Origin of the sequence: Shewanella sp. SM87 (genome assembly GCF_025653705.1) — a bacterium.
GTDB classification, from domain to species: Bacteria; Pseudomonadota; Gammaproteobacteria; order Enterobacterales; family Shewanellaceae; genus Shewanella; species Shewanella oncorhynchi.
Genome location: NZ_JAKKSC010000009.1, coordinates 115,344 through 173,014, shown reverse-complemented (window position 1 = coordinate 173,014; position 57,671 = coordinate 115,344). Strand labels below are relative to the sequence as shown.

Annotated in this window: 51 protein-coding genes and 6 tRNA genes (2 of these 57 cut by a window edge); 26 read left to right on the top strand and 31 right to left on the bottom strand. The window is 45.5% G+C overall.

Features of this window, described 5'->3' with window-relative positions; all coding sequences use genetic code 11:
* Nucleotides 1–26: the end of a universal stress protein UspE gene (gene uspE, locus L5M11_RS09765; RefSeq protein WP_105252478.1), read on the top strand. Its footprint begins 907 nt before the window's first position; the window shows 26 of its 933 coding nt (coding positions 908–933); the start codon falls outside the window, past its left edge; the stop codon is at nt 24–26.
* Nucleotides 27–104: 78 nt separating this feature from the next.
* Nucleotides 105–1,073, top strand: a complete 969-nt coding sequence (gene ttcA / locus L5M11_RS09760; RefSeq protein ID WP_173244915.1) for a tRNA 2-thiocytidine(32) synthetase TtcA — start codon at nt 105–107, stop codon at nt 1,071–1,073.
* Between the two features lie 185 nt (nt 1,074–1,258).
* Here the strand turns inward: ttcA and L5M11_RS09755 are convergent, their stop codons facing one another.
* A complete protein-coding gene (locus tag L5M11_RS09755; protein WP_105252477.1) occupies nt 1,259–1,882 on the bottom strand; it encodes a DUF2987 domain-containing protein in 624 nt (207 codons plus the stop codon).
* Nucleotides 1,875–2,687 (bottom strand): glucosaminidase domain-containing protein, encoded by an 813-nt coding sequence (locus tag L5M11_RS09750; RefSeq protein WP_028759975.1) that lies wholly within the window; start codon nt 2,685–2,687, stop codon nt 1,875–1,877. Before L5M11_RS09750 ends, L5M11_RS09755 begins: the two co-directional genes overlap by 8 nt.
* Before the next feature lie 310 nt (nt 2,688–2,997).
* Here L5M11_RS09750 and L5M11_RS09745 point away from each other — a divergent pair, with 310 nt between their 5' ends.
* On the top strand, nt 2,998–3,918 hold the full coding sequence (locus L5M11_RS09745) for a YvcK family protein (protein ID WP_263186624.1): 921 nt from the start codon (nt 2,998–3,000) through the stop codon (nt 3,916–3,918).
* Between the two features lie 113 nt (nt 3,919–4,031).
* On the opposite strand, the gene L5M11_RS09740 is transcribed toward L5M11_RS09745, so the two are convergent.
* The 5 genes from L5M11_RS09740 to L5M11_RS09720 all read right to left on the bottom strand — a co-directional run bounded on the left by L5M11_RS09740 (nt 4,032) and on the right by L5M11_RS09720 (nt 7,733).
* The gene (locus L5M11_RS09740) at nt 4,032–5,225 is read right to left on the bottom strand and encodes an amino acid aminotransferase (RefSeq protein WP_105252476.1); all 1,194 of its coding nucleotides are present in this window, start codon (nt 5,223–5,225) and stop codon (nt 4,032–4,034) included.
* A gap of 392 nt (nt 5,226–5,617) precedes the next feature.
* Nucleotides 5,618–5,704: transfer RNA gene (locus L5M11_RS09735), tRNA-Leu, on the bottom strand.
* A gap of 49 nt (nt 5,705–5,753) precedes the next feature.
* A tRNA-Cys gene (locus L5M11_RS09730) sits at nt 5,754–5,827 on the bottom strand.
* Nucleotides 5,828–5,851: 24 nt separating this feature from the next.
* Nucleotides 5,852–5,927: transfer RNA gene (locus tag L5M11_RS09725), tRNA-Gly, on the bottom strand.
* Between the two features lie 372 nt (nt 5,928–6,299).
* Nucleotides 6,300–7,733, bottom strand: coding sequence for a glyceraldehyde-3-phosphate dehydrogenase (locus L5M11_RS09720; RefSeq protein ID WP_028759978.1), 1,434 nt, complete (start codon nt 7,731–7,733; stop codon nt 6,300–6,302).
* A 203-nt stretch (nt 7,734–7,936) separates the two neighbouring features.
* Here L5M11_RS09720 and L5M11_RS09715 point away from each other — a divergent pair, with 203 nt between their 5' ends.
* Together L5M11_RS09715 and gap are read left to right on the top strand one after the other, a co-directional pair.
* Nucleotides 7,937–8,836, top strand: a complete 900-nt coding sequence (locus tag L5M11_RS09715) for a DUF2989 domain-containing protein (protein ID WP_168825261.1) — start codon at nt 7,937–7,939, stop codon at nt 8,834–8,836.
* 201 nt (nt 8,837–9,037) lie between these two features.
* Nucleotides 9,038–10,048: a type I glyceraldehyde-3-phosphate dehydrogenase gene (gap, locus tag L5M11_RS09710; protein ID WP_006081590.1), complete on the top strand. Its 1,011-nt coding sequence runs from the start codon at nt 9,038–9,040 to the stop codon at nt 10,046–10,048.
* 147 nt (nt 10,049–10,195) lie between these two features.
* Here the strand turns inward: gap and nadA are convergent, their stop codons facing one another.
* From nadA to astE, 5 genes are all read right to left on the bottom strand, one after another.
* Nucleotides 10,196–11,278, bottom strand: coding sequence for a quinolinate synthase NadA (nadA, locus tag L5M11_RS09705; protein ID WP_263191992.1), 1,083 nt, complete (start codon nt 11,276–11,278; stop codon nt 10,196–10,198).
* A 132-nt stretch (nt 11,279–11,410) separates the two neighbouring features.
* On the bottom strand, nt 11,411–13,030 hold the full coding sequence (locus L5M11_RS09700) for a dihydrolipoyllysine-residue acetyltransferase (protein WP_263191991.1): 1,620 nt from the start codon (nt 13,028–13,030) through the stop codon (nt 11,411–11,413).
* Between the two features lie 9 nt (nt 13,031–13,039).
* Entirely contained in the window at nt 13,040–14,017 is a 978-nt protein-coding gene (locus tag L5M11_RS09695; protein ID WP_028759982.1) for an alpha-ketoacid dehydrogenase subunit beta, read from the bottom strand.
* Nucleotides 14,018–14,020: 3 nt separating this feature from the next.
* Complete coding sequence (locus tag L5M11_RS09690; protein WP_006081586.1) at nt 14,021–15,199, bottom strand: thiamine pyrophosphate-dependent dehydrogenase E1 component subunit alpha; 1,179 nt, start codon at nt 15,197–15,199, stop codon at nt 14,021–14,023.
* A 162-nt stretch (nt 15,200–15,361) separates the two neighbouring features.
* Nucleotides 15,362–16,396: a succinylglutamate desuccinylase gene (gene astE, locus L5M11_RS09685; RefSeq protein WP_263185602.1), complete on the bottom strand. Its 1,035-nt coding sequence runs from the start codon at nt 16,394–16,396 to the stop codon at nt 15,362–15,364.
* Between the two features lie 330 nt (nt 16,397–16,726).
* Here astE and msrA point away from each other — a divergent pair, with 330 nt between their 5' ends.
* The gene (gene msrA, locus L5M11_RS09680) at nt 16,727–17,206 is read left to right on the top strand and encodes a peptide-methionine (S)-S-oxide reductase MsrA (protein WP_105252470.1); all 480 of its coding nucleotides are present in this window, start codon (nt 16,727–16,729) and stop codon (nt 17,204–17,206) included.
* 116 nt (nt 17,207–17,322) lie between these two features.
* Here msrA and pgm read toward each other — a convergent pair whose 3' ends face one another.
* The gene (gene pgm / locus L5M11_RS09675) at nt 17,323–18,975 is read right to left on the bottom strand and encodes a phosphoglucomutase (alpha-D-glucose-1,6-bisphosphate-dependent) (RefSeq protein ID WP_263185599.1); all 1,653 of its coding nucleotides are present in this window, start codon (nt 18,973–18,975) and stop codon (nt 17,323–17,325) included.
* A gap of 73 nt (nt 18,976–19,048) precedes the next feature.
* Nucleotides 19,049–19,591: a replication initiation negative regulator SeqA gene (seqA, locus tag L5M11_RS09670; protein ID WP_105252468.1), complete on the bottom strand. Its 543-nt coding sequence runs from the start codon at nt 19,589–19,591 to the stop codon at nt 19,049–19,051.
* 298 nt (nt 19,592–19,889) lie between these two features.
* Here seqA and L5M11_RS09665 point away from each other — a divergent pair, with 298 nt between their 5' ends.
* The 6 genes from L5M11_RS09665 (at nt 19,890) to efp (ending at nt 23,754) form a co-directional block, all read left to right on the top strand.
* On the top strand, nt 19,890–20,666 hold the full coding sequence (locus L5M11_RS09665) for an alpha/beta fold hydrolase (protein ID WP_263145683.1): 777 nt from the start codon (nt 19,890–19,892) through the stop codon (nt 20,664–20,666).
* 101 nt (nt 20,667–20,767) lie between these two features.
* Complete coding sequence (locus tag L5M11_RS09660; protein ID WP_006081578.1) at nt 20,768–20,989, top strand: DUF2788 domain-containing protein; 222 nt, start codon at nt 20,768–20,770, stop codon at nt 20,987–20,989.
* A 10-nt stretch (nt 20,990–20,999) separates the two neighbouring features.
* Nucleotides 21,000–21,272, top strand: a complete 273-nt coding sequence (gene ybfE / locus L5M11_RS09655) for a LexA regulated protein (protein WP_006081577.1) — start codon at nt 21,000–21,002, stop codon at nt 21,270–21,272.
* 54 nt (nt 21,273–21,326) lie between these two features.
* Nucleotides 21,327–21,854, top strand: a complete 528-nt coding sequence (fldA, locus tag L5M11_RS09650; RefSeq protein WP_006081576.1) for a flavodoxin FldA — start codon at nt 21,327–21,329, stop codon at nt 21,852–21,854.
* A gap of 112 nt (nt 21,855–21,966) precedes the next feature.
* The gene (gene earP / locus L5M11_RS09645) at nt 21,967–23,148 is read left to right on the top strand and encodes an elongation factor P maturation arginine rhamnosyltransferase EarP (protein ID WP_263191990.1); all 1,182 of its coding nucleotides are present in this window, start codon (nt 21,967–21,969) and stop codon (nt 23,146–23,148) included.
* 45 nt (nt 23,149–23,193) lie between these two features.
* Nucleotides 23,194–23,754, top strand: coding sequence for an elongation factor P (gene efp / locus L5M11_RS09640; protein ID WP_105252465.1), 561 nt, complete (start codon nt 23,194–23,196; stop codon nt 23,752–23,754).
* Between the two features lie 146 nt (nt 23,755–23,900).
* On the opposite strand, the gene L5M11_RS09635 is transcribed toward efp, so the two are convergent.
* A complete protein-coding gene (locus L5M11_RS09635; RefSeq protein WP_317629870.1) occupies nt 23,901–25,235 on the bottom strand; it encodes a glutamine synthetase family protein in 1,335 nt (444 codons plus the stop codon).
* Nucleotides 25,236–25,531: 296 nt separating this feature from the next.
* Nucleotides 25,532–26,914, bottom strand: a complete 1,383-nt coding sequence (locus L5M11_RS09630) for a Na+/H+ antiporter NhaC family protein (RefSeq protein ID WP_028759992.1) — start codon at nt 26,912–26,914, stop codon at nt 25,532–25,534.
* A gap of 753 nt (nt 26,915–27,667) precedes the next feature.
* Between L5M11_RS09630 and L5M11_RS09625 the strand changes: the two genes are divergently transcribed.
* From L5M11_RS09625 to L5M11_RS09615, 3 genes are all read left to right on the top strand, one after another.
* Nucleotides 27,668–28,882, top strand: coding sequence for a pyridoxal phosphate-dependent aminotransferase (locus L5M11_RS09625; protein ID WP_263191988.1), 1,215 nt, complete (start codon nt 27,668–27,670; stop codon nt 28,880–28,882).
* Nucleotides 28,883–29,094: 212 nt separating this feature from the next.
* Complete coding sequence (gene yfbR, locus L5M11_RS09620) at nt 29,095–29,682, top strand: 5'-deoxynucleotidase (protein WP_168825242.1); 588 nt, start codon at nt 29,095–29,097, stop codon at nt 29,680–29,682.
* 25 nt (nt 29,683–29,707) lie between these two features.
* Complete coding sequence (locus L5M11_RS09615) at nt 29,708–31,057, top strand: anti-phage deoxyguanosine triphosphatase (RefSeq protein ID WP_105252461.1); 1,350 nt, start codon at nt 29,708–29,710, stop codon at nt 31,055–31,057.
* A 187-nt stretch (nt 31,058–31,244) separates the two neighbouring features.
* Here the strand turns inward: L5M11_RS09615 and L5M11_RS09610 are convergent, their stop codons facing one another.
* From L5M11_RS09610 to zwf, 4 genes are read right to left on the bottom strand one after another with little or no spacing between them, the layout of a single operon-like run.
* Nucleotides 31,245–31,886, bottom strand: coding sequence for a bifunctional 4-hydroxy-2-oxoglutarate aldolase/2-dehydro-3-deoxy-phosphogluconate aldolase (locus L5M11_RS09610; RefSeq protein ID WP_028759995.1), 642 nt, complete (start codon nt 31,884–31,886; stop codon nt 31,245–31,247).
* 20 nt (nt 31,887–31,906) lie between these two features.
* A complete protein-coding gene (gene edd / locus L5M11_RS09605) occupies nt 31,907–33,733 on the bottom strand; it encodes a phosphogluconate dehydratase (protein ID WP_028759996.1) in 1,827 nt (608 codons plus the stop codon).
* A gap of 24 nt (nt 33,734–33,757) precedes the next feature.
* Nucleotides 33,758–34,456 (bottom strand): 6-phosphogluconolactonase, encoded by a 699-nt coding sequence (pgl, locus tag L5M11_RS09600; protein WP_263191986.1) that lies wholly within the window; start codon nt 34,454–34,456, stop codon nt 33,758–33,760.
* Nucleotides 34,457–34,465: 9 nt separating this feature from the next.
* The gene (gene zwf, locus L5M11_RS09595; RefSeq protein WP_028759998.1) at nt 34,466–35,938 is read right to left on the bottom strand and encodes a glucose-6-phosphate dehydrogenase; all 1,473 of its coding nucleotides are present in this window, start codon (nt 35,936–35,938) and stop codon (nt 34,466–34,468) included.
* 312 nt (nt 35,939–36,250) lie between these two features.
* Between zwf and L5M11_RS09590 the strand changes: the two genes are divergently transcribed.
* Together L5M11_RS09590 and pyk are read left to right on the top strand one after the other, a co-directional pair.
* Nucleotides 36,251–37,105, top strand: coding sequence for a MurR/RpiR family transcriptional regulator (locus L5M11_RS09590; protein WP_006081563.1), 855 nt, complete (start codon nt 36,251–36,253; stop codon nt 37,103–37,105).
* A gap of 186 nt (nt 37,106–37,291) precedes the next feature.
* A complete protein-coding gene (gene pyk / locus L5M11_RS09585; protein ID WP_105252459.1) occupies nt 37,292–38,731 on the top strand; it encodes a pyruvate kinase in 1,440 nt (479 codons plus the stop codon).
* Between the two features lie 243 nt (nt 38,732–38,974).
* On the opposite strand, the gene L5M11_RS09580 is transcribed toward pyk, so the two are convergent.
* Both L5M11_RS09580 and L5M11_RS09575 read right to left on the bottom strand, forming a co-directional pair.
* Nucleotides 38,975–41,254: an acyl-CoA dehydrogenase gene (locus tag L5M11_RS09580; RefSeq protein ID WP_028760000.1), complete on the bottom strand. Its 2,280-nt coding sequence runs from the start codon at nt 41,252–41,254 to the stop codon at nt 38,975–38,977.
* Nucleotides 41,255–41,270: 16 nt separating this feature from the next.
* Nucleotides 41,271–41,909 (bottom strand): TetR/AcrR family transcriptional regulator, encoded by a 639-nt coding sequence (locus L5M11_RS09575; RefSeq protein ID WP_263191985.1) that lies wholly within the window; start codon nt 41,907–41,909, stop codon nt 41,271–41,273.
* Between the two features lie 220 nt (nt 41,910–42,129).
* On the opposite strand from L5M11_RS09575, the gene L5M11_RS09570 reads away from it, so the two are divergent.
* Complete coding sequence (locus L5M11_RS09570; RefSeq protein WP_263191984.1) at nt 42,130–44,004, top strand: M2 family metallopeptidase; 1,875 nt, start codon at nt 42,130–42,132, stop codon at nt 44,002–44,004.
* Between the two features lie 84 nt (nt 44,005–44,088).
* On the opposite strand, the gene smrA is transcribed toward L5M11_RS09570, so the two are convergent.
* Nucleotides 44,089–44,679, bottom strand: a complete 591-nt coding sequence (gene smrA, locus L5M11_RS09565; RefSeq protein ID WP_028760003.1) for a DNA endonuclease SmrA — start codon at nt 44,677–44,679, stop codon at nt 44,089–44,091.
* 118 nt (nt 44,680–44,797) lie between these two features.
* On the opposite strand from smrA, the gene L5M11_RS09560 reads away from it, so the two are divergent.
* Both L5M11_RS09560 and L5M11_RS09555 read left to right on the top strand, forming a co-directional pair.
* The gene (locus tag L5M11_RS09560) at nt 44,798–45,373 is read left to right on the top strand and encodes a nuclear transport factor 2 family protein (protein WP_263191979.1); all 576 of its coding nucleotides are present in this window, start codon (nt 44,798–44,800) and stop codon (nt 45,371–45,373) included.
* Nucleotides 45,374–45,477: 104 nt separating this feature from the next.
* Nucleotides 45,478–45,993 (top strand): YchJ family protein, encoded by a 516-nt coding sequence (locus L5M11_RS09555; protein WP_263178420.1) that lies wholly within the window; start codon nt 45,478–45,480, stop codon nt 45,991–45,993.
* Nucleotides 45,994–46,166: 173 nt separating this feature from the next.
* On the opposite strand, the gene L5M11_RS09550 is transcribed toward L5M11_RS09555, so the two are convergent.
* From L5M11_RS09550 to L5M11_RS09540, 3 genes are all read right to left on the bottom strand, one after another.
* Entirely contained in the window at nt 46,167–48,350 is a 2,184-nt protein-coding gene (locus L5M11_RS09550) for a putative bifunctional diguanylate cyclase/phosphodiesterase (protein ID WP_263191978.1), read from the bottom strand.
* A 244-nt stretch (nt 48,351–48,594) separates the two neighbouring features.
* The gene (locus L5M11_RS09545) at nt 48,595–48,882 is read right to left on the bottom strand and encodes a DUF406 family protein (protein ID WP_113939682.1); all 288 of its coding nucleotides are present in this window, start codon (nt 48,880–48,882) and stop codon (nt 48,595–48,597) included.
* A 208-nt stretch (nt 48,883–49,090) separates the two neighbouring features.
* The gene (locus L5M11_RS09540; RefSeq protein WP_131524165.1) at nt 49,091–49,579 is read right to left on the bottom strand and encodes a VC2046/SO_2500 family protein; all 489 of its coding nucleotides are present in this window, start codon (nt 49,577–49,579) and stop codon (nt 49,091–49,093) included.
* 125 nt (nt 49,580–49,704) lie between these two features.
* On the opposite strand from L5M11_RS09540, the gene L5M11_RS09535 reads away from it, so the two are divergent.
* The 4 genes from L5M11_RS09535 to L5M11_RS09520 all read left to right on the top strand — a co-directional run bounded on the left by L5M11_RS09535 (nt 49,705) and on the right by L5M11_RS09520 (nt 51,549).
* Nucleotides 49,705–49,789 (top strand) — tRNA-Tyr (locus L5M11_RS09535).
* Nucleotides 49,790–49,860: 71 nt separating this feature from the next.
* A tRNA-Tyr gene (locus L5M11_RS09530) sits at nt 49,861–49,945 on the top strand.
* Nucleotides 49,946–50,087: 142 nt separating this feature from the next.
* Nucleotides 50,088–50,172 (top strand) — tRNA-Tyr (locus tag L5M11_RS09525).
* Nucleotides 50,173–50,403: 231 nt separating this feature from the next.
* Nucleotides 50,404–51,549, top strand: coding sequence for a PLP-dependent cysteine synthase family protein (locus tag L5M11_RS09520; RefSeq protein WP_287481019.1), 1,146 nt, complete (start codon nt 50,404–50,406; stop codon nt 51,547–51,549).
* 98 nt (nt 51,550–51,647) lie between these two features.
* Here L5M11_RS09520 and queE read toward each other — a convergent pair whose 3' ends face one another.
* Entirely contained in the window at nt 51,648–52,316 is a 669-nt protein-coding gene (queE, locus tag L5M11_RS09515) for a 7-carboxy-7-deazaguanine synthase QueE (protein ID WP_028760010.1), read from the bottom strand.
* A gap of 171 nt (nt 52,317–52,487) precedes the next feature.
* On the opposite strand from queE, the gene queC reads away from it, so the two are divergent.
* Entirely contained in the window at nt 52,488–53,210 is a 723-nt protein-coding gene (gene queC, locus L5M11_RS09510; RefSeq protein ID WP_105252449.1) for a 7-cyano-7-deazaguanine synthase QueC, read from the top strand.
* A complete protein-coding gene (gene rrtA, locus L5M11_RS09505; RefSeq protein WP_263191976.1) occupies nt 53,207–53,803 on the top strand; it encodes a rhombosortase in 597 nt (198 codons plus the stop codon). Before queC ends, rrtA begins: the two co-directional genes overlap by 4 nt.
* Nucleotides 53,804–53,879: 76 nt before the next feature.
* Here the strand turns inward: rrtA and uvrB are convergent, their stop codons facing one another.
* The 4 genes from uvrB to L5M11_RS09485 all read right to left on the bottom strand — a co-directional run.
* A complete protein-coding gene (uvrB, locus tag L5M11_RS09500; protein ID WP_263191975.1) occupies nt 53,880–55,886 on the bottom strand; it encodes an excinuclease ABC subunit UvrB in 2,007 nt (668 codons plus the stop codon).
* A gap of 305 nt (nt 55,887–56,191) precedes the next feature.
* The gene (locus L5M11_RS09495; protein ID WP_263191974.1) at nt 56,192–56,344 is read right to left on the bottom strand and encodes a hypothetical protein; all 153 of its coding nucleotides are present in this window, start codon (nt 56,342–56,344) and stop codon (nt 56,192–56,194) included.
* A gap of 269 nt (nt 56,345–56,613) precedes the next feature.
* Nucleotides 56,614–57,375 (bottom strand): DNA adenine methylase, encoded by a 762-nt coding sequence (locus tag L5M11_RS09490; protein WP_263191973.1) that lies wholly within the window; start codon nt 57,373–57,375, stop codon nt 56,614–56,616.
* A gap of 145 nt (nt 57,376–57,520) precedes the next feature.
* A protein-coding gene (locus tag L5M11_RS09485) for a hypothetical protein (protein WP_263191972.1) crosses the window boundary here: on the bottom strand, nt 57,521–57,671 show its 3' portion. The gene runs 71 nt beyond the window's last position; only the last 151 of its 222 coding nucleotides appear in the window; its start codon lies off the right edge, out of view; it ends in the stop codon at nt 57,521–57,523.

Below are 57,671 nucleotides of genomic sequence, written 5' to 3'. Positions count from 1 at the left end.
ATAAATCACCGTTAGAAGAAGCCTAAGCAATACGCGGCTCTTTACCCCGCCAAAGATAGCTGGAATAATACGCGCCCTGAAACTGTGTTACTGGGCGCTTTTTTATGCTTGAAGCTATATCTGAAGTTACGGTAAATCCTATGCCGGAAGAATTATCAAAAAAACAAACTACCCGTCTGAATAAATTACAGAAGCGGCTTCGTCGTGAAGTGGGCAGCGCGATTGCCGATTACAATATGATTGAAGATGGCGATAAGATCATGTGCTGCCTCAGTGGCGGTAAAGACAGCTACGCCATGCTCGATATTTTGATGAATCTGCAGCAACGCGCGCCCATTCAGTTTGAAATCATTGCGGTTAATTTAGATCAGAAGCAACCGGGCTTCCCTGAACATGTATTGCCTGCCTATCTCGATAAGCTCAATGTGCCTTATCACATCCTCGAGAAAGATACTTACTCGATAGTGAAAGACAAAATCCCTGAAGGTAAAACCACCTGCTCCTTGTGCTCTCGCCTGCGCCGCGGCACGCTTTATGGCTTTGCTCAGCGTATCGGCGCCACTAAAATCGCCCTAGGCCATCACAGGGATGACATTATCGAGACCTTGTTCTTAAATATGTTCTTTGGCGGTAAGATGAAAGCAATGCCGCCAAAGCTGCTGTCGGATGATGGCGCTAATATCGTCATACGTCCCCTAGCCTATTGTCGCGAGAAAGATCTCGAAGAATATGCCAGCTTAAAAGAATTTCCAATCATTCCATGCAACTTGTGTGGCTCACAGGAAAACTTAAAGCGCGCCGCTGTCAAAGACATGTTGAATCAGTGGGATAAACAATACCCAGGACGCATTGAAACAATATTCACTGCCATGCAAAACACCGCACCATCACAGGGTGTTGACCGTGAGCAATTCGACTTTGTGTCTCTAACACGTGACCCAGATGCGCCTATGCGTGGTGATGTTGCTGAAGCCAATCTACCTGCATTCGATTTTCTTGATATCGCCAATAGTGGTCGTATCGATTTGGATGCAGCAAAACGCATTGATATTGTTAACACTTACGAAGTCTAACTTAGACTGAATTTAGCGCCTATTCAGTAAGAGAAGTTAACGCAACGAAAGTAAACAAGATAAATTAACACAACAAAAATGCCCACTTAATGTGGGCATTTTTATGGCTACAGAATAAGTTTATCTTTGAGCCAGCGCTTCTGAATCGCTTATCTCAAGACACCTATTCAAAAAATACAAAATGATTACTTCACCCAAGGACTCAAGACTAATGGCTGGGCACTGAAGCTTAGCGTGGTGATGCTTTCAAGCTCATTAGCGGCTAATTTATAACTGCCTTTTATCGCTTCTTCTCGACCATTAAGGCGTACATAGACTTCTTGTTCAGGTGAGAATTCAAAGTTTAAGCCAGTAATGGATTCCCTAAAATAACGCATCGGGAAGCCTTGCATAGCACCGAGCAGCGTGTCCATCTCAGTCATGATTTGTTGTAAGCGCGTTTTATCGTACTCGGCTAATGTCTGTTTTGCTCTAACTTGCATTGCAATACCACATCCCTCAGCGCTGCCAGCGAAATGCAGATTAACCAAGGCTCGCTGATCTTTTAAATCATCATCTAAGGGAATGAATAACCGCTGTGCATCAGTATACGTCAGTGGCGTTGAGGTTTTTTCACTGGAAATAGAACCACTTTGGATCAAACAATTCTTTTGCATTGGAACACTAAAAGCCACTTCCACGAGTTGATAACCGCCTTTATTGACTTGTTTTAACCTATCATAAAAGCCTTTATATTCAAGGGATACAGTTTCTGCGGCGGCGCTAGTTGCCAACAAAAACAGGCTACTAAACAACAGTTTTTTATACATCGACATTCACCAAATATTTTTCATTATGACGTAACATATCAAGCAGCTCATCAATATAAGCTTCTTGTCTTTCAGAATAATTCACTAAACCGTAAATCAATTGATCCGCTGTTGGCTCTAGCTCCTGTGAACGTAAATCAGCTCGAATAGAGCGAAATAACGCATAGGCAGTATTAGAATTTAAATTACGCATATAGGATGAAACCGATTCATCGACCGATGAAAACACTTTCACCTCATGACTTTTACCCGAACCACGTGAGGACGGCACTATGCCGCAGCCAGAAGTAAAACACCATTCACCAAAAAAGTTAAAACCTTCTCTGGCAAAACGTGAACTCCCCCAACCCGATTCATTCGCGGCTTGAATTAACACCATAGATTCCGGCACGATATCGACACGTTTAAGTAAGCTTGCTAATGACTTAGCATCTACGTTACGCGCCGCATATTGGTATTTATCAAATAACGCATTGATCTGCGCTAATTCAGTATCAGATAAACTCTTACCATTATCGACTAAGGCAAGCATCTCATTGATAAAGCCACGCTCCATCAAGATAATGGCATTCTGTTGCTGAACAATCGGCCGCAGGAAATCAAAAAAAGCTTTCTTCTTTTCGGTAATGTCGCTGATCGCTGAAAAGTCAGGGACTTGCGTAACAGGATCGACATCGCTGACGAATTGGGGCGCAATAGCGGATGAGTCATTCGAGTGAGGAATGATCCAAACTCGTAATGCAAAAATCGCCACTATGACCATGGCTAATGCCAATGTAAACGAACCGATTCTACCCGTTTTCAATCATTCACCTTAGGTGTAACGCCCTTATTGGGCAAATAAAGGCCGGATTATAAGCTATTTGTCAGATTTCACGAAATTTGCCCATCATCATGTTCACGAACTCAGGTACAATATTACGCCTGAGGCACCATTATCGAGTCGAGCTTGCTATTACGCCGTCGTTTATAGATGCAAGCATTTGACTGAGTATTTATACTAAGGTTCCTTAGCGTTATCACCATTGCACAACGGTTCATGAGTCATCCCGCTTATAGCGACAATGGATGGCTATGACATTAAATTTTCGGGTATTCAGGAAGGAAAAACCCAGATGCAGCATTTGATGTTAAATCAATTTGAACGTGTCGTCGCCATCGGCGGAGGCCATGGTTTAGGCCGAGTATTATCCTCGCTCGATTTTTTAGGCAACCGCCTTACAGGGATTGTCGCCACCACTGATAATGGTGGTTCTACTGGTCGACTGAGAGCCGAGCAAGACTGTATTGCTTGGGGAGATTTACGTAACTGCTTATCCCATTTAGCTAATCGTCCTTCCGTTGGCTCGCAATTGTTCGAATATCGTTTCCAAGGTGCCACTGAACTCAGTGGCCATAATTTAGGTAATTTAATTTTACTGGCTCTTGATCAACTCTGCGTTCGTCCATTAGAAGCGGTTAATCTCATCCGTAACTTACTTAAGATAGAAACCCAACTTATTCCCATGTCAGAGCAGCCCACTCACTTAGTGGCCCTGCAAGCCTGTGGCAGTAAAGTCTTTGGGGAAATTAATGTCGACAGTATGAATGAGGCTCCTATTGCACTCTGCCTTGAGCCACAGGTCGATGCCACCTTTGAAGCCTGTGAGGCCGTTCGGCACGCAGATTTAGTTATCCTAGGCCCTGGGAGTTTCTTAACCAGTATCATGCCGCCGCTGCTGTTACCTAAGTTCGCGAAAAGCCTCGCCGCTACTAAAGCGCAGGTGATCTTTATCGATAATCTTGCCGAAGAGGCCTCACCCGCGGGTCGGTTTAGCATTGAGCAACGCATAGCTTGGTGTCACCAGGTGATTGGCAAGCCCATTATTCACAAAGTACTTCGCCACGGTGAACAAACGCGTTTAGGGCCACTGATTAACTATTTTCCGTTGAAGAATCGCCATAATCCAAACTTGCATGATCAAGCGAACCTATTAGATGCATTAAGCGCCCTGCTGCGACTCAATGATCTCACTCAACAACCGCATGCCTGCTAACGCTTACCTGTTAATCATTCAATCGAAATAATAAAGGACAGCAAGTGCTGTCCTTTATACTGTAAAGCTAAAAGGAATGTCCCTTTAGTCTGTCTATAAGGCTGCAATAACCATTACAACACTTGTGCTATGGCTTTACAGATAACAGGCATATTCGTCTTAGTCATGCCTGCAACGCTAATGCGTCCAGAGCCGACAATATAAACACCAAATTCGTCTTTCAAACGTGCCACTTGGGCTTTGTTTAAACCTGAGAAACTAAACATGCCATTTTGGCGAGAAATAAAACTGAAGTCCTGAGTCACGCCCTCAGCCTTTAAGCTATCAACAAACAGAGTACGCATTTCGGCGATACGTTCACGCATCTCTTTGACTTCCTGCACCCACATGGCTTTCAGAGCTGCATCATTTAATATCGTGCTGACGATCAGTGCGCCGTGGGCTGGCGGATTAGAATAGTTGGCGCGTATGGTACGTTTCACTTGGCTAAAAGCACGTACGGCAGCATCAGCATCTTCAGCCACCACAGTCACGGCGCCAATACGCTCGTTGTATAAACCAAAGTTTTTAGAGAAAGAGTTAGCGACCAGCAACTCAGACACTTTAGACGCGACTAAACGCAGACCTGCCGCATCTTCTTCAATGCCAGCACCAAAACCCTGATAAGCAAAGTCAAACAGTGGTACGAGTTTCTTATCAGCACACAATTGAGCAACAAGTTCCCATTGCGCCAACGTTAAATCGATACCCGTTGGGTTATGGCAGCAACCGTGTAGCAGCACGACATCACCCGCATTGGCGTGAGACAAGTCAGTCATCATGGTATCGAAATCGATGTCATGGGCTTCTGCTTTGTAATAACCGTACTCTTTAACCGTTAAACCCGCCGTTTCAAAAATATTTTGATGGTTGGCCCACGTTGGATTGCTCACCCAAATAGTGTGCGAATCGGTATTACGCAGTAAAAACTCAGCAGCAATACGCAGTGCTCCTGTACCACCAGGAGCTTGCGCTGTGGCAGCACGGCCAGAAGAAATTAATGCACTGCCTTCGCCGAACAACAATGTTTGTACTACACGGTTATAAGCTTGAACGCCTTCAATGCCTAAGTAGTTTTTGGTCTTCTCTTGCTCAAGTAAAATGGCCTCGGCTTTTTTCACTGAAGCCAGAACGGGAGTCTGTCCTGCCTCATCCTTATAAATGCCAACACCAAGATTAACTTTATCCTGACGCGGATCAGCTTTAAAGGTATCGGTTAAACCAAGAATTGGATCAGCGGGTGCGAGTAATACTTGAGAGAAAATCATGACTACGTATCCTAATATGCGCGTGTAGGGGAAATTTCGGCTTATTTATACCACTGTCTTTAAGGGGGTAATAGCGACTTAAGTCCCTTCTTAGGGAAATTATTACGCTATTGTCGATTCAACAATAAAAAGTACATTTTATTACGCAATTATTACCCAAATAGTGACATTACTTAAATAAAGCGATTTACAACATCTAGATCACAAAATCACTCAGTTTTGTATTGTAGAAAAGAAACAGGTCAGAAGTCGCAATACTGAATGAGTAAAATCGTAGGCTTGGGCCTGACCAATCTATAGCTGTAGTGATACTAGATTAAGAATCATGAAATGTGGGTGTAGAAGTTATAAAGCAAAAAAGCCCTGACATCAGTCAGGGCTTTTCTGTTTTTTGGTACCCGAGGCCAGACTTGAACTGGCACGCTGTTACCAGCGAGGGATTTTAAATCCCTTGTGTCTACCGATTCCACCACTCGGGCAAACTCTTTATATTAACGACGGGAATCGTGTCATTAATACTTTAATCTATGGAGGCGCGACCCGGAGTCGAACCGAGATCGACGGATTTGCAATCCGCAGCATAGCCATTCTGCCATCGCGCCCAAACTGCCAAATTTATTAAAATTTGGAGCGACATATCGGGTTCGAACCGATGACCTATACCTTGGCAAGGTATCGCTCTACCAACTGAGCTAATGTCGCCTATCATTGCGCTTAATCATTTGAACTCATGCTCGGCATGCTTTCCCCTGACTGCGGATTGGCATTCTACCGATTTAGACCTCAGAGTCAATCAACAATTTTTAAAAAATGATCTAAGCCGTATCGTTTGCCCAATAAACCGCCACACCTCAGTAAAGTTGATGTTTCATTCATCAATTTAGGCTTTGTACCGATACTGATGCCGATGCTACGCTAATTAAACGCGGCAGATAAACAGGGGATGATGGTGAGTTATGGAGTCGAATCCAATAAAATTGTAGAAGTATAGAAAAACAAAAGCGCCCTATTGGGCGCTTTATTCAAAGGTTAGGCAAAGTCATTAATCACTCGAGCAAAAACTACGCGGGCAATTTACGCAGGTAGAGATAACGTCGTTAAACCTAACATAGTTTGCATTACGCCAACCACTTGGCAACTGTAACCAAATTCGTTGTCATACCATACATAAAGAATGGCACGCTTGCCTTCTGCAATAGTCGCTTGTGAATCAACCACACCCGCGTAGCGAGAACCCACTAAATCGCTCGATACAATCTCAGTAGAGTCTGTGTAATCAATTTGATTTTGCAGTGGTGATTGTAGCGCCGTATCTTTCAGATACTCGTTAAGCTCATCTTTACTGGTTTCAGCATTCAGGTTCATGCTGATGATCGCCATAGAGACGTTAGGCGTCGGCACACGAATCGCGTTACCTGTTAACTTACCGGCTAATGCAGGTAAAGCTTTAGCAACCGCTTTTGCTGCACCCGTTTCAGTGATCACCATGTTTAATGGTGCACTACGGCCACGACGGTCAGCAGTATGATAGTTATCAATCAGGTTTTGATCGTTAGTATAAGAATGAATCGTTTCAACGTGACCATTCTCGATACCATATTTATCATTCACAGCTTTCAGTACTGGCGTAATAGCATTGGTGGTACAACTCGCCGCAGAAACGATAATGTCTTCAGGGGTAATATCGCCTTCGTTCACACCGTAAACGATGTTCTTAATCGCGCCTTTTGCAGGAGCCGTCAGTAATACTTTGCTGGCACCTGGGCTCTTAAGGTGTAAACCAAGACCCGCTTCATCTTTCCAAATACCTGTATTATCGACAATCAATGCATCATTGATGTCGTATTTAGTGTAATCCACTTCGTCGGGTGAATTAGCATAGATCACTTGGATATAAGTGCCGTTGGCTATGATGGCGTTGTTCTCTTCGTCAACTTCAACAGAACCATTGAAAGGACCATGGACTGAGTCACGACGCAGTAAACTCGCGCGTTTTTCTAAATCACCTTTCTTGCCGCCACGTAAAACGATAGCGCGTAATCTTAACTTATTGCTGCGACCTGTGCGTTCAATCAGCAAGCGTGCCAATAAGCGACCGATACGGCCAAAACCATAAAGCACGACGTCACGCGGCGCGACATCATCGGCATGGTCGATAGCATCGGCCAATTCTTTTGCCATATAGCTTTCAATTTCGCTGACATCAGTATGGTCGCGCCAGTAATTGACAGCGAGTTTACCAATATCCACTTTACATTGTTTAACTGCGAGTTTGCTCAAAGCTTGAACGAAGGGGAAACTCTCGCGTAAACGTAATTTTTCACCGACATGACGACGAACTAAACGGTGCGCTTTAATGATTTCAATCGTAGAAGCATTGAGTAACGGCTTGCCATAGACCACGACTTCAACGCCTTGGTTACGGTACAACTTGCCTAACAAAGGCTGCATCGCCTCTGCCATTTCAAAACGTTCTTGCCAACTTTGTAGGTGTTTATCAGCGCTCATTTACAGATCCTTTATCTCACTTTTCAATAAAATGTACTGAAAGGTTTGAGTAACATGACGAAAAGACCAATAATCTAATGCGGGTTTTAGGGAAAACCCTGTTTTGGTCGGCGCCATTGTAATGAAAGTCGCGCTTTGTTGCCAGTAAGATATTTTCTGTAAATCTGTAATTTTATTAGAAAAATTATCGTTTGGAGAGTGTTTTGAGACAAAATCTAGTAATAATTACATCATTTACCTTAGGGATGAGCTTTTTCGGTCTTTTCGGTTGTGATAATGACCGAAATATCTCAGCAATTTGTAAAAATAATCCTGAAATTTGTGCCGATTTGCATAAGGATAGCTGGTGTTTGACTGAAAAGACCAAACTTATCCAAAACCGCTACATGTTAAAAGACAACGAAAACCTCACAGGTAAGCAGCTCTACTCACAATTAACCTACCTTGAGGATTACAGCCGTTGCATTGAACTCGCCTCTGGCGTTCAGCATATCATCCACACCAATCGCACAGCAGATAGAGCCAGAGCCTTTAGACTAAGCACTCAAAATTTAAGTTTACTACAAGATCAAACCCGTGAACGGCAAGACCCTTTTATGTCCTATTACCAATGGACTCGCTTTGGCGATACCGCTGCGTTAAATAGATTATTAGAACAGGAAAACGCCGGCGAAGTGACTGACCCCTTTCTACTTGCCCAAGTCGCAACCTATTACAGCAATCGAAATGCCATCAAAGCGCAACAACTCTATCTTAAAGTCTTTGCGGAGATCCAATACGATGATTTCGACGTTAACTGGTTACTTGGGCTCGCATCTGCCTATCGCCAGCAACAGGTTTTAGATAAATCCTATATGCTAACAAAAGCAAATTTACTACTTACGCAGCAGAAGTATTCTGAAGAAAAAATGCTAGCCTTGCTCGGTGGCAATAAAACGCTGGCGACTGAACTCGATTTAAAAGCCCAAGCCCTTATCGATGCGCTAAAAAAGGGCACTTATTCTATGAGCCCAGTAAGACAATGGCTTGATCCTCAAGCAGTTGCCCAAGCGCCAACTGTAACTGAGGTGGTGCCGCCTGCGCCTGTCGAAAAAGTAAACTAAGCAATCGATGGCAAAATGTTTGCCATCTTGTAATTTTTTACCCAATTAACGCGTAAAAAATGGCGATTTCGCGACCGATGTAAAAAAAATACCTAATTTGTTAATCAAGACAGCGGTAAAATGCCGATTTAACTTGACGATAGCTGTCAGTTTGGTAATTTTACTACCAGTTGAATTTTATAATCACCAGAGGGATATGAGATGACTATCCGTGTAGCAATAAATGGCTATGGCCGTATCGGTAGAAACGTATTACGCGCCTTGTACGAAAGCGAAAAAGCTTATCCAATCAAGATTGTCGCTATTAATGATTTAGGCGACGCTTCAATCAACGCTCACCTGACAAAATACGATTCTGTTCATGGTCGTTTCAATGCCAAGGTTGACCATGATGCAGAAGCCATTTATGTGAATGGCGATAAGATCCTCACTTTCCAAGAACGTGATCCTGCAAAACTGCCATGGGCTGAGTTGCAAGTTGACGTGGTTTTCGAATGTACCGGTATCTTCACTTCTAAAGAAACCGTTCAACCACATTTAACCGCTGGCGCGAAGAAAGTGATTATTTCTGCTCCAGGCAAAAACGTCGATGCCACAGTTGTTTACGGTGTGAACAACAACGTGCTGACGTCAGACATGACAGTGATTTCAAATGCTTCTTGTACAACAAACTGTTTAGCCCCTTTTGCTAAGCCGCTAAATGACGAGATTGGTATCGAATCAGGCCTGATGACCACCATTCACGCTTATACCAACGATCAACGTTTATCTGACGTGTACCACACAGATTTACGTCGTGCCCGTGCTGCGGCACTGTCAATGATCCCAACTAAAACTGGCGCAGCAGCTGCTGTAGGTTTGGTTGTACCTGAATTACAAGGTAAATTCGACGGTTTAGCGGTTCGTGTACCTACAGTTAACGTATCACTCGTGGATTTATCTTTCATCGCTGCCCGTGATACGACAGTTGAAGAAGTGAATGCCATTATTGAACGTGCTGCCAGCGTTGCGCCATTGAGCGAAGTGTTAGCAGTAAACAAGGAGCCATTGGTGTCTATTGACTTTAACCACAATGCGTTTTCTTCAAACTTTGACGCCACTCAAACCCGTGTGAACGGTCGTTTAGTGAAAGTGATGTCTTGGTATGATAACGAGTGGGGATTCAGTAACCGTATGTTAGATAACGCGGTTGCACTGATGAACGCAAAGTAATCTAGTCACTAGATTCCGCGTTACTCAATTAAGCCTCGCATTTGCGGGGCTTTTTATTGTCTTAAATTTGATGAAACAACAGACATAAAAAATCCCCACGCTATGGTAGGGATTTTTATTAGGCTGAAGAAAAGCTAAATAATGCGCTTAGGCATTACCCTTCACTTTCATATTCAGTGTCTTGGCAAAATCCAGCATACGCGTCAGCGGAATAAGCGCCTTAACTCTTAAGTCTTCATCCACAAAAATCTCATGGGTGGTTTTATCGCTGTCGGCGAGTGACGCTTCAATTGCCTGCAAACCGTTCATCGCCATCCAAGGACAGTGGGCACAGCTCTTACAGGTTGCGCCATTTCCGCCCGTTGGCGCTTCAATTAAAATTTTACCTGGCGCCGCCTGCTGCATTTTATAAAAAATGCCGCGATCGGTTGCCACGATAAAACGCTCATTTGGCATTGTCTGCGCCGCTTTGATCAGCTGACTGGTTGAGCCAACCGCATCGGCCATCGCCACCACACTGGCTGGCGACTCAGGATGCACAAGGATAGCTGCATCGGGGTAAACGCTTTTCATATCGCGCAGCGCGTTCGATTTAAACTCGTCGTGAACGATACAATCGCCCTGCCACATCAACATGTCGGCGCCCGTCTGTTTGGCGATATAACTGCCTAAATGACGATCGGGTCCCCAAATAATCTTTTTACCTTCGCTGTCCAAGTGCTCTACGATTTCAAGGGCAATACTAGAGGTCACCACCCAATCGGCGCGCGCTTTAACTGCAGCCGAAGTATTGGCGTAAACCACCACAGTATGATCTGGGTGGGCGTCGCAGAAAGCGCTGAACTTATCGATTGGACAACCTAAGTCCAATGAACAAGTGGCTTCTAAGGTCGGCATTAAAATGGTTTTTTCTGGGCTTAAAATCTTGGCGGTTTCACCCATAAACTTGACCCCAGCAACGATTAAGGTTTTTGCTGGGTGATCGCGGCCAAAGCGCGCCATTTCTAAGGAGTCTGAAACACAGCCGCCGGTTTCTTCGGCAAGGGCTTGGATTTCAGGATCGGTATAATAGTGGGCAACCAGAACGGCATCTTTTTCAATGAGCAGTTGCTTGATACGTGCCTTATAGTCGGCTTTTTGCGTATCGGACAAAGGCACTGGCTTAGGCGGAAACGGGTAATCAATGGTTTCTATTGTTGGAGCAAATGGGCTGGGGGCTAACTGACTCATAACACATCCATCAGGATAACGAAGTTCGGGAATTATACGTAATCGGGATCAAAAGATTAACCCATTTGTGCAAAGCAAATAAAAAAGGACGCTTTTAGCGTCCTTTTAGTGTCAGTTATTCGTGCCAGCGCCTTAGCGCATCGCTAATAACATCTCTTGAGGCTGCTCAAGATACTGTTTCCACAGATTACAGAAGCGAGCAATCGTACCGCCATCGATCACTCTATGGTCACCTGACCAGCTCACTTGCATGATTTGGCGAGCTTCGACTTCCCCTTTCGCGTTAAAGCGCGGTAGGGTTTGCAACTTACCTAAGGCCACAATCGCCACCTCAGGTTTGTTGATAATAGGCGTCGCCACTGTGCCACCTAAAGCGCCAATGTTAGAAATAGATATAGTGCCGTCTTTCAGATCCGCTGGTGCCACGCGGCCGCTACGGGCTGCTTGGGTCAGGCGGGTGATTTCTGCGGCCACTTCTAAAATGCTCTTATCCTGCACATCTTTGATGTTGGGCACCAAGAGACCGACTTTAGAATCCACCGCCATGCCGATATTGTGACGCGCCTTGTAAGTCAGCTCAGTGCAATCCGCATTCACTTGACTGTTCATCACAGGGAACTGACTTAACGCGAGCGACATTGACTTCATGAAGAAAGGCATCATGGTCAGCTTCACTTCATCTGACGAATACTTCACTTTCATGCTTTCACGCAGTGCAACTAAGTCAGTTAAATCAAACTCTTCGCAATAGGTAAAGTGCGGAATGCTCGACACAGATTCCACCATCATGCGTGCCATCACAGCTTTTACGCCGCGAATAGGCTCAACCGTGTCAGCGCGTTGAGTCACTGTAGATATTGGAACTTGGGTTTGAGATGCTTGAGTCGCATGAACCGGCGCCTCTTTCACCTGGGTCGCACTTGATGCAGAAACATTGCTCGCGCCTTGTTGGAAGCGAGTGATATCTTCCTTATACACACGGCCGTGCTTTCCTGTGCCAGGTACTTGGCTCAAATCGATATCTAACGACCGCGCCATACGGCGAACTGCGGGGCTGGCTAAGGCTTTACCTTGGCGAGCAGGTTCTGTATTCACAATCTGCGCTGCAGGTGCGGCATTGGCCACAGTATCTGTATTTATTGTCGCCGCAGGTGCCGCATTGGCCACAGTATCTGTATTTGTTGTCGCCGCAGGTGCAGAAGCCGCCTGTTCAACTTCAATGGCAAATAAAGGCGCATGCACTTTGGCAAGCTGACCTTTGCGATAATGCAGTTTGGCTATCTTACCCGCTTTAATGGCAGGAATTTGCACCAACGCTTTATCTGTCATCACGTCGGCAATCGGTTGGTCTTCCTCAACCCAATCACCTTCACTTACCAACCATTCTACGAGCTCACATTCAACAATGCCTTCGCCGATATCTGGTAGCAAGAATTCTTCAATGCTGACAGATGAACGGGATGACGTATCAGCAGGTTCAGCCGTAACAGATTCGCCTGCGATTTCAACGGCATCTTCAATTTTTACGGCATAGAGCGGCGCATGCACTTTCGCAATATCGCCCTTCGCGTAATACAACTTAGTGACCACGCCCGCAAAAGGCGCAGGGATTTGCACTAAGGCTTTGTCTGTCATGACATCGGCAATCGGCTGATCTTCAACGACGGTGTCGCCTTCTTTGACCAACCATTCAACCAACTCACACTCCACAACACCTTCGCCAATATCCGGCAAAATAAAATCTTTAATCATACCGGACTCCTAGAAGGTCACTGATGCTTTGATGGCTTCAAACGTTTTGAATGCATCTGGCATGTATTCTTTTTCATGAATGAGTGGGTACGGGGTATCTAAACCACAAACGCGGCTGATGGGCGACTCTAGATACAAGAAGCATTCTTGCTGAATCGTCGCCGCTATCTCACCAGCAAAACCACCGGTTAATGGCGCTTCATGGTTAACCAGTAAACGTCCGGTCTTTTTGACTGAATCGGCAACGGTATCGATATCCCAGGGTGACAAGGTGCGTAAATCGATAACTTCACAGGAGATCCCTTCTTTAGCGGCCATATCGGCGGCTTTTTCAAGGATTTCCATTTGCGCGCCCCACGCCACTAAGGTGATGTCTTTACCTTCGCGAACCACTTCAGCCTTACCCAGTTCAATTTCATAATCGCCCGCTGGCACTTCGCCAACCGATGCGCGATATAAACGCTTAGGCTCAAAGAAGATCACCGGATTTTTGTCACGGATTGACGCCAACAGCAGGCCTTTGGCTTGCTCAGGGTTGCGTGGCACAACGACTTTTAATCCCGGCGTCTGGGTAAAATAGGCTTCAGGTGATTGTGAGTGATAATGGCCGCCCGCGATACCGCCGCCATAGGGCGTACGGAACACTAATCCACCGACATCGAACTCATTACCGCTACGGTAACGGAACTTAGCCGACTCGTTGACGATTTGATCAAACGCCGGAAAGATATAATCGGCGAATTGAATTTCAGCCACGGCGGTCATGCCATTTGAGGCTAAACCATTGGCAAAACCGGCAATACCTTGCTCTGTCAACGGCGTATTAAAGCAGCGAGCGCGACCGAATTTTTCTTGAAGACCGGAGGTGGCGCGAAATACCCCGCCAAAGTGGCCCACATCTTCACCAAAAACCACCATGCGTTCATCGGCTTGCATGGCAATCGACAAGGCCTCATTGACGGCCTGTAACATATTCATTTCAGCCACGGCTTATAGTCTCCCTGCACTTTTTGGATAGGCTTGCGGATATTTCTTGATATGTTCTTTAAGATCGGCGAGTTGCTTTTTCAGCACTGGCGTCGGCTTGTCGTACACATCTTCAATAATTTCATCCAGCATAGGCACAGGAATTTTTTCAGCCACTTTTACCGCAGCCAATACTTCTTCACGATATTTTTCATGCAGTTTCACATCATCCGCTTCAGCCAACCAACCTTTGTTGATAAGCCATAATTTGAAGCGTTTAACCGGATCGTGTTGCTGCCACTTGGCTTCTTCATCTTTCGAGCGATAACCTGAGGGATCGTCTGAAGAAGAGTGTGCGCCGAGACGGTAAGTCATGGCTTCAATCAGCACAGGCGCATTATGCTCAATCGCATAGGCACGTGCTTGCTGGGTTGCCGCTAACACGGCCAACATGTCATTGCCGTCTACACGAATGGTGTGCATGCCATAACCCACACCGCGGCTGGCAATACCGTTTCCAGCAAACTGCTCTTCAGTGGGGGTAGAAATCGCGTAGCCATTGTTACGACAGAAGAAAATCACTGGGCATTTCAGTACCGCGGCCATGTTTAGGCCAGCATGAAAATCCCCTTCCGATGCAGCGCCTTCGCCAAAATAACAAACCGCGACTTTGCGCTTACCTTGCATTTTTAAGCTGTAGCCCACACCAGTCGCCTGCGGGATTTGCGTGGCTAACGGTGACGAAATCGTTTGATAATGCAATGCCGCACTGCCGTAATGGATTGGCATTTGGCGACCTTTACCAAGATCTTTCTCGTTACTGAACATCTGATTCATAAACTGTTCAGTGGTAAAGCCGCGATAACGCAGCGCCGCATGCTCACGATATTGTGCGAGGATCACATCTTCTTGATCGAGTGCGGCCACACTGCCGACAATCGCCGCTTCTTCACCCGTACAGGTCATGTAGAAGCTGATGCGTCCTTGACGCTGGGCGCCAAGCATACGTTCATCAAGTACCCGAGTGAATACACAGGTATCGTAAATTTTAGTGGCTAAGGTTTCATCTATCACAGGCAAAACCGCGGTTTCATAAGTGGTGCCGTCGGCTTGTAGAATTCGAAGGATAGGAATGTGTAGCGATGCCTTATCCAAGAAGCCGACACGGTGCACTGTATCAGTGTTGAGTGTTGCTTTGCTCATATTGTGCTCTTGTTATCTCATTACGCATCAAAGCGTTTTGATGCGTCTGTTTATACGAATATGCCCGACGAACATTACGTTAACGTAAACTACCTATCAACCATTGGCATAGCTCAAACCACAAGTTATCCCTGCCACGCATGTATATATTGCTTTACAAGCCTAACGCACGTCCGCATTCACCGCAGGGATCAGGCAAATCACAGTGCGATTGCCAATAGGCACTTTGGCATTAGGGAACACGACAGACTCAAACTCGTGCTCTACTTTAATTTCTTGCCCACCTTCCCGCGCTAAAACAAAGCCCTTCGGGAAAGATCTGAAGTTTTCGACATCAGTTGCGAAGGTAAATTCAAAATCATCGAAATGTTTATTGATGACGCGGCACACTTGGTACAAGTTGACCTTATCGGCATCAAATTCATCCAGCGCCAACGGCTTAGCGGTGATCAAGCGCATGAACATTTCATGGGTGGCGATAAAACGCGTCATGTCGTTCTGCCCCATGGGATACACTTTGCCAAGCTCAATGGTAAAGGCATCAGCGCCGTAACGTTCAGAGGAAAAATAGCTGAAGGTCGTGGTCGGTTCGTGGTGGAAAAGTACTGTATCGACGCCGCTTGCGGCTAAAAACATAATTTGCTCGCCGCTAAAGGCGCGCCCTGGACGATAGGGATAGATAGCGAACTTTTCATGCTTCGAGGCGCGCATCGCCGTGTGCAAATCATAATGAATGCGCTGACGTCCATCGGCAACCGCAGTATAAAAACGATCGACATAGGCTTCGAGTTTTTTCGCGCGTACTCGCTCAGGGTTCACTAACCCTGGTGGATTGGAATGCTCACCACTAAATAGACGATTCATGTTTTCGTCAATAATCCGCGTGCCGTTATTAATCGCTAATGGGTTACCAATGAGAAATAAAGTGCGCTGCTTTGCGATGATCTTTTGCTGTAGAAGTTGTTTAATTAAGCTATTGCAGAGTTCAATGGGCGCGGTCTCGTTACCGTGAACACCGCAGGAAAGCACAATATCTTTTCCTTCATTCTGTATTGGTTCGAAAACAATAACACCGGTATCCCACACTTCCACTTGAGTATGATCGCCTAAGTTAAATGAAAATTCGCCATCGAACTGTTCAGGATGGGCTAAGGTGAGCGCTAAAAAATCCTTTGAATCTAACAGAGCTTGTAACACAGAATTCTCCTTATAATGATGTGTAACAGTATTGGCGCAATAGCATAAGTACAGGCAGTAATAACCACTTAAGCATTTATCTCACTGCGGTTAGTCTCACTCGCACCTAAAAAACGGCTTCAATACTAACACATGTTTTTAGTGCTGTTCTCAGACATTTATTGCCGTAGGACCCAGTTTTAAGCGGAATGACATTCAACTAAGCTGATTGTTAAATTCTTAGGACATTCCCTAAGAATTTCCCATGATAAATATTCCAGCTTGAGGCTTGCTTTTGCACTCAAGTTTTATCACAATCCTTAGCCATCTAGACTTCTATTGGATTTAATTATGGCGTTAGCAACCTTTGGTGCCGGCTGTTTCTGGGGCGTAGAGTATTTTTTTAGACAAGTGAACGGCGTATCCAATGCCACCTGCGGCTATATGGGCGGCAATAATGCGGCGACGAGCTATGAAGAAGTCAAAAAAGGCAAAACGGGCCATGCCGAAGTGGTGCAAGTGGAATTTGACCCTGCCCTTGTCAGTTATGAAGACTTGCTCGATGTATTTTGGAAAAACCATAATCCTACGAGTCTGAACATGCAAGGCGGAGATATTGGCACTCAATATCGCAGCACCATTTTCTTCCACGACCGTGAGCAAAAAGCGGCCGCAGAAGCCTCAAAGTTAGCTTTTGCCCGCTCGGGCCGTTGGGGATTACGCCATATCGTTACTGAAATAGTGCCACTTCAACAGTTCCATGTGGCTGAGGAATATCATCAAAATTACATCGATAAGAATAACTTACCGAGTTGTCATATCGAGTACTAAATACGGTCAAATCAGTATTAGATCAACTACTCACAGCTGAATTAGACACAAACAAAAACGCACTCAAATCTGAGTGCGTTTTTTATTTTGAGACGTTAGCTAAACCTACTACTGCATTAAGCGTTTAGCGCCTTATCAATTAATGCCTGCGCATCTTTGATGATCTCAGCCAAATGCTGCTCACTGATAAAACTTTCGCCGTAGATTTTAAATAACGCTTCAGTGCCCGATGGACGCGCCGCAAACCACCCATTAGCTGTGGTAACTTTGATGCCGCCAATCGCCGCATTATTGCCTGGCGCATGGGTTAACACGTTTTCGATTGTCTCACCTGCAAGCACAGTGGCATTTAAAGTATCGGCATTGAGCAAAGCAAACTTGGCTTTGTTTTCAAGGCTGATTGGGCTATCGATACGCTTATAGAAACTTTGGCCAAATTGTTTTACTAGCTCTTGATGGCGTTGACCTGGGGTTTTCCCTGTCACCGCAAGAATTTCTGCGGCAAGTAACCCTAAAATGAAGCCGTCTTTATCTGTGCACCATGTACTGCCATCACGACGTAAAAATGCCGCGCCAGCACTCTCTTCACCGCCAAAGGCGATTGTGGCTTCGGCTAAACCGTCGACAAACCACTTAAAGCCCACTGGCACTTCGAGTAACTTTTTGCCGTGGAAAGCACAGATTTTATCGATAAGCGCACTCGATACTAAGGTTTTACCTATGGCTAAGGTATCGCTCCAATCTGGTCTGTGTGTCAGTAAATAATCGATAGCGACCGCAAGATAATGATTCGGATCCATCAAACCCGTACCAGGGCAAACGATGCCGTGACGGTCATAGTCGGGATCATTACCAAGGCATAAATCAAAGGATTCTTTATGGGCGAGTAACCCGGCCATCGCGTAGGGAGATGAGCAATCCATGCGGATTTTGCCGTCTTTATCCAGCGGCATAAAGCTAAAGCTTGGGTCAACTTTATCATTAACTAACGTGATATCGAGCCCATAACGCGCGGCAATCGGTGCCCAATAGAAAATCCCTGAACCACCGAGCGGGTCAACGCCGATGCGCAGCTTAGCGTTGGCAATCGCCTGCATGTCGATAACATTCTCTAAATCAGCCACATAGGGTGTAATCAAGTCAATGGCTTGCACATAACCCGAAGTCAGCGCATCGGCATAGGCTGATTTTTGCACGCCAACTAATGCTTGGCGCAGGTAATCATTGGCCCGCGATTCAATCCAAGCCGTGATATTACCTTCGGCCGGTCCACCATGGGGTGGATTGTACTTGATGCCACCGTCCTGAGGCGGATTGTGGGAAGGCGTAATGATCAAACCATCGGACAATGCAGCACCCGTAATATTGGCTTCGCGATTGGCGCAAATCACCCCATGGGAAACCACTGGCGTAGGTGTAAATCCGTCGTTCTGTTGGATTTTCACTGTGACTTTATTTGCCGCCAGCACTTCAATTGCCGACAAATAGGCCGCATAGGATAACGCATGGGTGTCAATCCCAAGGATCAGCGGCCCATCGATATTTGCCGATTGACGGTAGTCCACTACAGCTTGGGTAATCGCCCAAATGTGTTGTTGGTTAAAACTGCCATTGAAGGCGCAGCCTCTGTGCCCAGAAGTGCCAAAGGTGACGCGTTGTTGTACGTCATCCATATTTGGCGTGATGCTGTAATAATGGCTCATCAGTTTTGGAATATTGACCAGATCCGTCTGATTAGCGATTTGTCCTGCCCTTTGATGTATTGCCACCGATGGCTCTCCTGCACTCAATTACAATTAGAAAAAGTAGAAAAATGTCGTACTAACTTGGCTCATCCGCGGATTAAACGCGCTCGGCGATACCCGCTGCTACTGTCGCATCACAACCAAATTGCACTAAAACTTCCGATAAAATAGTGCGTTTCTTGGCGGTATTGTTGTTACTCGTTACCCAGAAACCACTTGTACCAATTTCTTTTGGGTTAGCCGAAGCACTCGCTTCGAGCAGTTGCTCCTTAGAGCGAGCAAAATACAAACGATCGCGCCCTTGGATCTGCAAAATTTGTGAGAATTGCTCTGGGGCTAATTGATACAAACTTTCGAGCAAAAACAGAAAACGACCTACTGCGCCTTTTTGCTGCGATAACTGATGTTCATCGACTAAGCGACTAAAATCATTCACTGCTGGCACTGTTTGCGCCGCGACGGGCTGAATAGGTTCAGCTTCAAGGCTCGGTTGGCTAATCGCCAAAGGCTGAGGTTGTTCGACCGCATCGACGGACAGGCCGAGTAATCGACGAAGAATGTCAGAGGCGCTCTCACCAATTCGTTCTGTTTTGCTGGCAATATGACGATAGAGCTCTTCATCTACTTCGATATATTTCATAACCTTAATTATCCTTTGTTATTCAACAGGCTTAACCGAAAAAAGTGTACCACAGCGATCGGGGCAGATCATTGCGATCTGTTACCAGTGTATCTATCTCTATCAATCTGATAAAGCGCCATTATTCTAAAAGTGCGGGAAATAGCACAGCAAACTAGCAGTTAATCGACAATTGCCGAAAAAGCACACAAGTTACTGGCCGCCCCCACTATAGAAATAGCAACTGACTTGTCAAGCCAACGGCATTAAGGGCACAATTCGCGTCACGCTAAGCTAAAAATCTCCAACAGGAATCACCATGAACTTTGTTTCTACAGGCCAAGGACCCGCAGTGCTCTTGATCCACGGCTTGTTCGGTAATCTAGATAACCTCAAAGGTCTAGGGCAAGTATTAGAAAATCAGTATCAAGTTATTCGTGTCGATGTGCCCAATCATGGTTTAAGTGAGCATTGGGATCAAATGGACTACCCTCGCCTCGCCACTGCAATGATCAGCTTGCTCGACGAACTGGCTATTGAACGCGCCCATATTGTGGGTCACTCCATGGGGGGTAAAATCGCCATGGCGACGGCGTTAGCCTTTCCTGAGCGCATTATCAGTATGGTGGCAGCCGATATCGCCCCCGTCGCCTATGAGCCAAGACACGACACAGTGTTTGCGGCATTAGAAAGCCTGCCCTTAGAAGGCCATACCGACAGACGCTTTGCCCTAAACCACTTAATTGACAATGGTATTGACGAAGCAACGGCACAATTTTTACTCAAAAATCTACAACGCACTGATACTGGTTTTCGTTGGAAAATGAACTTAAGTGGCCTAAAGGCTTGTTATCCTAATATTATTGGCTGGCAAAATCAGACGCCAAATCCAGTACAAAGCTATGCTGGACCAAGTCTGTTTATTCGCGGCGGCGACTCAAATTATGTCACTAGCGAGCACAGAAGCGCTATCATGGCGCAATTCCCCGCGGCACAGGCAAAAACACTTGAAGGATGTGGTCATTGGTTGCATGCACAAAAACCCGTCATTTTTAACCGGATCGTGTCTGAATTTATTGACAAACATTCAATGTAAATCAGCAGCAAACTCGACCGAAAGCATATGGCAGCCGCCATCTTGTTGTGATATATTCGCGCCTCTTTTGGCCTTAGAACACTCTCAAGGACTAAGAAAGTATGTTATCTCAGTACATGGAACAAATTGAAACCATCGGCCTGAACCTGTTTTTTGCCTCGATATTTTTCTTTATCGGCATGGCCATCCACGATGTGCTTAAACAAGGTAACGTGCCAAAATTTGGTCGATTTATTGTTTGGTTAGTGTTATTTCTCGGCTGCGCCGGGTTTATTGTAAAAGGTATTATCCAGATCACTTGGGAAGGCTCAGGGATCGGTTAACAATAAGAACATGGCAAAAGAAGCGACAGACAGAACCACCATTGACCTTTTTGCCAATGAAAAGCGCCGGGGCCGCCCAAGAAGTAATCCTTTGTCCCGTAGCCAACAGCTTAAGGTCAACAAACGCAATCAAATCCAGCGCGATAAAGCCAACGGATTAAAGCGAATAGAGTTAAAGGTGTCACAAGATTTGTATGACGCCTTGAATGAGCAGGCATTGGCCAGTAACATCAGCCGTAGCCAGTTAATCGAATTAATTCTTCAGCAACAAGTTGAGTGCTGAACGAATACCAGCAAGATTAACCTAATAAGTGAACTAGACATTAAAGGATAGACAATGGCAACTGTAGGTCTTTTTTTCGGTAGCGACACAGGTAACACCGAAGCTGTAGCCAAGATGATCCAGAAAAAACTGGGTAAAAAAATGGTTGAGGTGAAAGATATCGCCAAAAGTACCAAAGAACAGATTGCAGAGTATGACTTGCTGCTGTTCGGCATCCCGACCTGGTATTACGGTGAAGCGCAATGTGACTGGGATGATTTCTTCCCTGAATTAGAGCAAATTGATTTTACTGACAAACTTGTCGCAATTTTTGGTTGTGGTGATCAAGAAGACTACGCTGAGTACTTCCTTGATGCTATGGGCATGGTTGGCGATATTGTTCAGGCCCGTGGTGGCATCATCATCGGCCATTGGCCAACTGCAAGCTACAATTTTGAAGCCTCTAAAGGTCAAGTCGATGACGACCACTTTATTGGTTTAGGTATCGATGAAGATCGCCAACCAGAGCTGACTGAAGAACGTGTTGATGCTTGGGTTAAGCAAATTTACGAAGAAATGTGTTTAGCTGAATTAGAAGATTAATTCTGTTAACCATTTGATTAAAGCGGCTTAACGCCGCTTTTTTTATGCATATATTTCTGACTTGTTGCGACTATCTACTTGTTGTAACTAAGAATAACGACATACCACACTCATGACCAACACACCCCGCTCCAATCACTGGGATATTTTTTGCACCGTCGTTGATAACTACGGCGATATTGGCGTCACTTGGCGTTTAGCCAAACAAATAGCCAATGAGTATCAGATCCCCGTTAATTTGTGGGTCGACGACCTCGCAAGCTTCTCCCATATTTTACCGACACTCGAACCACTAAAAGCCACTCAAACCTTCAATGGTGTGAATATTCTTCATTGGAAAGAGCCTTTGCCTGTAGCGTTTGTCGCAGGAACTGTGCTCATCGAAGCCTTTGCCTGTGAACTCCCCGAACAGGTAAAAGCGCAGCTGGCTTATTTACATCAGAATGCCCCAAAATCTGTACCTGTTTGGCTGAATTTAGAATATTTAAGCGCAGAGGATTGGGTTGAAGGCTGCCATGGTTTGCCATCGTTACAAGCCAATGGTTTGAAGAAATATTTCTACTTTCCCGGTTTTAGCGCCAAAACCGCTGGACTCATTTGCGAGCAAAAGTTGTTTACCGAGCGTGATGCTTGGCAAGCTGATACTGCCAATAAATTGCAGCTTTTTACTGATCTAGGTCTTAAGGACATTCAGGCACAAGACACTGTTATTAGCGTTTTTAGCTATGAGACCGAGGCGCTACCTGCATTATGTGAGTTATGGCAGCAATCGGCAGAAAAAATCCATGCGCTGATCCCCAAGGGGCGTAGCTTAAACAGTCTGACGCATCTACTACCCTGTGAAATTGCCGCTCTAGTGCCGGGTCAACAGATAAATCATGGTAATTTAACCCTGCACATTTTACCTATGACTGACCAACAGGGGTTTGATCGCCTGCTCTGGAGCTGTGATTTTAATATCGTGCGCGGTGAAGATTCCTTTTTACGTGCCCAATGGGCCGCAAAACCCTTCATTTGGCACATTTATCCCCAAGAAGATGATTATCACCTCGTAAAATTAGAAGCTTTTCTCAAACTTTACTGCGATAATCTGCCACCTAAAATTGCTTGTTATTGGTCTGAATTGAATCTCGCGTTCAACCAAGCACAGCAATCAGCCGTGAGCCTTCACTGGCAAAACCTTAATCCTGTTAATTTGCCCTTGTTGCATCACCATGCTAAACAATGGCCAATTAATGCATTAAATGCTGCAGATCTCGCTACTCGACTAGTTCAGTTCGTTAAAAACAGCTAAGATACTGCGCGAAAACAGAAAAATCTAAATATAGGAAATAGTGTAATGAAAACTGCTCATGAAATCCGTCCTGGTAACGTGATCATGTTAGATGGCAGCCCATGGGTTGTGCAGAAAACTGAAACAACTCGTTCTGGCCGTAACGCTGCTATCGTTAAGTTAAAGTTGAAAAACTTACTGCTTAACTCTGGTACTGAAACGACTTTCAAAGGTGAAGATAAGTTAGAAGACATCATCTTAGATCGTCTTGACTGCACATATTCTTACTTTGCAGATCCTATGTTTGTATTCATGGATGCAGAATACAACCAATACGACGTAGAAGCTGAAAACCTAGGTGATGCAGCGGCTTATATCGTTGACGGTATGGAAGAAACTTGCCAAGTGACTTTCTATGATGGCAAAGCTATCTCTGTTGAAATGCCAACCACTATCGTACGTGAAGTGATCTACACTGAGCCTTCAGCTCGTGGTGATACTTCAGGTAAAGTGATGAAGCCAGCGACTATCACTGGCGGTGGCACAGTGAGTGTTGCTGACTTCGTGAAAGTAGGCGACAAAATTGAAATCGACACTCGTACTGGTGAATTCAAGAAGCGCGTTTAATCGCCCTTCTCGTTTCCAGACGAAGAAAAGCCAGTGCTTGCACTGGCTTTTTTGTCGCTATTTTTTAGTCACTCATTTTTAAGACTCTTGAGTCATTGAAGGGGTTAAAACTTTTATAAGTAATAATTCCCTTATTCATAAAAGCGTTAGCATTGCGGCCCTAAGAAACGTCGCTCCCAAGCCCCTATCTCACTCAAATAACTTTGGAATTCAATTTCCTTCACCGATACAAAGCCAGTGACAAAATCGTCCCCGAGTAAGCGTCGTGCCGAATCACTTTGGCGCATTTGCGTTAACGCAGCTAAAAATGTCTGCGCGAGGTCATGGCTGCTCTCATAAGCGCTCCCAGTTTCTGGTGCACTTGGCGATAATTTTTCTTCCATTCCGGCAAGGCCCGCTGCCAAAGATGCGGCAATCATCAGGTACGGATTAGCATCGGCGCCCGCAATGCGATTCTCTACCCGTCTCGCCACCGGAGCACTCAATGGCACACGTAAGCCAGTGGTGCGATTATCAACGCCCCAACTTAAATTAATCGGCGCTTGACTGCCGGAAATGTAACGTCTAAATGAATTGATATTGGGTGCGAATAACAACATTAAATCAGGTAGATACTTTTGTAATCCGCCGATGTAGTGGTGAAAACGGTCAGTGTCGCTACCATCTGCATGGCTGAAAATATTATGACCTTTCTCATCGACGACACTTTGATGTAAATGCATAGAACTGCCGGGTTGACCCGCTATGGGTTTTGCCATAAAAATCGCATTCAAACCATGTTTTATGGCGATTTCTTTCGCGGCATATTTGAACATAAAGGCTTGATCTGCAAGAGCCAACGGATCACCATGCACTAAGTTAATTTCATATTGTGATAGCCCCATTTCATGGATCCAAGTATCACCTTTAATCCCAATCGCATCGATGGCGGCATTAAACTCATCCCAAAATGGTGCGAGTTCATTGAGCATATTCATGCTAAACGCGGATTGACCATTTTCAACTCGGCCACTTTTTGAAATGGGCGCCTGATACGGAACACTCGGATCGGTATTCGCCTCCGTAAGATAAAATTCAATCTCGGGTGCCACCACAGGGGTTAACCCCAAGGCTTGGTAACGAGCCAGCACATTTTTTAACATAGAGCGCGGCGCAAATGGACATAAATTACCATCCAGTAATACGCAGTCATGGATGGCAAATGCGCGCGGCACTGTGCTCCATGGGATCATCTTGAGGGTGCTGTAATCGGGGACGAGTAAAAGATCAGGATCAGCATCAGGGAAAACAGGATCGTAGGAATACTCACCGGTAATCGCTTGCATCGAAATAGCTTGGGCAATACGTAATTCAGCACCCTGAGCAAAACTTCGGGCTGGCATAAGCTTTCCCCTTGGATAGCCTGAAATATCAGGGAATAAACACTCGACATCACGTATTATGCCGTGCTCGAAAAACGCAGTAAGAAGAGTTGAGTCCATTTGATTCGTTTGCCACTAATGTTGAAAATAATGCCCTGAAGGATGCAAAGTATAATCAGGCTTTGATTTGAAAAGCTACATGGCGACGATGAAATATGTAAAATATAAATGACAATTTCGTAAAATATAATTTGACATCAGTTGAAAATCTTCATTTAACAGTGTAATCCTGTTTATCCTAGTTCAAGCCTCATCACTCTTTACTCACCTTTTACTCACTCTAGCCGCCTAACCCAATGACGGCAGACATAAAAAAACCAGCCGTAGCTGGTTTCTTATATTAATCGTGACAGAAGTTATGCAATCACAATAAAGCCGATAAATGCTATTACCGCTGCGATAAGTGCATAAGGTAACTGAGTCACAGCATGGCTCACTAAGTTACAACCTGAGCCTTGGGCGGCCAATACGGTTGAATCTGAGTAAAAGCACGCTTGGCTACCAAATGATGATGCGGACAATAAGGCCCCAATGACTAATGGGATGTCCGCCCCAACCGCTTGCGCTAATGGCATCACGATAGGAATCGTCACGGCAAATATACCCCAGCTCGAACCTGTGGCAAATGCGAGTATAGCCATAGATAAGAACACTACCGCAGGCAGCAATTTAGGTGTCATAAATGGGCTTAATGATTCAATGACATACTGCGGCAGTAATAACTGATCGCACACATCCTTAAACACAAACGCCGCAATTACAGTGCTAATGGCCGGTAGCATGCTTTTAAAGCCATCGATCATTTGGTCCATCATCTCTGAAAATGGCATCAAACGCTGCACTGCATAATAAGGAATCGTGATAACTAAGGTCGCCAGCAAGCCTTTCCACACGTCGATATCAAAGTACACGGTAAAGGCAACTAACAAACCAATAGGCACTAAAAAGTTATGCAGTTTGCCCTGATTATCGGCGTGCTTAAATTCCTCTTCTATGGCTTTAACCGCATATTCATCCGAAGTTTGCACTTGGTCGAAATCCACTTGCGCTTCAGCGGGTTCACCTTGGGCAGCGCGCAGCTGCGCAGCCTTCATTGGACCAATAGCGGGCACAATACCTAATGCGACAAGTAGCACCATAGCCACAGCTAACCAAGCATAAAGCATGTAAGGAATGGCTTGCATATAAACTGCAATGCCTTGACCTTCGGCTGCCACACCGTTATCCACCAGTAATCCACCAAAAAATACCGCCCAAGTTGATAATGGCACTAACACGCACACGGGCGCGGCGGTGGAGTCCACGACATAGGCGAGCATTTCACGGGACACTTTAAATTTATCCGTTACACGCTTCATGGTTTCACCCACGGTCAACGCATTGAGATAGTCATCGATAAAAATCACGATCCCAAGGATAAAAGTCATTAATAGGGAAGATTTAGGTCCTTTCGCCAATTTAAGTGCATTGCGGCCAAACGCTAATGCGCCGCCAGTTCGTACTAAAAGTGCGATGAGCGCACCAAAACCACCACACACCAGAATCAACCAACCTATGGTTTCATCGGCCATAACCTTCAATGACACACTAGCAAAATTGTTTAAGACTTGACTGGGATCGAGTAACAGGAAACCGGTTACCGCACCTATGATCAAAGATAAAATAGGACGGCGTAACCAAATAGCTAACACCAATACCACCAAAGGTGGAATGAGACTTAACGCTGTCGGTTCAGACATGCACTTAGGTCCTCTAAATAAATCGCCTAAAAGGCAAATGGTTTTAGAATAACGCCTGAAATCAACACGATTCAGAACGTCAACACAGCTGCTTCATGATGACTAACCCTGAAGATAAAACCCGCGAATTGCTTGCTATCTAAGGTGCCTTGCCAAAAACATCGCGCAGAAAATAAAGCGCATCGAATATTGAGTCAACTATAAATTTAACTTGATAGAAAATAAATTTAATTCCCGTGAGACAATTTTACATAACCGCATAATCTAAAAGACTTTTAACGCCATTGTAACTTAAACATTTATGATCTTCTTAGCTTAATAAGCATTCAATAAATATGCCTAATTATCACAAGATAAAATGCCGCTTGCATAAGTTTATCTTATCAAAAATCTATGATTAAAAATCAACCATTAAGTATCAGCTAAAATACATTTTCTTCTGTCACGATTAATATGGCTAATATAGAGAAATTAAATATTGGTCAGCTAATGAAAACGCATTTTCATCTGTCGAAATGAAAAAACATAAACAAGATTCCCTACCAACCCAATAGATAAACAATCTCAAAATCATACCAATATCAGAATATAAAACTTGTGCAGATTTCTTTAATCGACTGTTAAAGCATATTTAACTGAGGGATATTTATAAAAAAAGCGCAATTCTGTGCTTATCCCCCCTTTCATCTGCAATGAAATTTCGTTATGGTGCGCTAACTTAAGCCAAAACTTTATGCATGTTCCGAGGTGTAAATGCGCCCTATCATCAAATCCAACAAGCTGGATACCGTTTGCTATGACATCCGCGGCCCAGTGCACAAGGAAGCCAGACGTTTAGAAGACGAGGGGCATCGAATCCTCAAACTCAACATTGGTAATCCGGCCCCCTTCGGTTTCGAAGCGCCTGAAGAAATTGTGCGCGATGTGATCCTCAATTTACCCAGTGCCCAAGGCTACTGCGAGTCAAAAGGATTATTCTCTGCCCGTAAGGCCATAGTGCAGCATTACCAAGCCCAAGGGATTTTTGGTGTCGATATCGAAGATATCTATATAGGTAACGGCGTTTCAGAACTCATTATGATGGCAATGCAAGGCCTGCTAAATACCGATGATGAGATCTTAATCCCCTCACCAGACTATCCCCTGTGGACAGCAGCGGCGAATCTCGCGGGCGGCAAGGCTGTGCATTATCGCTGCGATGAAGAAGCGGGCTGGTTCCCCGATCTCAATGACATTAAAAGTAAAATTTCATCACGTACTCGCGGCATAGTGCTGATTAACCCGAACAATCCAACCGGAGCGGTATACAGCAGAGAATTACTGCTGCAAGTGGTTGAACTGTGTCGTCAACATGATCTGATCCTTTTTGCCGATGAAATTTACGATAAAATTTTATACGACGAAGCCAAGCATATTCCTGCTGCGGGTCTATCAGATGATATTTTAACTGTTACTTTTAACGGTTTATCAAAGGCTTATCGTGCAGCAGGATTTCGTGTTGGTTGGATGATGTTATCTGGCAATCTTAAGGCAGCTAAAAGTTACATCGAAGGCTTAGAAATGCTGTCCTCGATGCGCCTCTGTGCAAACGTGCCCAATCAACATGCGATTCAAACCGCGCTCGGCGGTTATCAGAGTATTAACGAGCTTATTTTGCCTAATGGCCGCCTCACAGTTCAAAGGGATGCCTGTTATGAATTACTTAACCAAATTCCAGGTGTGAGCGTTAAAAAACCCAAGGGCGCACTCTATGCCTTCCCTAAACTGGATATGAAGAAATTCAACCTAAGGGATGATGAGCGTTTAGTGCTGGATTTACTCAGAGAAAAGAAAATCCTGTTAGTCCATGGCAGCGCCTTTAACTGGCCTGAGCCTGACCATTTGCGAGTGGTTTTCTTGCCCTATAAAGAAGATCTGAAAAAAGCATTTACCGAGTTTGGCGCCTTCCTCGAAAACTATCGGCAGTAAGTTTATCCTCAGTTAACAGTTTGAGTCATAAAGCGATCCTAGTGGTCGCTTTATTTTTAGCTATTTCTTTAAATCCTCCACGCTCATGCTCACGTGTCATCCAAGGCTGTGATAATCTAAGACTTCACTAGCGTCAATACTGCCTATTCACTCGTATCATGTCTTCCATTGCAGCTTGTCGCCTACCGATTTCACTCTTTAGCAGGAAAACTATGAGTCACTTATTTGCGCATTTAGCTCGCATGAAACTTATCCAACGCTGGCCTTTGATGTACAACGTTCGCACTGAAAATGTTCAAGAACACTCGCTGCAAGTTGCCATGGTGGCCCATGCACTGGTGATCATCAGTAATAAGAAATTCGGCACGACGCTCGATCCCCATCAAGCCACGAGTCTGGCGATTTTTCACGATGCCAGTGAAATTCTCACGGGTGACTTACCGACGCCGGTGAAATACTTCAATAAAGAAATTGAAGCCGAGTATAAAAAGATTGAGGCGATTGCCGAGCAGCGCATGTTAGATATGGTACCTGAGGAATTTAAAGAGGATTATCGCAGTCTGTTCATCAGCGATTACGCCGATCCCGTTTACAAGACCATAGTGAAATCGGCTGACACTCTGTGTGCCTATCTTAAATGCCTTGAAGAAAACCGTGCTGGCAACAGTGAATTCAATACCGCCCGTAAGCGTCTCGAAGACATGCTGTCGACGAATCCTGATCCCTCAGTACAGTATTTTATGAGCTGCTTTGTACCCAGTTTCACTTTGAATTTAGACGAAATTAACAAGATGCTTTGATTTTCCACTCTCGCTAGGAATGCATATGACTTCAAGTGTTTGGCAAGAACGCCGTCATGGTGAAGATAAACAACGGCGTAACGATCACCGCAGCCCTTACCAAAGAGACAGGGCGCGTATTCTCCACTCGGCCGCCTTTCGCCGCCTACAGGCTAAGACACAAGTGCTAGGCGTTGGCATGAATGACTTCTATCGCACCCGATTAACCCACTCACTCGAAGTCTCGCAAATTGGCACTGGCATAGCCGCGCAGCTCAGACGCAAATATCCACAACATAAGCAGCTGCTTTGCTCTATGAGCTTATTAGAGTCCTTATGTTTAGCCCACGATATTGGTCATCCTCCCTTCGGCCATGGCGGCGAAGTCGCATTGAATTACATGATGCGCGACCACGGCGGTTTTGAAGGTAACGGCCAAACCTTTCGTATTTTATCGAAACTTGAGCCTTACACATTAGATTTCGGGATGAACTTATGTCGGCGTACCATGCTCGGGATTTTAAAATACCCAGCGCCGCACTCGAAGCTATTTGTCGCGGGTGAACATAATGAAATCACCAACCACAGACAGTTAAAACCGTCACAATGGCCGCCGGTTAAGGGCATTTTCGACGATGATAACGACATCTTCGCTTGGGTGCTTGAGCCTTTGTCTGAGGCGGATAGCCGTCGTTTTACATCAACTCAGCAAGGTTCACACCCCGCCCTGCACCACTATCCGCATTTGCGAACCCAGTTTAAATCTTTCGATTGCTCGATTATGGAACTTGCAGATGATATCGCCTATGCGGTGCACGATCTCGAAGATGCGATTGTGATGGGCATAGTCACAGCGTCCCAGTGGCATCAAGATGTGGCGCCGACACTGACCAACAGCAGTGATGCGTGGATAAAACAAGAGCTGGCAGATATTGGCAACAAGCTGTTTTCACATGAGCATCACCTACGTAAAGATGCCATAGGCACACTCGTTAATGGCTTTGTCACCGCTATTGTTATCTCAGAAGATGACGTGTTCGAAGAGCCATTATTGCGCTTTAATGCGACGTTAGAGCCGGAGTTTGCCATTGCGCTCAATGTACTTAAGCAACTGGTTTATAAATACGTTATTCGTAAACCCGAGATCCAAATGCTCGAATATAAGGGCCAGCAGATTGTGATGGGATTATTCGAAGCCTTCGCTTCCGATCCCGAGCGTTTACTGCCACTGAACACCCAAGAGCGCTGGCGTGAAAGTGAGCAACAAGGTTTAAACAGTCACAGAGTGTTGGCGGACTATATTTCGGGGATGACAGATGAGTTTGCAGGCAGACTGTATCAACAGCTATTTAGCCCCAAAGCGGGCTCGAATGTGGAGCTGAGTAAGGAAATGTAGGCAAGTAATCATTTCGCAGCCCGACTTTCTATAAATCCAGACAGTTTGTAAATGCTCGTGTTACTGTAAAAAACAGACTTTCTACAGAGTCAGCTATCGCAGCCGTTCTTTATCAAAATGCGAAAGATAAAAGACAAAAAACCACCTCGCGGTGGTTTTTTTATTTTGTCACTATTTCAAGCTCGATTTATAAAGCGCCGATGGCATCTTTACAAAGTTGAGTGATACGATCCCAATCGCCGTGTTCCATTGCATCCGTTGGCGCAATCCAACTACCACCAATACAATCGACGTTTTTCAACGCTAAATAATCTTTATAGCTGCTTGGCGTAATGCCACCTGTTGGGCAGAAGCGAATGTCCGCTAGCGGACCCGAGAAGGCTTTAAGAGCATCGACACCACCCGAGGCTTCGGCTGGGAAGAATTTAAAGTGGGTGTAACCGAGCGCCATCCCCGTCATCACTTCTGAAATGCTCGCAACCCCTGGAATTAAAGGGATTGGACCATGCATACCCGCTTTGAGCAGTTCAACCGTCGCGCCTGGGGTAATAATAAACTGCGCACCCGCGGCAATCGCAAGATCAAGCTGAGCTTCGTTTAAGATAGTCCCTGCGCCGACTAAGGCCTCAGGCACTTCTTTGGCGATTTTAGTGATAGCTTCGAGTGCACAAGGCGTACGCAAAGTCACTTCTAACACGCTAATGCCGCCGGCAACCAGTGCTCGCGCTAATGGCACCGCATGTTCAATCTTGTTAATCACCATAACAGGAACAATAGGGCTGCGTTTAAAAATATCTTGTGGCTGTAGTGACCAGTTATTCTCAAGCATTGCGTTATTCTTCCTTTGTATTAATAAAGTTCATCGATGGCATTAGTACAACGCGCACCAGTTTCTGGACTACTTAGATTTGAACGTAGCGCACTAAATAACTCGCGGCCCATGCCATAACGTGAGCGATGTAAATCCACTATTCCCGCGGCTCTGGTGGCAAGTTCAGCTTCAGAGACAAGCAGGCTCAGTTCGCCTGTTAACGCATCGACACGGATCAAGTCGCCATCTTGGACTTTGGCAATTAAACCGCCATCTAAGGCTTCTGGCGTTAAATGAATGGCCGCAGGGACTTTACCCGACGCGCCAGACATACGACCGTCGGTCAGCAGCGCGACTTTAAAGCCTTTGTCCTGAAGCGTTCCCAATAATGGGGTTAACTTGTGTAATTCTGGCATACCGTTGGCTTTCGGGCCTTGACCTTTAACCACCACAACACAATCTCTATCCAGAGCACCGGCTTGGAACAAGGCATCGAGTTTGTTTTGATCGTCAATCACCACTGCGGGCGCTTCAACGACACGATGTTGTTCTTGTACTGCTGACACTTTGATCACAGCGCGGCCTAAGTTACCTTTGAGTAATTTTAAGCCACCGTTGCCTTGGAAAGGTGATGCGACTGACGTTAACACTTCAGTATCTAAGCTAGTCGTTGGACCATCGACCCAGCGCAGTTCACCGTCGAGCAGCCTTGGCTCTTGGGTATAACGGCGTAAACCAAAGCCCGCAACGGTATTTACATCTTCATGCAATAGACCCGCATCGAGCAATTCTTTGATTAAGTACGCCATGCCACCGGCTGCATGGAAATGATTAATATCGGCGTGACCGTTTGGATACACGCGCGCCACTAGTGGTACAGCATCGGATAATTCAGAAAAATCATCCCAGTTCACAATAATACCGGCAGCACGAGCCGCGGCGACTATGTGCATCGTCAAGTTAGTTGAACCGCCTGTCGCTAATAGCGCGACTATGCCGTTAACCACAGATTTTTCGCTGACCACTTCACCGATTGGGGTATATTGGGTGCCCATTTCGGTTAAACGACACACTTGCTTAGCTGCCATCTTATTTAATGCTTCGCGCAGTGGATCATCAGGATTCACAAATGACGAGCCAGGTAACTGCAGGCCCATCACTTCAAGCATCAACTGATTCGAGTTTGCCGTGCCGTAGAAAGTACAGGTTCCTGCACTGTGGTAAGACTGAGCTTCAGCTTCTAATAGCTGCGCGCGGTCTACTTTACCTTGAGCAAATTGTTGACGAATACGGGCTTTTTCTTTGTTCGGGATACCTGATTTCATCGGCCCTGCCGGCACGAATAACATAGGTAAGTGACCAAAACTTAAGGCGCCGATAAGTAAACCTGGAACGATTTTATCGCAAATGCCGAGCAGTAAAGCGCCATCGAACATGTTGTGAGACAAACCCACAGCCGTTGCCATCGCAATCACTTCACGACTCAGTAAGCTCAATTCCATACCAGGTTGACCTTGAGTCACACCATCACACATGGCCGGAACACCGCCCGCCACTTGTGCAACACTGCCGACTTCCTGACAGGCTTTTTTAAGCAATTCAGGATAGCTTTCATAGGGTTGGTGCGCAGATAACATATCGTTAAATGCCGTCACTATGCCGATGTTCGCCTTATTCAATTGACGCAATGCATTTTTGTCGTCTGGATTACAGGCGGCAAAACCATGGGCTAAGTTGCCACAGCTCAATGAGCTACGGTGTACACCATGGTTACGGGCATCATTCAATGCGGCGAGATAACCTTCACGTGACGCTTTGCTACGGGCAATAATTCTGTCGGTAACAGCTTGAACTACTGAGTGTATTTCTACTGAGTGCATAGTGACTCCTTAAGCGCTCCAGAACACATCAACGGGCGTTTTACGCTGCGCTAATACGGCTCTGATAGGCATAGCATGGACATCATCACTTTCTAACGCTTGACGATATACGGATAATTTCTGTTCCCCGACCAAGTGCAGATAAATTTGTCTGCTGTTCAGAATCGCACTCTTAGAGAGCGTAATTCTACCATGGGGCGCTGTGGTGGGGTTCGTCGCCACACACAGGGCTTGGGTTGTGAGCGCATGTTCAAGCTCAGCACTGCAGGGAAACCAAGAGCAGGTATGACCATCGTTACCCATGCCTAACACCACCACATCAAAAGGACGTGGGAAGTTAGACAAGGACTCGGCGGCCATATCGGCGCCCGCTTCTGCGGTCGAAAACATGTTTTTTAAACCGCGGAATTTGGCATTCGCCGCACGGTTTTGTAATAAATGTTCACGCACGAGACGCTCATTAGAAGCATCGGCGTCGGCTTCAACCCAGCGCTCATCGGCAAGCGTGATATAAACATCACTCCAATCGATGGATTTCATGCTCAATAGTTGAAATAACTTAAGCGGCGTCGAACCACCGGAAACCACTAAGCTGGCTTTTCCGCGGGCATCGACGGCTTCCTGCAACTGGCTCGCAATCTTGCTGGCCAATTGCTGTTCTAACGCACTTGGCGTATCGAAAGATTTGAATACGGTTTCTTTAATCATCAAAGTCTCCTACTCGTCCCACGAACGGCCATCTTTGGTAATCAAAGCAACTGACGCAACTGGACCCCAAGTACCCGCAGGATAAGGTTTTGGTTTTTCGTTGCTTTGTTCCCACGATTGGATAATGCCATCCACCCAAGTCCATGCCTGCTCGACTTCGTCGCGGCGCACGAACAGCGCTTGATTACCGAGCATAGCTTCGAGTAATAGACGCTCATAGGCATCGGCGATACGTTCATTTTTAAAGGTATCAGAGAAGCTCAAATCGAGTTTAGTGGTTTGTAGACGTTGTTTTTGCTCCAAACCTGGCACTTTGTTCATCATCTGGATTTCAACCCCTTCATGGGGCTGCAGACGGATCGTCAGCTTGTTCGGTGGCAGATTACGGTAGCTTGAGCGATATAAGTTATGCGGTGGGTTTTTGAAATACACCACAATTTCAGAGCTCTTAAACGGCATACGTTTACCGCTACGTAAATAGAAAGGCACGCCCGCCCAACGCCAGTTGTCGATATCCACACGAATCGCCACGAAGGTTTCAGTGTGTGATTGAAGGTTAGCGCCTTCCTCTTCTAAATAACCCGGTACTGGGCTGCCCTTTAAGAAGCCTGCGCTGTACTGACCGCGAACGGTATTTTCATACACATTGTCTGAATTAATCGGACGCAGTGATTTAAGCACTTTAACTTTTTCATCACGGATGCTGTCAGCGTCTAAGTTAACGGGTGGGTCCATAGCAACGAGCGTTAACACTTGCAGCAAATGGTTCTGGATCATGTCACGCATTTGACCCGCTTTGTCGAAGTAACCCCAACGGCCTTCGATGCCCACTTCTTCTGCGACTGTGATCTGGACGTGGTCAATCGTACGGTTGTCCCACTTAGAGGCAAATAAAGAGTTAGCAAAACGCAGTGCAATCAAGTTCTGTACGGTTTCTTTACCTAAGTAATGGTCGATACGGTAAACCTGACGTTCTTTGAAGTAAGCGGAAACTTGGTCATTGATAACGCGAGAAGAGTCTAAATCTGAGCCGATGGGCTTTTCGAGCACCACGCGTGAATCTGGGTGGATAAGATCTTGTTCATGCAAACAACGGCAAATGTCGCCGAATATTGCAGGTGGCGTAGCAAAGTAACTGACCATAACGCGCTCTTCTGGTTTGAGCAGATCATGGAAGGCACTGTAGCCCGCTGAATCGGTAAAGTTAGTGCCTATATAGTGGCAGCGGGACAGGAAACGTTGGAGAGTCTCTTCGCACAAAGGCTCTTTAACGAAGGTGTTTAATGCAAGCGTGACTAATTCGATAAACTCATCTTGAGTAAACTCGTCTTTCGCGACACCGATCACTTTCGTATCTTTATCGAGAAGTTCAGCTTTATCTAGCTGGTATAAAGAAGGTAACAACTTGCGTCGTGCCAAATCGCCTTTAGTACCAAAGAGTACGAAGTCACAAGCTTTGGCGCCTGATGTTGTTTTGCCCATTGCGTTACGATCTCCTTTGTATGTCGTGTCCCTTCATGTCGATGAAGAAATCCACACTTTTGTTGTAATATAACAACAGAATTTGTTAAATGCATCTATTTTTATAAATATTAACATTCTTGCTAACTAGTCACTTGCTGCATAAATCTGATATGCTTTTTGTGCTTAAATTACTGAAGGTAGTAAAGTCTTATTTCAAAATTGTACTGAAAAGTTACTACATAGAGTCTATTAGTGGGCTGCCAGTCTTGATCTGCGCCCACGAAATAAAAATAAATAAAATTACATTCTCAATTTAGCGGACATACGCGTATGAATACCCTAGAAAAGGTTCAAAAAAGCCTCACCCATTTTAGTAAATCAGAACGCAAAGTTGCAGAGGTGATCTTAGCATCACCACAGACAGCTATACATTCTAGCATCGCCACACTGGCTAAGATGGCAGATGTCAGTGAACCTACTGTGAATCGTTTCTGCCGCCGCTTAGATACTAAAGGTTTCCCTGATTTTAAGTTACATCTAGCACAAAGTCTTGCGAACGGTACACCTTATGTGAGCCGCCACGTTGAAGAAGATGATTCGACTGAGTCTTACACGACAAAAATATTTGAATCTTCAATGGCTTCGCTCGATACCGCACGTCAAAGCCTAGACATTTCAGCCATTAATAAAGCCGTTGATATTCTCACTCAAGCTAAGACTATTTCCTTTTTTGGCCTAGGCGCATCCGCTTCAGTTGCCCATGACGCGCAAAATAAATTCTTCCGCTTTAATGTCCCTGTCATCTGTTTTGACGATGTTCTAATGCAACGCATGAGCTGTATTAACAGTAATGAGGGCGATGTGGTGGTATTGATTTCCCACACTGGCCGCACTAAGTCATTGATTGAAATAGCGCGTTTAGCGAGAGAAAATGGTGCAGCTGTGATTGGTATTACCGCCCGCAACTCGCCTTTGTCAATGGAATGTACACTGCCCGTGACAATGGAAGTGCCAGAAGATACAGACATGTATTTACCTATGGCCTCGCGTTTAGCCCAATTAGTCACTATAGATGTATTGGCAACGGGTTTTACCTTACGTAGAGGCCCACGTTTCCGCGATAATTTGAAACGAGTGAAAGAAGTGTTAAAAGAGTCTCGCATCAATAAAGATCCGATACTGTAACTCACTTCCTTTTCTAAAAATGGCTAGTGTTGATCCTTAACCTAGCCATTTATCGTGCAAATATCAGCGATACCTCACAATTTTCATACATAACTTTAGATCAATTTGATTGTAACTTTACTACAAAATTTGGAATTGCATGGTAATATAGTCCCAAGATTTTTTTAACTTTAACGGAGTATCCTTATGTTCCGCAGAACCAAAATCGTCACCACTCTAGGTCCCGCTACCGATCGTGATGATAACCTACGCCGCATCATCGCGGCAGGTGCAAACGTTGTACGTCTTAATTTCTCTCACGGTTCCCCAGAAGATCACTTAAAACGAGCCACTCAAGCGCGCGAAATCGCTAAAGAGTTGGGCGTTCATGTGGCTATTTTGGGTGACTTACAAGGCCCTAAAATCCGCGTTTCTACTTTCAAAGACAATAAGAAAGTACAACTCGTATTAGGTCAAGCCTATGTACTTGATGCCGAGTTAGCCAAAGGTGAAGGCGACGAGACCCAAGTGGGTATCGATTACAAGCAATTGCCAGACGATGTGACTGTTGGTGATATCCTGATGTTAGATGATGGCCGTGTTCAATTACGCGTTGAGCGTGTTGAAGGCCGTAAAGTGCATACCACAGTGACTGTGGCAGGCCCTTTATCTAACAACAAAGGTATTAACAAACAAGGCGGCGGACTTTCTGCTGCTGCGCTGACCGAAAAAGACAAGGCTGACATTCTCACTGCAGCAATGATCCAAGTGGATTATTTAGCCGTGTCTTTCCCGCGCAGTGGTGCTGACTTGGACTATGCACGCGATCTTGCCCGTCAAGCAGGTTGTAATGCGTTGATCGTTGCTAAAGTTGAACGTGCTGAAGCGGTTGCGACCGATGCCGCTATGGATGATGTGATCTTAGCGTCTGACGTTGTTATGGTTGCCCGTGGTGACTTAGGTGTTGAAATTGGTGATGCAGCACTCGTTGCGGTGCAGAAGAAGTTAATCGCCCGTTCACGCCAACTGAATAAAGTCGTCATCACTGCCACTCAGATGATGGAATCGATGATTTCAAGCCCAATGCCAACCCGCGCCGAAGTGATGGACGTGGCGAACGCTGTGCTTGATGGTACCGATGCTGTGATGTTATCTGCTGAAACTGCTGCCGGTGACTTCCCAGAAGAAACCGTTAAGGCAATGGCAAACGTGTGTGTTGGCGCAGAATCTCACCCAAGTGTGATTGTGTCTAAGCATAGATTAGATGTGCGTTTCACTTCAGTTGAAGAGACCATTGCGCTATCAACTATGTATGCAGCAAACCACCTAGAAGGCGTTAAGGCGATTATCGCTCTGACTGAATCAGGTGCAACACCACAGTTGATGTCTCGTATCAGTTCTTCACTGCCAATCTTAGGTTTATCACGTCACGCAACAACCCTAGCCAAAATGGCCTTGTACCGCGGCGTGTTGCCAATCTACTTCGATTCAACTATCCACCCAGCCGATGAGCTAGCGCAAAAAGCGTTAGAAGCATTAACAGCGGCTGGTTATTTGAATAGCGGTGATATGGTATTAATGACCAAAGGCGATGCAATGGAAACGATTGGCGGCACTAACACCTGTAAAGTGTTGATCGTAGCTTAAGTTGCTTAAGCTTCTTCTAACAACTCAAGCTCGTTAGAAAACAGCCAATAAAAAACCACCTCATGAAGGTGGTTTTTTTATATTGACTGTTTTCTGTAAGTGCAGATTTCTGTTGGTGCTGATTTATCGGTCTCTCATTGCTGGGGGAAATCTAAGCGGACCAAGCGGCGTAGCCATCGAAGTTAACACCGCTTAGACCAAACTGCACTAACATTAAACGCTAACATCAAACACTAACAATCACTATAACGCTTCGAAATCATTCACATTAATTGCCGCTAAGCGCAGCTTATCAGCATGCTGTAACTTTTGTTCTTCGTCGGCAGTGATAACGCCAGTCTCGAGTGCTTTTGCAAACAAGACGAGATTCGGCACTTTTGCTGGCAACTCACCGGCACGCTGCGCTTTCTTCAGTTTTTTATAGATATCTTTACAGGCATATTGCGCGATAAATGCTTGCTCAACTTCAGCAATACCACCCTTATCCCCTTCAAATTCAGGACATAAGAAAGTAATACGTTCACGAGCAGGGCCAGGCTTCAACATACCGCTAACTAAATCGGTCGCCATTTTGTCGCTCGGTGCAGTGAAGTGATTACCCAGTGGGAAAATTAAGCCGCGCAGTAACCAGGCCACAGGACGGCTCGGGAAGTTACGAATCGTGTCTTCCAACGCTTTCGCCGCCAAGTGCAAACGATTGGCCATTACATAACGTACCGCAGGCAAATCGTCCTGTTGACGGCCATTATCTTCAAACAACTTCAAGGTTGCTGAGCCTAAATATAACTGGCTGAGCACATCACCCATACGTGCTGAGAGCATTTCTTTGCGTTTTAAATCGCCGCCCATGATCAGCATTGATAAATCTGTCATTAAGGCTAATGCAGACGAAATACGCGACATATCTTTATAATACTGCTTAGTTTCACCGCTCACTGGCGCACTGCCAAAACGGCTACCGCTTAACGCGCTAAACAAAGCACTGAAAGCATTACGCGTGGCATAACCCATGTGACCCATTAGTAACGCATCAAAACGCTCTAAGGCTTCATGTTGGTTTTCCATCGCTGCGGCTTCCATTTCGGCAAGCACGTAAGGATGGCAGCGAGTCGCACCTTGACCAAAAATCATCAATGAGCGGGTTAGAATATTCGCGCCTTCCACAGTGATCGAAATTGGATTCGACATATAAGGGTGGCCTAAATAGTTTTTAGGTCCTAATTGAATGCCCTTACCCGATTGAATATCCATGGCATCATTCATCACTGAACGGCCTAATTCAGTCATGTGGTACTTAGCTATCGCGGTCACGACCGAAGGTTTGACTTTTAGATCGATACCCGTGGTTGTTAAACGACGCGCAGCTTCTAACTGATAAGTGTTGGCAATAATACGCGCCAGCGCTTCTTGCACCCCTTCAAACTGACCAATTGCCATACCAAACTGGTGACGCACGTAGCTGTAAGCCGTTGTCGTCTTAGTCGCCATGTGACCAGAAGCCGTTGCCAATGCTGGCAATGAAATACCGCGGCCCGCTGACAAACACTCAACCAGCATACGCCAGCCTTTACCGGCAAATTCAGGGCCACCGATAATCCAATCGAGCGGAATAAACACTTCTTTACCTTGAGTAGTACCGTTCATAAACGCCATGCCCAGCGGATTATGGCGACGACCAATAACCACACCAGGATGATCCGTTGGGATCAACGCACAGGTAATGCCTAAGTTTTTCTTATCGCCAAGCAGACCTTCAGGATCGCGCATTTGGAACGCTAAACCCAGAACTGTTGCTACAGGAGCCAGCGTGATATAACGCTTATCCCATGTAAGTTTAAGCCCAAGCATTTCTTCGCCGTTGAAAATATCACGACACACAATACCTACATCGGGGATAGCGCCGGCATCACTGCCCGCTTCTGGACCAGTTAATGCAAAACAAGGAATTTCATCGCCTTTAGCTAAAGCAGGTAACCAGCGTTCTTTCTGCTCGCTCGTACCATAGTGGGTCAGCAACTCACCAGGGCCTAAAGAGTTCGGCACCATTACTGTAACAGCAGCGCTTACGCTGCGGCTGGCTAATTTGCTGACAATGGTAGAGTTAGCATAGGCAGAGAAAGCTTTGCCACCGAATTTCTTCGGAATGATCAGTGCGAAGAAACCTTCTTTCTTAAAGTATTCCCACAGCTCTGGCGGTAAATCCTTGCGGTTATGAACTATGTCGAAATCATCGATCATCGTCAGTGCTGTCATCACTTGATTATCAATAAAGTCTTTTTCTTCTGCAGTTAGCGTGGGTTTGCCATAGCTATGCAAGGTATTCCAGTTAGGATTTCCGCGAAATAACTCCCCTTCCCACCATACATCACCCGCTTCCATCGCTTCACGCTCGGTATCGGAAAGTGGCGGCAAGACCTTCTTGAAAAAACTAAAAACTGGGCGGGTAATAAACTGCATCCGGATATTTTTCACCGCAAACAACACGACAATGGCTATCAGGGCAAGAATTATAATCGTCAACATTATCAAGACCTTTTAATTAAGAAGAAACGGGGACTGATACGCCAGCCGCCATGTAGGGGATCACTTTACGGATCACGGCTTCGATGTCGTTATGCTCACCAAACTCAGCAGCAGCAATGTCATTTAGGGCATCAGCGGACGCCATAGTGAATACGATAGTGCCTAAGGTAAAGTGTAAGCGCCAAAACATTTCAGCGGGTGGAATATGTGGTGCACTGCCCGAAACGGCTTTAACAAAAGCATCCAGATGCTGGCCGTAATGGGTAGTGATAAACCAACGTAAATGCCCTTGGCTTTCGATATAGCCACGGCCTAAAAGCTGCAGGAAGATCGTGGTGCCTTCGGTACGTAGCGCGTTTAAATCCAATAAAGGATCGACCAAAGAAGACAGGATCTCTTCGAGTGTTGCTTGTGCTGGAGCGGCATTTAAACGATGAATTTGGCTTGAAGCGGCAGGCATAAACACGTCTAAATAGCGGGCTAACACTGCACGGATCAGCTCTTTTTTAGAACCAAAGTGATAATTGACCGATGCTAAATTCACCTCAGCTTTGCTGGTAATGAGTCGCAAGGAGGTCTCAGAAAAGCCCCGTTCGGCGAACAGTTTTTCTGCGGCATCAAGTATTCTAGTTTTTGTATCGGATCGACTTGCCATTCCGTGACCTTGAATTAATTTAAAACACTCGTTTAAATTAAACATTGGCACCACGGATGTCAAACTAAAATTGGACAAATTCACCGCTTTCTAGTCTGTGATACAAGCGGTATGTCGTACATGTCCGAATAAGTGTTAAAAACAAGTCAATTAACCCTTGTGCAATAACCCTGTGGTTTAGGTAAACTGTGTAACACAAAAACAACAAGGAAAACTAGACATGGTTATTTCATTGAATCGTCGCAGTAAAATCGCCCTCACAGTGGCACTCGCGCTGGGATTAACGGCCTGTAATGATGCACAAAGTAAAACAGACAAAACAGACAAAACAGCTACTGCAGAAGCAGCTGTCATCAATATCGCCCCAGATAAAGCACAAGCCATTGCTTTTATTAACGATGCTGAAGCCAAGATGGCCGAATTATCGATTGAATCTAATCGCGCCGAGTGGATTTACAGCAACTTTATTACTGATGATACCGCGGCCCTGTCTGCCGCAGTCGGCGAAAAGGTCAGTGCCGCGTCGGTAAAATTTGCAACCGAGGCGGCTAAGTATGCCAATGTGCAACTCGATCCCGTAAATGCCCGCAAGCTCAATATCCTGCGCAGTGCGTTAGTGTTACCCGCGCCGCTCGATCCTGCGAAGAATACCGAGCTGGCGCAAATTAGTTCAGAATTAAATGGCTTGTACGGCAAAGGAAAATACTGTTTTGCCGACGGCAAGTGTATGACTCAGCCTGAGCTATCGAGCTTAATGGCCGAATCACGAGATCCCGTAAAATTACTGGAAGCGTGGAAAGGCTGGCGTGAAATAGCTAAACCCATGCGCCCCTTGTTTCAACGCGAAGTTGAACTGGCCAATGAAGGCGCAAAGGATCTCGGTTATGCCAACCTGTCTGAACTATGGCGCAGTCAATACGATATGAAGCCCGATGACTTTTCACAGGAACTCGACCGTCTTTGGGGCCAAGTTAAGCCACTTTATGAGTCCTTGCACTGCTACGTACGGGGAGAATTGAATAAAGAGTACGGCGATACCGTCGCACCGACCACTGGCCCCATCCCGGCACACTTACTTGGCAACATGTGGGCCCAGCAATGGGGCAATGTGTATGATCTCGTCGCCCCTGACAATGCCGATCCGGGTTACGATGTCACTGAGTTACTGGCAAAGAAAGGCTATGACGAGCATGAAATGGTGAAACAAGCCGAAGGCTTCTTCACATCATTAGGGTTCGCACCATTGCCAGAAAGTTTTTGGGCGCGTTCTCTATTCGTTCAGCCAAAGGACCGTGATGTGGTTTGTCACGCTTCGGCATGGGATCTCGATAATCTCGACGATATCCGTATTAAAATGTGTATCCAAAAAACTGCCGAAGATTTTAGCGTTATCCACCACGAACTTGGGCATAACTTCTATCAACGCGCTTATAAGCAACAACCCTTCCTGTTTAAAAACAGCGCTAACGACGGTTTCCATGAAGCAATTGGTGACACGATTGCACTGTCAATCACGCCAAGCTATTTAAAGCAAATCGGCTTATTAGAAGAAGTACCTGATGCATCTAAGGATATCGGCCTTTTACTAAAACAAGCCTTAGACAAAATTGCTTTCTTGCCCTTTGGCCTGATGATAGATCAGTGGCGCTGGAAAGTGTTTAGCGGCGAAATCACGCCCGCCCAATATAACCAAGCTTGGTGGGATCTGAGGGAAAAATACCAAGGCGTAAAAGCACCGACTGAACGTAGTGAAGCAGATTTTGATCCGGGTGCTAAATACCATGTACCAGGCAATGTACCCTACACCCGTTACTTCCTTGCGCATATTTTGCAATTCCAATTCCATCAAGCGTTGTGTGAAACTGCAGGCGATAAAGGTCCGGTACACAGATGCAGTATTTATGGTAATCAAGCCGCGGGAGAGAAACTCAATAAGATGCTCGAGTTAGGCTTAAGTAAACCTTGGCCAGAAGCATTGAAAGAAGTCACCGGCAAAGAAACGATGGATGCAAAAGCGGTGCTCGATTACTTCGCCCCACTTAAAACATGGTTAGATGAGCAAAATACCACCGCAAACCGCCAGTGTGGTTGGTAAGGGGTCATTAAATTATCACCCAATAACATAAAACAAAATGCCCAATAAAATTGGGCATTTTTATTCAATCCTTATCTGTTTAATCTAACGCCATCCCATTCCTTTGCGATTGGCTTCACGGTTTTCGAGCTTGAGCTGTTCAGACTTAGTTAACATCACATAAAGTGCCCCAGCACCGCCCTGCTCGGTTTTCGCCGAATGATAGGCAAGCACCATGTCGAGTTGTGATAACCAATAGCACACAGCGGATTTGAGCAATCCTGCAAAGGGTTGACTCTGATAGCCTTTACCGTGGATCAACATGACACAGCGTTCACCATGTGCCTGCGCTGCCAGTAAATAGTTAAGGACGGCATCACGAGCTTGGTTTAACCGATAAGCATGCACATCAAGCTCCATCTTGATGCTGTATTGCCCCATTCGGAGTCGTTTAAAAACGCCGCCTTGTACCCCCTCACGCTTAAAGCTCACAATGTCATCTGGCGCTTGCTGTGGAAATACTTTTAAATCCAGTGGCATACACGCTAGGAAGGCTTCCCGTTGTAAAGCATCGCGTCTGTGTATTTGCTCAGCCGTCAACGCTTTCGGTGCTAAATTTACCACTGGCATATCGCCTTTTAGTGGCACGACTCCAGCCATTTCCTCAAAAAACAGTGCTGATTCATCATCCAGCATGGCAAGCTCCTTTACTTCACACTCTTGTACAGAAACACACTTTGTAAACATTCAAGGCTTTAGTTCAGCGGGCGCCTCCATTATAGTGACGCCATGATTGCCAGATTAGAATAAAGTAATGAAATTTTTGCCGCTAGTCCTGATGTGCTTATTGTCACTGCCAAGCTTAGCCAATCCAGCTAAAACTCATACAAAACCCACTGATGATCAATTGATCAATGCTAATTACCCTTTGTTTATTAGCGCTTTTAATCAATTGTCCCCCGAGGTGACCCGTGAGATTTACGCTGATGACGCTAGCTACTTATCTGAGAGTCAAAGTAAAGAAATTTACTATGGACGAGACAATATTGTCGCCATTTACAAGAAGTTTTTCGATAAAATCCAAGCCAAAAAAGCCACTATTGACGTGGATTTCCGCATTACTAAACGCAAAATTATCGGTAATGGTGCAATAGATACAGGCTATTATTTGGTTCGATTTTACCCGGCACAAGAAACTGGCGAACCTGTGAGTGAATTTGCTGGCAAATTTGCTATTGGTACAGAAAAAGTCTCATCCACCCAATGGAAAGTGAGCTTAGATACCAATAACCGCGCAGAACCTAGCTATTATCTGAATGCGAAACCAGTGCCTAACTTGTATTATGGTCGCCAATTTCCGCCTTTACCTGCGGGTAAAAAATTACCCTAATGTTAATGCCGATTACGTTTAAATGGATTGTCTAACATCTAACGCATTTAGATATAAATAGAATAAATTCAAACAAATATAATTAAACTAAAGATTTAGCCAACATGACTACAACTAAGCAAGCCTGCCCCTGTGGCAGTGGGATAAGCTATCAAGATTGCTGTGGTCCACTGCATACGCATGTAGACTCTGGGCAAATCATTGCCCGTACTCCTGAACAACTTATGCGCTCACGCTACTGCGCATTTGTATTGAAAAATTTTGATTACATTTTAAAAACACATCACCCTGACCATCTAAATGGCCTTACTCTCACGAGCCTCAAGGCTGGTCCTCACCCACATTGGTTAGGATTAGATGTACAGAGCAGCACTGAAACACCAATCCACAATGCTCAAGCGGCAATAGCTGAACAACGACATGGCACAGTTACTTTTAAAGCTTGGTATAAGCTCGATGGTGAAATTGATGCTATCTATGAGCGATCCGAATTTATCTACCAAGAAAGTCGCTGGTATTACAGCCAAGGCCAGCAAATGACGGCTAAATTACCCGGTAGAAATGATCTCTGTATTTGCCATAGTGGCAAAAAATTCAAACAATGCTGCTTAAAATCTTAATAGGTATACAGTGCTGAACTGCACTGGAAAATTACGATGAAGGTTTATAGTGCTGATTGAACAAGTACAGAGATCAACAATAAAGGCAACCTAGATTACAAACCTAGGTTGCCTTTATTTTATCGTGAGCAGCACATTTGAAATAATTGTGACTTAGTGGGTTATATGTAACTTTAGTGGGTTATGGCCGAAGCGCTTTTAGCCGACAAGATAAATTGTGCAAACTCAGGCTCCCGTAATGCAGGGCTATAGAGATAACCCTGTGCCTGATGGCAAAAACTTTTTGCTAAAAACGCTTCTTGCTCAAGGGTTTCAACCCCTTCTGCCGTTAAAGATATATTTAATGCATTCGCCATGGCGATAATGGCTGACACAATTTCACGACTTTCACGGCTGACGGTAAGATCTGAAATAAACGAACGATCAATCTTAAGTTTACTGATCGGAAACTGCTTCAAATAACGCATAGAGCAGTAACCCGTCCCAAAATCGTCAATCGCGAGCCCTACGCCTAATTCCGCTAATTCTTGACATAACAAGGTCGCATGGCGAATATCACCCATCAATTCAGTCTCAGTGATCTCTAAGATTAACGTCTTAGGTTTCAAGCGATAACGCGTCAACAACTGCCACACTTGCTCGAATAAATTACCACTGAAGAACTGGCGGGCCGACACATTCACATGCATTGTCATATCTGCATTATGATGCTGCCATAGGTTTAACTGTCGACATGCGGCCTCTAAAACCCAACTGCCGATAGAATTAATCATCCCCGACTGCTCAGCAATATCAATAAAGGAAGCTGGAAATAACACGCCTCTTTTAGGGTGGTGCCAACGGATTAAGGCTTCGGCGCCAATATAGGTATTCTGCTCAAGATCCCTCAGTGGCTGATAATAAAGCTCAAACTGACGGCCACGGATCGCACTGTGTAAATCACGTTCTATCTGCGCATCCTCTTTAAATGCGCTCAATAACGTGCTGTTAAATACTTGGATTGCAGTGCCTTTTTTCTTTTTAGCATACTGCACTGCAATATCGGCACAGGTTAATGGGGCAAACAAACTCGCCACAGAGGCAATATCAACCACAGCTAAAGCAGGCTTTGGTTCGACTTGCTCGCGGCCGATTAAAATAGGCATGGCAAGATGTTGATACAGGCGCGTACTAAAATAATCGAGATCGTAAACCGCATTATCATCGTTCAACAGCACTGCAAATTCATCGCTGCCGACGCGGGCAATTTCAGTGGCCTTATTAATCTCAGAAAAATGTTTCAAACGGCGGGCAATTTCTATCAACAAGCTATCGCCATTTTCATGGCCATAGGTATCGTTAAAACGCTTAAATCCCACTAAATCAACTAATAACAACAGTCCCTTCGTGGTACGTTCAAGCACTCGATTAAAATGAGTACGGTTATGGAGTCCCGTTAATCCACAACGCCAAGCAAGCCGTTCAAGCTCTGACTTATAGTTATGCTCGTCGGTATTTTCTTCACACGAGACCAAGGCATAATGATTGCCGCGATCGGTAATGAACTGACTCAGCACGTATGTCAGCCAATAACGACTACCATCGGCACGACTAAACTGCACTTCGCCTTTGGCAATTTCCCCCCTAAAGATTTGCGCTAGGGTTTGCTCGGCTAATTGGGCATGCTGCTTGAAAAAAGCCAACTCACGAATATTCGCGCCGATAATCTGCTCACGGGGTATGCCGGTGATTTCACTGTGCGCCTGATTCACATACTCGACTTTTTCAGTATGCAGATTAATTAACATACTGATTTGTCGCGATTGTTCAGTGGCACAGCGAAATAAACTCAAGCTTTCTTCTTTATCGTAGCTGTGTTTTGTCGCTAAGGTCAGGGCTAATTGGTCGGCCATCTGGCACGCGAGGTGAATTTCACTGTCATGCCAGTGGGGAGTCAATTGTGCCCGCTCGATGCAGAGCACACCTTCGAGATGGCCATTGATACGAATGGCGATGTCAAGACTCGAGTTGATTTGCCGCGGGATAAAATAGCACTCAGCCAATTCACTTAAACGTGGATCGGTCAGGGCATTGCCTGCATCGATATGGCGCAGAGTTTTGAGCTCGTGTACATACCGGGGACAATCTTGTAATAACTTAGGTCTATGAATGTCTTGCAACATCATAGAACCAAATTGTGCGACGAGTGATTGGGTTTGTTGATCAGATGAAAAAGTCCACACTGATACCAAAGAAACCGCTAAATTCTGGCACAACAACTCTGTGGTTAACTCTGCCGTCTTTGTGAAATCGCCCTGCTGTTTTGCAGTTGACTGTACCAAAGACTCCAATAAATGCTGATGCTGACGTCGCTTCACGCTGGTTCCCTACAAAACTTCGTGTTGGGCTAAAGGTCTTTGCTGTTAGCAAACTTACCTCAAAATGTGGAATTAAGCTGATTGAATTATTCTTATTTGGAGGCAGATTACACTAACTGTTGTAAGCACAGCAACATGTGGCACAATTTATTACAATTTGGTTAACAATAGCAGCATTTTTAGGCAATTAGCGCGATTTCCGGATATCCATAACCGACTAAAAACTAAAGTGCTGCTTTAAAAATTACAGGCCGTTTTCCAATTGAAAAATCATTTTTTCCGCGCTGACATTGAAGGTCAGCAGTAAGTCGACGCCTTCAGTCTTAGTCACAAATTCAGTTTGCACTTCAGCAAATCGAGTTTGAGCGCGTGTTGCCATGCTTTCGGCATCCGCTTGAGCGCTATCGCCAACAAAATTTAACGTCAATAACGTATCGTGTTCATCAATAACGGCGCCGATATCGACAAAGCTGCCGCAATCGGTGCAAGTGTCATTCACTGTCGGGCTCTGTGCTTCTATTATGCCTTTCATCTGTATTCCTTAATGTATAGAGCGACTGATTAACGGCATCACTAAAATATGCTCGTTAAATTTTTAACGCGGTAAATTTTAACTCGATAGGTTAATACGAATTATAGGTAATTAAGCTTCAAGATAACTGGCTTTAGCTCACGCTTATTTATCGAAATGGATCAGATTGACCCGATGGGTATTGAAGATCGCTTGCGGGAAGACAGGCTTAGGCTGAAGCGAGCAAAGGTACAAGATTACGTTGGATTGCCAATTGATCAGCAAAGTGCATGATCTCGACTTTGGGTGCGGTTAATTGGCCCCTTTGCCTCAGCTGAGTGACATGGTCACAGTTACTTAACGCTTCTGCCATTGCGACTGACTCGCCGCCACGGATGACTAAGGCTTCCGGTCGCAATGCTTGTTGTAATTGAAACGCACGTGGACCTTGAGCCATAAAAATACTGCTGTTATCAACCACTGGTTCAGCAGACGATAAATCCGCCATTAAACTTTGCTGCGGTGGTAATTCGAACTGACGCTGTAATTTTTGCGCCATATCGAGTTCATTTTGCCATTGGAATTGTGCCATGTCCCGTGCGTCAACCGACAGTAACGACAGCAACAGGGCGAATTCGCCCCGTCTGTCGTTTTCTATCGCCGCGTTTAAGCGGGTGCCAATTTGGGCTTCGTTGACTAAAGGAACATCAATTTGCATAAAAAAACATCGTCAAAACAATTCGTTGTTAGTTAATCGACCATTTGATACATAACTTTAGGAATATTTTTAAATTGGGTATTTACATGGAAAAGGTTTCTGACTACTATGGCGGCCGCAATTGAGGAGGGGTTCCCGAGTGGCCAAAGGGATCAGACTGTAAATCTGACGGCTCAGCCTTCGAAGGTTCGAATCCTTCTCCCTCCACCATTTGCACTGCAAGTTTTATCGTGTTGTTCGAAAATGATGTAGAGTTTTACAAAAGCGTTAAAGGTATTCGTGGAGGGGTTCCCGAGTGGCCAAAGGGATCAGACTGTAAATCTGACGGCTCAGCCTTCGAAGGTTCGAATCCTTCTCCCTCCACCATCTTTATCTCTAACGCAGAGAATCATTTTCAAAAACTAAACATGGCCAATGTTTAGTTTTGTCTTGATAAACAAGTCCGTTATTGATGATGTTTTGAAAGACAATTTTAAAAGTCAGTTGTAAAGCTAAAAAGAAAGTTTGTGGAGGGGTTCCCGAGTGGCCAAAGGGATCAGACTGTAAATCTGACGGCTCAGCCTTCGAAGGTTCAAATCCTTCTCCCTCCACCATTTCTTTCACTCTCGCATATCCTTCTTGTTCCACTTCCGCATAGTCTTTTTCAACTTAATCTGACTGTTCCAGCTTAATCTAATTAAATTCTTGGCATTTCTATATTAAGTAAACCTCTTGGTGAGCGACATTTGTTTTTGATTTCAATTACGTCGTGCTCTACTTTAAGCGAATGACTTCAAGCTCATCCAATAAAACCGCTTTGCCCGTCCCTGTGATATGCTCTGTAAATGATCCCTTTCGATGTGACTACTATGATTTCTAACACGATTCAACCACCAATGGATTCTCACAGCGCTCACAGACTCTGCCCAACATGGGAAGCCCACGCAATAGGCAAGATTGAAGCGGATTTTCAGCGCAGCGCCGATACCCACTTGATTAAGCTTGAATTACCTATGCTCGATGGCATAGATATTTATCTTAAAGATGAAAGTACCCACCCGACAGGGAGTTTGAAGCATCGCCTCGCCCGCTCACTCTTCCTCTATGCCCTGTGTAACGGCTGGATTAAGCAAGGCACGCCAATTATCGAATCCTCATCGGGCAGTACGGCGATTTCTGAAGCCTACTTTGCCCGCTTACTCGGTTTACCTTTTATTGCCGTGATGCCCAAAAGCACAGCTAAAAAGAAGATTGAGCAGATCACTTTCTATGGCGGCCAATGTCATTTTGTCGATCATTCCAGTGAGATTTACGCAGAATCGGCGCGCCTTGCCGCAGAGCTCGGCGGCCATTATATGGATCAATTCACCTACGCCGAGCGTGCAACCGACTGGCGCGGTAATAACAATATCGCTAACTCGATTTTCAATCAGATGGAGCGCGAGCCACACACTATCCCGCGGTGGATAGTGATGAGCCCAGGCACTGGCGGCACATCGGCGACCATAGGCCGCTACATTCGCTATCAGAGGTTGGCAACACAACTTTGCGTAGTCGACCCGCAAAACTCCGTTTTTTTTGATTTCTATCAGAGCGGCGATGCCAGCTTAACCTGTTGCAATGGCAGTAAGATTGAAGGCATAGGTCGACCGAGAGTCGAGCCATCGTTTATTCCTGGAGTTGTCGATACTATGCTGCAAATTCCCGACGCCGCATCGGTGGCGACGATTCATTGGTTAGAACAATTAATTGGCCGCAAAACCGGCGCATCCACAGGAACCAACCTGTACGGCGCATTGCAACTTGCCGTACAAATGCAAGCGCGTGGAGAGCAAGGCTCAATAGTGACCCTCATTTGTGACTCGGGTGAGCGTTACCTTGATACTTATTACGATACAGATTGGATTGCAGCTAACATCGGCGATATTGCGCCCTATCAGCGCCAACTTGCAGCATTTAATCATTTCGGCCAGTTAAGTGAGCTTGATTAAGCAACTGTATTAAGTCGTTAGGTTTAGAATCCACAAAACATCCACCATAAAAAACGCCCCACAACTGTGAGGCGTTTTTTATGCTTTGCAGATTAGCATTAATCAATATTCAAATACTTATGGGTCTGGATCGATAAGCGCCAATTACGGGCGATACACACTTTCATCGCCAGTTCTGTCGCTCTAGGCTTTTGACTAATCGGCTGCAGGCAAATCGTTTTCGCTGAAATATCGATGTCTTGCAGTAATTCATCAAGTTCATCGATGTGATTTTCAGTAGCGATAGGATGCTTAATCTCATTGGCACGGTTCAGCGCCTGTGCTAATACCTGATAGCCCCCTTTCATGTTCACCTTGGGTGATACTGTCACCCAAGTGTCATCGGCACAGTTGATTTCGAAGGTGCCACTGGTTTCGATTTGAGTCGCAAAGCCTTGACTGTGCAAGGTCTCGGTTAATTCGCGTAAATCGTACATACAAGGCTCACCGCCGGTGATCACGATATGCCGCGCAGTAAAACCTTTAGCGTGAAAGGCAGCGATAAGACTTTGCGCCGAATGATCAGCCCAGCGACCAATGGTGCCGTCTACGGTAATCACTTGCTCTGGCGACACCTTATTGGCTTCAAGCACATCCCATGTCTGTTTCGTATCGCACCAAGCACATCCCACGGGACAACCTTGTAGGCGGACAAATATGGCGGGCACTCCGGTAAAGACACCTTCACCTTGAATGGTTTCAAATACTTCGTTGACAGGGTAATTCATACTGACGTTCCACTTTTCTGGGGCGGCATTTATAGTGGATTTTAGCTTGAGCTGCAAGTCTTTGCGCCGAGAAAGCCTATTTCGGCCCTATAGTCAGAGTTTGCAAGCCCTATGGCCTGAGTTACACTAACGCCCTATTAATACCTGTTCTACGGTGAAGTGAAATCCTTTATGTCAACGAGCTTAGTGTCAAAAACAGTGGTGTCCAAAGCAGTGGTGGTATTCAGTGGCGGACAAGACTCAACAACTTGCCTTATTCAAGCCCTAACCCAGTACGATGAAGTACATGGGATCACTTTTGACTACGGTCAACGCCACCGCGAAGAAATTGAAGTTGCCAAATCCTTAGCAAAACGCTTGAAGATCACCAGTCATAAAGTCATGGATGTCACCTTACTCAATGAGTTAGCTATTTCAGCCCTCACCCGTGATGCGATACCCGTTTCACACGAGTTGATGGAAAATGGCTTACCCAATACCTTCGTGCCCGGCCGTAATATTTTATTTTTAACGCTTGCAGGTATTTATGCCTATCAATTAGGGGCGCAGGCGATTATCACAGGCGTGTGTGAAACCGATTTTTCAGGCTACCCTGATTGTCGTAACGATTTTGTCAAAGCGATGGAATCCGCCTTAGTTCAAGGCATGGATAAGCAACTAAAAATCATCACGCCTTTAATGTGGCTCAATAAGGCACAAACCTGGGCACTGGCGGATAAATATCGGCAACTTGATCTGGTTCGCCACCATACTCTCACCTGCTATAACGGCGTGATTGGCGATGGCTGTGGTGATTGCCCTGCCTGTCATCTTCGCAAACGTGGATTAGATGACTATCTACAGAATAAAGCAGCGATCATGGCTGAGCTTGACGCCAGCGAGCCTAAAGCATGACACGCAGTCCCTATTGGGTCGCGCTGATGGTGAGTCTGATCTGTGCGGGTTTGTATGCAGCAGACTTAGCAAGCCCCACTGTCGATAACCTACTCGCCTATCGCCGCAGTGCAATTAGTGAGGGTGAATGGTGGCGATTAATCACAGGAAATTTACTGCACACGAATCAATGGCATCTATTGATGAACCTTGCAGGGCTGTGGGTGGTGCTATTTTTGCACCATTTTCATTATCATCTCAAAGGCTTAAGTGCACTATTTTTCGTGTTATGTTTACTTGAAGGTATAGGCTTGTATTTAGGCTATCCGCAATTGCTTGGTTATGTCGGCTTAAGCGGTATGTTGCATGGTTTGTTCGCCTACGGCGCAGTGCAGGATATTGTCCGTAAGCTGCGCTCAGGCTATCTACTGCTCGTTGGCGTTATCATCAAGGTCGGATACGAACAGCTTTATGGTGCCAGCAGTGATGTCACCGCCATGATAGGTGCGCGCGTAGCAACCGAGGCGCATTTGGTCGGCTTAATCTGCGGGCTGATTTGCGCTTTAGCGGTGTTTATTAAGCTAAAAATGAGCCAATCAAAAGTCCCTGCTTAATCCAAGTCAAGATATTAAAAAGCCGTCGCAGCATGATTGCTGGACGGCTTTTTTAATGCTAAGCGCAAGAATAAATCTAGGCTTTGATCAACAGGTCCCGCAGGTGCTTGACTTCATCACGCATTGCCGCCGCTTGTTCAAACTCTAAGTTGCGCGCATGTTCATGCATCTTCTTCTCAAGCTGATCAATTTGATGGCTTAACTCTGCCGCATCGACTTTATGATAATGGGACTTAGGCTCAGCCACTTTGCCATACACCGCTTTACTGTCGCGGCCATCATCCACATCCATCACATCGGTGATCCGTTTAACGACGCCCTTAGGCGTGATACCGTGCTTTAAGTTGTGCGCCCGCTGACGTTCACGACGTCGGTCAGTTTCACCTATCGCTTTCTCCATCGAATTGGTGATGCGATCGGCATAGAGGATCACTTTACCATTGACGTTACGCGCCGCGCGGCCAATCGTTTGGATGAGCGAGCGTTCAGAGCGCAAGAAGCCCTCTTTATCGGCATCTAAAATACACACCAATGACACTTCAGGCATATCTAAGCCTTCGCGCAATAAGTTGATCCCAACCAATACATCAAACTTACCTAAACGCAGATCGCGGATGATCTCAACCCGTTCGACAGTGTCAATGTCCGAATGCAGATAACGCACTTTTACGCCATGTTCGTCGAGGTATTCAGTCAAATCCTCCGACATACGCTTAGTCAACGTCGTCACTAACACCCGCTCATTGACGGCCACTCGCTTGGCGATTTCAGACAATAAATCGTCCACTTGGGTCCCAACAGGGCGCACTTCTAATTCAGGATCGAGTAACCCCGTTGGCCGCACGACCTGCTCAGCAATCTCACCTTCGCTCTTTTCCAGCTCGTAGGCACTCGGTGTTGCCGACACATAGATAGTTTGCGGCATCAATTGCTCAAACTCTTCAAACTTGAGCGGCCGGTTATCCAAGGCGGACGGTAAGCGGAAACCGTATTCCACAAGTGTGGTTTTACGGGAACGGTCACCTTTGTACATAGCGCCGATTTGCGGCACAGTCACATGGGATTCATCGATAATTAATAAGCCGTCGGCAGGCAAATAGTCGAGCAAGGTTGGTGGCCCTTCCCCCGGTGCGCGGCCAGACAAATAGCGCGAGTAGTTTTCGATGCCAGAGCAGTAACCCAACTCCACCATCATTTCCACATCGTATTGCACCCGCTCATGGATACGCTGGGCTTCAATTAACTTGTTGTTATCGAGTAGATATTGTTTACGCTCACGCAATTCTTCTTTAATAAACTCAGTGGCAGCGATGATTTTTTCCCGCGGCGTGACATAGTGTGTTTTAGGATAAACCGTCGTACGGGCGATACGTTTAATAATATGGCCCGTTAACGGGTCAAACTCACTTAAGCGTTCAATCTCATCGTCGAACAACTCGACTCGAATGGCATTACGCTCAGAATCGGCGGGGAAAATATCAATCACTTCACCGCGCACACGATAAGTACCACGTTGTAGCTCAATATCATTGCGCTTGTACTGCAATTCACTGAGACGAATTAAGATGTCACGCTGCCCCATCACATCGCCTTGGCGTAGATGCAGCAACATTTTTAAATAAGAATCGGGATCGCCCAAGCCATAAATGGCCGACACCGAAGCAATCAGCACCACATCTTTACGCTCTAACAGCGCCTTAGTGGCGGATAAGCGCATCTGCTCAATGTGAGCATTAACCGAAGCGTCCTTTTCGATAAAGGTATTTGACGCAGGTACATAGGCTTCGGGCTGGTAGTAATCGTAGTAAGAAACGAAATACTCGACCGCATTATGGGGAAAGAACTCTTTCATCTCGCCATAAAGCTGCGCCGCCAAGGTTTTATTAGGCGCCATGATAATCGTGGGTCGGCCTAACTTTTGGATCACATTGGCAATCGTGAAGGTTTTACCTGAGCCCGTCACCCCGAGTAAGGTTTGGCAGGCCAGACCCGCTTCGAGTCCATCGACTAATTTGGCAATCGCTGTAGGTTGGTCGCCTGCGGGGGCGAATTGCGATTCAAGCTGAAAAACAGATTCTGACACGCGCACATATCCTTTTAGTGAGTCGCCCCATTCTAATCAAGTCACCGACTAAGCTCCACAGTTATCCTTCCTGTCGTCATATCAATACGATCTAAAACCGCAAGATGACAATTTAAAGGAAGAAACATGAAACTTTTAAACTAAGGCGTTTTCAGCGTTTTTTGCTCACAAAACACCCGCAAACTAAGCAAAAATGCCAATTTAATACACAAGAAATCAATTTCGTTCGATTACAAAATTGCAACCTTGTTTTCACCCTCAATAAAAACCACTTGCTTTTAGTATGTATTTGATAATGATTAAATTTATTTTTGAACCCCAAAATAGTGCATTTTAAGTCCGCCGCCCATACCCCAAGGCTTTGGCGGCCATTTTCCAGGACAACTCACAGGGTTATCCACAGATTTTGTTGATAAGTCGAAATAACCTAGAAACCACGCGGGATTGGAGGCTGTCATGTGTCTTAACAACCGTCTCTCGGCATTTAGTAATTTAATTACATTTGATAAATGTTGCTACTTGTATCAATTTCACTAACTGTAATTAACATGTAGCGCGCCACGAGATTTGATAAACGAATTCACCTAAATTGAAAATTAGTGATTAATCAATTACTCGTTGGTTCACTTAGTTTGATAAATATGGGTTCACTCAATTTGATAAACTTCTCAATAAGCCCCCTAAATCGAGGGCTATTGAGTCTTTTCTACTTAGTTAATACGTTGGTCTACCAGTTCCAAATGAGCAGTTCTTGCTGCTCTCCAGAGCGTTTTGAGCCTCCTACCGTGTAACGTATTCCAAGCGTCTTCATTTGTAGTCCAGCGAATACCTCGCGCATCTCTGGTATGTCATTCACACTGATCACCATCTTGCCTTTGATTGTCTTCGCAAGCTCGGCCATCAAGGCATATTGCTCTAGTCCAAAATCTACACCATAACCTGCGGTACTCCAGTAAGGTGGGTCTAAATAGAACAAGGTTTCTGGCTTATCGTATCGTCTTACGCACTCTGCCCAGTCCAACCGCTCGATATAGGTTCTTGCCAAGCGTAGGTGAGCAACGCTGAGATCTTCCTCAATCCTTAACAAGTTCAAACCAGCTGGTCGAGACGCTGAACACCCAAAATTCTGACCTGATACTTTCCCGCCAAACGCCAGCTTTTGAAGATAGTAGAAGCGACTCGCTCGCTGAATATCGGTTAGAGTTTCAGGGTTAGTATTCTTCTGCCATAAAAACTCTTCACGGCTAATTAAAGCCCATTTAAAGTGCCTTATAAACTCTTCTAAATGATGCTTAATCACTCGATAAAGATTAACGAGATCACCATTCATATCATTGACCACTTCCACCCTAGCCTCATCCTTGCTAAAGAACATTGCAGCACCGCCGCAGAAGGGTTCGACATAGGTATGGTGTTCAGGGAATATCGGTAAAATCTGCTTAACTAATCTACGCTTACCGCCCATCCAAGGGATAATCGGTTTTGGCATGTGAGCCTCCTTTTTTAGGATTTTTTATGCTAGGCTCGGTTCGCCGTGTCGACGCGGTGAGGGAGCCTTGGTTGGCTCACAGGGTCTTATCCTGTGTGTTGACGGTCTAGCAGTGTTGGTAGCATTGCTAGACCGCTCTCTTTTATCAAATCTCTAATTCTACATATATCAGGTCGGCGGCTTGGCCTTGGATCTGACCATCGACGATATACACTTTCCCGCTTGCAACTGAGTCACCCAAAACAGTCTGATAACTGCCATCGGCGTGCTGTACTGTCGTGGTGCCATTCGACACG

Excerpts from the sequence above, each read along its gene's own strand:
- ttcA (WP_173244915.1), top strand. The coding sequence starts at position 105 with ATGCTTGAAGCTATATCTGAAGTTACGGTAAATCCTATGCCGGAAGAA.
- L5M11_RS09755 (WP_105252477.1), bottom strand. The coding sequence starts at position 1,882 with ATGTATAAAAAACTGTTGTTTAGTAGCCTGTTTTTGTTGGCAACTAGC.
- L5M11_RS09745 (WP_263186624.1), top strand. The coding sequence starts at position 2,998 with ATGCAGCATTTGATGTTAAATCAATTTGAACGTGTCGTCGCCATCGGC.
- L5M11_RS09740 (WP_105252476.1), bottom strand. The coding sequence starts at position 5,225 with ATGATTTTCTCTCAAGTATTACTCGCACCCGCTGATCCAATTCTTGGT.
- L5M11_RS09720 (WP_028759978.1), bottom strand. The coding sequence starts at position 7,733 with ATGAGCGCTGATAAACACCTACAAAGTTGGCAAGAACGTTTTGAAATG.
- gap (WP_006081590.1), top strand. The coding sequence starts at position 9,038 with ATGACTATCCGTGTAGCAATAAATGGCTATGGCCGTATCGGTAGAAAC.
- nadA (WP_263191992.1), bottom strand. The coding sequence starts at position 11,278 with ATGAGTCAGTTAGCCCCCAGCCCATTTGCTCCAACAATAGAAACCATT.
- L5M11_RS09700 (WP_263191991.1), bottom strand. The coding sequence starts at position 13,030 with ATGATTAAAGATTTTATTTTGCCGGATATTGGCGAAGGTGTTGTGGAG.
- L5M11_RS09690 (WP_006081586.1), bottom strand. The coding sequence starts at position 15,199 with ATGAGCAAAGCAACACTCAACACTGATACAGTGCACCGTGTCGGCTTC.
- msrA (WP_105252470.1), top strand. The coding sequence starts at position 16,727 with ATGGCGTTAGCAACCTTTGGTGCCGGCTGTTTCTGGGGCGTAGAGTAT.
- seqA (WP_105252468.1), bottom strand. The coding sequence starts at position 19,591 with ATGAAATATATCGAAGTAGATGAAGAGCTCTATCGTCATATTGCCAGC.
- L5M11_RS09665 (WP_263145683.1), top strand. The coding sequence starts at position 19,890 with ATGAACTTTGTTTCTACAGGCCAAGGACCCGCAGTGCTCTTGATCCAC.
- L5M11_RS09660 (WP_006081578.1), top strand. The coding sequence starts at position 20,768 with ATGTTATCTCAGTACATGGAACAAATTGAAACCATCGGCCTGAACCTG.
- ybfE (WP_006081577.1), top strand. The coding sequence starts at position 21,000 with ATGGCAAAAGAAGCGACAGACAGAACCACCATTGACCTTTTTGCCAAT.
- fldA (WP_006081576.1), top strand. The coding sequence starts at position 21,327 with ATGGCAACTGTAGGTCTTTTTTTCGGTAGCGACACAGGTAACACCGAA.
- earP (WP_263191990.1), top strand. The coding sequence starts at position 21,967 with ATGACCAACACACCCCGCTCCAATCACTGGGATATTTTTTGCACCGTC.
- efp (WP_105252465.1), top strand. The coding sequence starts at position 23,194 with ATGAAAACTGCTCATGAAATCCGTCCTGGTAACGTGATCATGTTAGAT.
- L5M11_RS09635 (WP_317629870.1), bottom strand. The coding sequence starts at position 25,235 with ATGGACTCAACTCTTCTTACTGCGTTTTTCGAGCACGGCATAATACGT.
- L5M11_RS09630 (WP_028759992.1), bottom strand. The coding sequence starts at position 26,914 with ATGTCTGAACCGACAGCGTTAAGTCTCATTCCACCTTTGGTGGTATTG.
- L5M11_RS09625 (WP_263191988.1), top strand. The coding sequence starts at position 27,668 with ATGCGCCCTATCATCAAATCCAACAAGCTGGATACCGTTTGCTATGAC.
- yfbR (WP_168825242.1), top strand. The coding sequence starts at position 29,095 with ATGAGTCACTTATTTGCGCATTTAGCTCGCATGAAACTTATCCAACGC.
- L5M11_RS09615 (WP_105252461.1), top strand. The coding sequence starts at position 29,708 with ATGACTTCAAGTGTTTGGCAAGAACGCCGTCATGGTGAAGATAAACAA.
- L5M11_RS09610 (WP_028759995.1), bottom strand. The coding sequence starts at position 31,886 with ATGCTTGAGAATAACTGGTCACTACAGCCACAAGATATTTTTAAACGC.
- pgl (WP_263191986.1), bottom strand. The coding sequence starts at position 34,456 with ATGATTAAAGAAACCGTATTCAAATCTTTCGATACGCCAAGTGCGTTA.
- zwf (WP_028759998.1), bottom strand. The coding sequence starts at position 35,938 with ATGGGCAAAACAACATCAGGCGCCAAAGCTTGTGACTTCGTACTCTTT.
- L5M11_RS09590 (WP_006081563.1), top strand. The coding sequence starts at position 36,251 with ATGAATACCCTAGAAAAGGTTCAAAAAAGCCTCACCCATTTTAGTAAA.
- pyk (WP_105252459.1), top strand. The coding sequence starts at position 37,292 with ATGTTCCGCAGAACCAAAATCGTCACCACTCTAGGTCCCGCTACCGAT.
- L5M11_RS09580 (WP_028760000.1), bottom strand. The coding sequence starts at position 41,254 with ATGTTGACGATTATAATTCTTGCCCTGATAGCCATTGTCGTGTTGTTT.
- L5M11_RS09575 (WP_263191985.1), bottom strand. The coding sequence starts at position 41,909 with ATGGCAAGTCGATCCGATACAAAAACTAGAATACTTGATGCCGCAGAA.
- L5M11_RS09570 (WP_263191984.1), top strand. The coding sequence starts at position 42,130 with ATGGTTATTTCATTGAATCGTCGCAGTAAAATCGCCCTCACAGTGGCA.
- smrA (WP_028760003.1), bottom strand. The coding sequence starts at position 44,679 with ATGCTGGATGATGAATCAGCACTGTTTTTTGAGGAAATGGCTGGAGTC.
- L5M11_RS09560 (WP_263191979.1), top strand. The coding sequence starts at position 44,798 with ATGAAATTTTTGCCGCTAGTCCTGATGTGCTTATTGTCACTGCCAAGC.
- L5M11_RS09555 (WP_263178420.1), top strand. The coding sequence starts at position 45,478 with ATGACTACAACTAAGCAAGCCTGCCCCTGTGGCAGTGGGATAAGCTAT.
- L5M11_RS09545 (WP_113939682.1), bottom strand. The coding sequence starts at position 48,882 with ATGAAAGGCATAATAGAAGCACAGAGCCCGACAGTGAATGACACTTGC.
- L5M11_RS09540 (WP_131524165.1), bottom strand. The coding sequence starts at position 49,579 with ATGCAAATTGATGTTCCTTTAGTCAACGAAGCCCAAATTGGCACCCGC.
- L5M11_RS09520 (WP_287481019.1), top strand. The coding sequence starts at position 50,404 with ATGATCCCTTTCGATGTGACTACTATGATTTCTAACACGATTCAACCA.
- queE (WP_028760010.1), bottom strand. The coding sequence starts at position 52,316 with ATGAATTACCCTGTCAACGAAGTATTTGAAACCATTCAAGGTGAAGGT.
- queC (WP_105252449.1), top strand. The coding sequence starts at position 52,488 with ATGTCAACGAGCTTAGTGTCAAAAACAGTGGTGTCCAAAGCAGTGGTG.
- rrtA (WP_263191976.1), top strand. The coding sequence starts at position 53,207 with ATGACACGCAGTCCCTATTGGGTCGCGCTGATGGTGAGTCTGATCTGT.
- L5M11_RS09495 (WP_263191974.1), bottom strand. The coding sequence starts at position 56,344 with ATGACAGCCTCCAATCCCGCGTGGTTTCTAGGTTATTTCGACTTATCA.
- L5M11_RS09490 (WP_263191973.1), bottom strand. The coding sequence starts at position 57,375 with ATGCCAAAACCGATTATCCCTTGGATGGGCGGTAAGCGTAGATTAGTT.